Consider the following 56,117-nt stretch of genomic DNA (forward strand, 5'->3'; position numbering starts at 1 on the left):
ACCAGCAGCCAAGCCAGCCGCTAAACCTGCAGCCGCGAAACCAGCAGCCAAGCCAGCCGCTAAACCTGCAGCCGCGAAACCAGCAGCCAAGCCAGCCGCCAAACCTGCTGCCGTCAAACCAGCAGCCAAGCCAGCCGCCAAACCTGCTGCCGCGAAACCAGCAGCCAAGCCAGCCGCTAAACCTGCTGCTGCCAAACCAGCAGTCGCCAAGCCAGCCACTCCAGCGGCACCGGCAGCATCCACCGCTCCAACCGCATCGGCCAGCACCACGCCTGCACCGGTAGCGCCAAGCACCACCCCAGCCAGCGCTTCCTAAGCGTCGGTGGCCGCGACGCGCAGCGCCTGCAGCGCGTCGTGGTCAAGGTTGGCGGCTTCGGTCGCCAGGCCTTCAAGCCATTCGTACTGACCCACCACCTCATTGATCGGCCATGCCTGCGCCAAGGTTTCCAGGCGCGCCAGCAGTGTTCGTTCAGCCTCCAGCTCCAGGGCTTTGACCCGCTCGCGCAACGATGCCAGCTGCGTATCCTGCTGCGCCAGGGCTCGCCATTGCACGCGCAGGTATCGCAACGGTTCGACAACCTGCACCCGCCACGGACGGGCAAGCTGTTGCAGCGCCTGCACCCGCTCAGGTGTATGTGCCACACCGCGCCGCTCCAGCCAGGCACCACACAGCAGCAGGCATACATCCGCGCCTTGTTCCTGCAAACGCAGGCAAGCGGCCTCTACACCCGGGCGAGCGTAGGTAGAAAGGGCAAAGCTCCACAGGTCAGCGCACATATTCACACCCAAGCCAGCGGCCAACGAAGCTGGTAGACTCCGCCGCCATTATGATCCGACTTCAAAGCCTAACATTACAGCGTGGCCCGCAACGTCTTCTCGAAGACGCCGAGCTGACCCTGCACGCCGGTCACAAAGCCGGCCTGATCGGTGCCAATGGCGCCGGCAAATCCACGTTGTTCGCCTTGCTGCTCGGTGAGCTGACCCCGGATTCCGGGGACTGCCTGCTGCCGGCCGACTGGCGCATCGCCCATATGCGCCAGGAGATCGACACCCTGGACCGCATCGCGATCGACTACGTGCTCGATGGCGACCTGCGCCTGCGCCAGGTGCAACACGACCTCGCCGAAGCCGAAAAAGCCCAGGACGGTGCCGCCCAGGCCCGTCTGCACGCCGAGCTGGACAGTGCCGACGGCTACACCGCCGACGCCCGTGCCCGCAAAATGCTCGCTGGCCTTGGCTTTACCAACGAACAGATGGACCGCCCGGTCGCCGACTTCTCCGGCGGCTGGCGCATGCGCCTGAATCTGGCCCAGGCACTGATGTGCCCCTCCGACCTGTTACTGCTCGACGAACCGACCAACCACCTGGACCTCGATGCGATCCTGTGGCTGGAAGATTTCCTCAAGAGCTACCAGGGCACCTTGCTGCTGATTTCCCACGATCGGGATTTCCTCGACGCCGTGGTCGACAACATCGCCCACGTCGAACAGAAGAAAATCACCCTCTACCGTGGCGGCTATACCGCGTTCGAACGTGCCCGTGCCGAGCGCCTGGCCCAGCAGCAACAGGCCTTTGAAAAGCAACAGGCGCAACGTGCGCACATGGAAAGCTACATCGCCCGCTTCAAGGCCCAGGCCACCAAGGCCCGTCAGGCCCAGAGCCGCATCAAGGCGCTGGAGCGCATGGAAGAACTGTCGGCGGCCCACGTCGATTCGCCGTTCGATTTCGTGTTCCGTGAGTCGGTGAAGATCTCAAGCCCCCTGCTCGATCTGTCGGACGCTCGCTTGGGCTACGGCGACAAGACCATCCTGGAGAAGGTCAAGCTGCAGCTCACGCCGGGCGCACGCATTGGTTTGCTCGGCCCCAACGGCGCGGGCAAGTCGACGCTGATCAAGAACCTGTCGGGTGAGCTTGAGCCACTGGCTGGCCGCCTGACCCGTGGCGAGAACACGGTGGTGGGCTACTTCGCCCAGCACCAACTGGATTCGCTCGACGCCAAGGCCAGCCCGCTGTTGCACCTGCAACGCCTGGCGCCCACCGAGCGCGAGCAAACCCTGCGCGACTTCCTCGGCGGTTTCGACTTCCGGGGGGCGCGTATCGACGAGCCAGTGCTGAATTTCTCCGGGGGCGAAAAAGCCCGACTGGCCCTGGCCCTGATCGCCTGGGACCGTCCAAACCTGCTGCTGCTCGACGAACCGACCAACCACCTGGACCTGGAGATGCGCCTGGCACTGACCATGGCCCTGCAGGAGTTCAGCGGTGCGGTACTGGTGGTGTCTCACGATCGCCACCTGCTCAAGAGCACCACCGATAACTTCCTGCTGGTGGCCGACGGCAAGGTCGAAGAATTCGACGGCGACCTGGACGACTACGCACGCTGGCTGACCGATTACCGCCTGCGCAATGCGCCGGCCAGCAACACCCCGGTCAACCCGGACAAGACCGACAAGAAAGCCCAGCGCCAGGCCGCCGCCGCGCTGCGCCAGCAGCTGGCGCCGCACAAGCGTGAGGCCGACAAGCTGGAAGCCGAGCTGGGCAAGGTGCACGAGCGCCTGGCCAAGATCGAAACCAGCCTGGGTGATAGCTCCGTGTACGAGGCGGCGCGCAAGGATGAGCTGCGTGACCTGCTGGCCGAACAGGCCAAGCTCAAGGTGCGCGAAGGGCAATTGGAGGAAACCTGGATGGAGGCCCTCGAACTGCTCGAAACCTTGCAAGCGGAGCTGGAGGCGCTGTCCTGATGGAAGCGTTGCAACTGCCGGTACCGGCGCAATGGGTCGAGCCCGTATGGATCGGCGTGCAAATCCTGCTGATCCTGCTGGCCGGCTACCTGGCCCAGCGCTTCGTCGCCAAGGGCCTGACGCGCCTGGGTGAGCGTTACCCGTTCCCGCCGCAACTGCTGATGCCCCTGCGCGGCGGCTTGCGCTGGCTGATCATGGGCAGTGCGCTGATCTTTGTGCTGGGGCGCCTGGGGGTGTCTGCCACGGTGTTGTGGACGGCGCTGTCAGGGTTTGTCGCGGTAGCGGCAGTGGCGTTCTTCGCCATGTGGTCGGTGCTGTCCAACCTGTTGTGCGCAATTCTGATCTTCACCGTCGGGCCGTTCCGCCTTGGGGATATTGTCGAGTTGGTGGACACCGTCGACAAACCCGGCGTGAAGGGCAGGGTCGTGGCGATCAACCTGCTTTACACCACATTGATCGAAGTAGAAGAAGCCGGGACCAGCAGCGCGATGGTGCAAGTGCCTAACAGCTTGTTCTTTCAGCGCTCGGTGCGCCGTTGGCCTGGCACCCATGTATTTCCGGGCGACCGCTAGCGTTTACATCTTGTAAAAATCTATAGCCAGCCTTCGGTCGGTAGAGTTAGCTTAAAGGCACAATCGCTGACTCCCTTCTGAGGTGCGCAATGGCTCTCGACACATGGCTGGCCTTTTTCCTGGCCAGTTGGATCATCTCCCTTTCTCCTGGCGCCGGTGCCATCGCCTCGATGTCCAGCGGCCTGCAATACGGTTTTGTCCGTGGCTACTGGAACGCCATTGGCCTGCAACTGGGCCTGGCGATGCAGATTGCCGTGGTCGCGGGTGGCCTGGGGGCCATTCTGGCGGCGTCGTCTACCGCGTTCTATGCGATCAAATGGTTTGGCGTGGCCTACCTGGTGTACCTGGCCATCAAGCAATGGCGCGCCCTGCCCATGGACATGACCGATGACGCCGCCGTGCGCCCGATCGGGAAGCCGATGGCGATGATGTTCCGCGGCTTTTTGGTCAACGCCAGCAACCCTAAGGCCCTGGTGTTCATGCTGGCGGTGTTGCCGCAATTCGTGAACCCGCAGGCGCCGCTGTTGATTCAGTACCTGATCCTCGGTGCAACCATGATCAGCGTCGATATGATCGTGATGGCGGGTTACACGGGGTTAGCGTCGAAAGTCTTGCGTCTGTTGCGTACGCCTAAACAACAGAAGCGCGTAAACCGCACATTCGCCGGCTTGTTTGTTGGCGCTGCCGGCTTCCTCGCCAGCCTGCATCGCGCTACTGCGTAATTGCCTAAACCGAATCGAAATGTGGAAGGGGCAAGCTCCCTCCCACATTGGATTTAGGGGTGATATGAAATAACACCTTGAGTCGAATTCATTAAAGCTCAACAATAGTGTTACTTCGTATTTCCACTTGAGATTCATTCATGACTGCCCCTTTCCGCTTTCTTGCGTGGCTGCTGTTGCCGGCGCTGATGTCGTGCAGCTTCAATCTCTTGGCCGCGACCGCCGAAGGCGCGCCACAGGCCCTGCATTTGCTGGATTACATCGGCGCCGACTACCCGCCTACGGTAGAGGCAGGCAAGGTGGTAGACGACTCGGAATACCGCGAGCAGGTGGAGTTTCTCGGAGTGCTGCAGGGTTTGGTGGCTGATCTGCCCGACAAACCCGAGCGCGCTGAGTTGATAAGCGGCGTTAATGAATTGCTGGCGGCGGTCACCGCCCATCAGGACGGCGCGAGCGTGGCCCGCCAGGCTCGTCAGTTGGGCGCCAAGCTGGCCGTGGCGTATGAAGTCAGCCAAGCACCGGCCATCACGCCGGACCCGACACGCGGCGCGCCGCTTTATGCCCAGCATTGTTCGGTGTGCCACGGCACTGTCGGCGCCGGTGATGGTCCGGCTGGCATGGGCATGACGCCGCCCCCCGCTAACCTGCGTGACGCCACGCGCCTGGATCGCTTGAGCCTGTATGCGATCTACAACACCCTCGGTCTGGGTGTCGAAGGCACTGATATGCCGTCGTTCGCTGACCAACTGGACGATCGCCAGCGCTGGGACCTGGCGACCTATATCGCCGGTTTCACCGCCGACCCGGCTGCCGCCAAAAGCGAGCAGGCGTTCAACCTCGCCGACCTGGCGCGCCAGACCCCCAATGAAGTGCTCGCCGCTGACGGCCCTGGCGCTGCGGCGACGTTCCGCGCCCAGCGTGCTCAGCCGCCACAGGTTCAACGTGGTCCCGCGCAGTTGCTCGACTACACGGCCGCCACGCTGGACAAGAGCCTTGCGGCCTTCCGCAACGGCGACCACGAGCAGGCCTATGATTTGTCCGTCGCTGCCTACCTGGAAGGCTTCGAGCTGGTGGAAAGCTCCCTGGATAACGTCGACGCCAATGTGCGCAAAGACACCGAGAAGGCCCTGATGGCGTATCGGCAATCGTTGCAGGATGGTTTGCCTATGGAGCAGGTGCAGCAGCGTCTGGACGTTGCCAAAGGCAAACTCACTGAATCCGCCGGCTTGCTGGGCGGCGATGGCCTGAGCTGGTCATTGAGCTATATCTCTGGCCTGCTGATCCTGTTGCGCGAAGGCCTGGAAGCGATTCTGGTGCTAGCGGCGATCCTCGCCTTCCTGCGTAACACCGGCCAGCAGTCGGCGGTTCGCAGCGTCAACGTCGGTTGGGGCCTGGCGCTGTTGGCAGGCTTGGCTACGTGGGCCTTGGCGGCGTATGTGATTGACGTCAGCGGGGCCCAGCGAGAACTGCTCGAAGGCTGCACGGCGCTGTTCGCCAGCGTGATGGTGCTATGGCTCGGCGTGTGGATGCACGACCGGCGTCACGCGGCGGCCTGGCAGGATTACATCAAGAGCAGCCTGGTGGGCGGCGGCGGCCGTTTCGGTTTTGCCGTGCTGGCGTTCTTCTCGGTTTATCGCGAGCTGTTCGAAGTGATCCTGTTCTACGAAACCCTGTGGCTGCAGGCCGGCCCTGCCGGGCACAACGCGGTGCTGGCCGGTGGTGCCACTGCGCTGGTGCTGCTGGTGGGCCTGGCCTGGGTGATCCTGCGTGGCTCGGCGAAGTTGCCGTTGGCGCTGTTCTTCGGCATCAACGCTGCGTTGCTGTGCGCACTGTCGGTGGTGTTCGCCGGGCACGGTGTCAAGGCCTTGCAGGAGGCGGGCATCTTCGGCACGCGGCCGGTGCCGTTTTTTGACTTCGACTGGCTGGGCATTCATGCAGATGCGTATTCGTTGGGCGCGCAGGCTGTGGCGATCCTGGCGATTGTGGTGCTGTATGGCCGCAGCCGGCTGACCGAGAAGCGCCGGGCGGCGGTGTAGCATGCGGGTATGGATCGACGCCGACGCCTGCCCTCGGGCGGCCAAGGACCAGGTAGTGAAGTTTGCCCTCAAGCGCCAGTTCGAGGTGGTGCTGGTGGCCGGGCAGAGCCAGATCAAGCCGAGCTTTTCCTGTGTGAAGCTGATCGTGGTGCCCAGTGGCCCCGACGCGGCCGATGATTACCTGGTTGAGCACGCCGTACCCGGCGAACTGGTGATTTGCAGTGACGTGCCCTTGGCCGATCGGCTGGTGAAGAAGGGCGTCACGGCCCTCGATCCGCGAGGCAAGGAGTTCAGCCCTGCGAACATGAGTGAGCGCCTGGCGGTGCGCAACCTGTTCACCGACCTGCGTGAGCAAGGTCAGATGGGCGGCGGACCACCGCCCCATGGCGAGAAGGATAAGCAGGCGTTTGCCAATGCCCTGGACCGAATCCTTACACGTCTTATGCGCCCAGCCTGACCTGTCAGTCGTTCTCGTGGGTCAACTCCAGCACCCGATCCACCAACTTGTTGATCCCTGACGCCACTTCACTGATGTTCTTGCCGAGCATATACGCCGGCGTACTGACCAGCTTGCGCGCCTTGTCCTCGACGATATCTTCCACCGTGCATTCGTGGTGCGTGGCGCCCATCTTGTCCAGGGCAGCCGCTGTGTCGGCATCGTTACCGATGGTGCAGGTCACGCCAGGGCCGTAGATCTTCGCGGCCAGGGCCGGAGAGATGCAGATCAACCCCACCGGCTTGCCTGCTTCGGCAAACGCTTCAGCCAGTTCCAGCACCTGCGGGTTGACGCTGCAGCCGGCGCCCTCCACGGCGAAGTTCGACAGGTTCTTCGCTGCGCCAAACCCGCCCGGCACGATCAGGGCGTCGAAGTCGGCGGCATTGGCTTGGCCAATATCCTTCACTGCGCCCCGGGCGATACGCGCAGACTCCACCAGCACATTGCGCGACTCGGGCATTTCTTCGCCGGTGAGATGGTTGATCACGTGCAATTGCGCAATATCGGGTGCAAAGCATTCCACTTGAGCGCCGCGCTGGTCCAGGCGCAGCAACGTGATCACGCTCTCGTGAATCTCTGCGCCGTCGTATACGCCACAGCCGGAAAGGATCACTGCAATCTTTTTGCTCATGGGCATTTCTCCTGATTCATGGCGTTAAATGTCTACTAATTTGTAACCTGTTGCCAATGGGATCTCACGTCGCTGCACCTAATCTTGATGTAACAAAAATAGACCGGACTAGCCCATGGACTTTGTGCCTTACGCAGTACCGTTTTTTATCGCCCTGATCGTTGTGGAGCTGCTGGCCGACCGTTGGCGCGGTGCACGCAACTACCGAGTAGCGGACGCCATCAACAGCCTCAGCACCGGTGTGCTGTCCACCACGACCGGTTTGCTGACCAAGGGCGTGGGCCTGTTGACCTACGCGTTCGCCCTCAAGCACCTGGCGCTCATCGAGTTGTCGGCCCAGAATGCCTGGACCTGGGTGTTCGCCTTTGTGTTCTATGACTTCTGTTATTACTGGCTGCATCGCATGGGCCATGAGCGCAATATCCTGTGGGCCGCGCATTCGGTGCATCACCAGAGCGAGGACTACAACCTCACCACCGCCTTGCGCCAGACCAGCACCGGTTTTCTGCTGAGCTGGATCTTCTACCTGCCTCTGGCTGTGGTCGGCGTGCCGCTGGTGGTGTTTATCAGCGTGGCTTCGCTCAACCTGTTGTATCAATTCTGGGTCCACACCCGCCACGTTCCCAAGCTGGGCTGGTTTGAGTGGTTCTTCGTGACGCCGTCCAATCATCGGGCCCACCACGCACAGAATGCTCTCTACATGGATCGTAATTACGGCGGGGTGTTCATTATTTGGGACCGGCTGTTCGGTACTTTTCAAGAGGAAGACGACAACGAGCCGGTGATCTTTGGGGTAACCACACCCCTGGCCAGTTGGAACCCGCTGTGGGCCAACCTGCAGTTTTATGCGCAGTTATGGAGTGACGCCCGGCGCACCGAGAGCTGGTGGGACAAGTTGCGCATCTGGTTCATGCGCACCGGCTGGCGCCCGGCGGACGTCAAAGCCAAATACCCGATAGCCAAGCCGGACCTGAGCCAGTTTCGCAAGTTCGAAGTGCCTTTGGATGCGCGGCAGCAGGTCTACATCGCCTTGCAATTTGCTGCTTATGTGGGCTTTGGCAGTTATCTGATGAATTTCGGTGAGGGCCTGCCTACGGCGGCGTTGGTGCTCGGCTGGGGCGCGATGGCCCTGGGCCTGTTTACGTTGGGGGTGGCACTGGAGAATCGCCCATGGGCGTTGAAGGCCGAGCTGGCGCGCCTGGCGCTGAACCTGCCGTTGGTATGGCTGGCGCCGCTGGTCGGTTTGTGGCCTGCCAGCCCTCTCGCCTGGCTGGGCCTGGCGAGCTACAGCCTGCTCAGCGTGATTGGTCTCTACTGTTGCAGAGGCCGTTTTACTCGGTTGGCGTCTTAGGCGTTTCGACCGAGGCTTGCTCGACAGCCTGTCGCGCCTTGGCCTCGGCACACGCTTGGCGGGCGATGCGAGCATTCTTGAAGCGACGTCGCAGCCACAGGCCAAAACCCAGCACCAGCAAGGCGCCCAGTACCCATAGCTCGTACTTCTTGACGCTGCCGAGCATACCTTCCAGCACCGCACCGAAATGATAGGCCGCAGCCCCCAGTGCAGCGGCCCAGATCGCCGCACCAATACCGTTGAGGATCAGGTAGCGCATCGGCGGGTAACCGGACAGGCCGATCGCCACGGGCATCACCGTGCGCAACCCGTAGACAAAGCGAAAGCTCAGTACCCAGATATCCGGGTGCTTGCGGATATGCTCCAGTGCCTTGTCGCCCATCAACTGCCAGCGCGGCTTGCGTGCCAGCAGCTTGCGGCCGTGCTTGCGCCCCATGTAGTACCAAAGCTGGTCGCCGGCATAGCTGCCAAAAAAGGCAACGACCACCACCAGGTTGATATCCATGTAGCCACGAAACGCCAGGAAGCCTGCGAGTACGAGGATGGTCTCGCCTTCGAAAAATGTGCCGAGAAAGAGGGCAAAGTAGCCGAAGTCATGCAGAAATTGTTGAAGCATGGTCTGGGGTGCTGGCGAAATGAACGCGCAGCCTACGCCTTCACGAAGATTCATGAAAGTATCGAGATGTGTCACGAAGTGAACAATTCCTACATAAATGACGAATGCGACTACAGGTCGCATCGATAAGCACAACTGTCATTCCTTCGTCATAATGGCCGCTTATAACTGCAACGCTCGCCCGTAAACGCGGGCTCAGGAGTCTGTCGTGAGCTTTACCCCTGCCAATCGCCTGTTCCCCGCCACTCGTCTGCGTCGCAATCGTCGTGATGATTTTTCTCGCCGCCTGGTACGTGAAAATGTACTGACGACGAACGATCTCATCCTGCCGGTCTTTGTGCTCGACGGTGAAAATCGTCGGGAAGCAGTCGCCTCGATGCCGGGGGTGGAGCGTTTGACCATTGATCAGTTGCTGATCGAGGCGGCCGGTTGGGTCGAGCTGGGGATCCCGGCACTGGCGCTGTTTCCGGTGACCCCACCGCAGCTCAAGTCTCTGGACGCCGCCGAAGCCTGGAACCCGCAAGGGATCGCGCAGCGCGCCACCCGTGCCCTGCGCGAGCGCTTCCCGGAGCTTGGGGTGATCACTGACGTGGCGTTGGACCCGTTCACCACGCACGGCCAGGATGGCATTCTTGACGAAGAGGGTTATGTTCAGAACGACATCACCGTCGATGCACTGGTCAAGCAGGCTTTGTCGCACGCAGCGGCGGGCGCCCAGGTGGTTGCGCCGTCGGACATGATGGACGGGCGTATCCAGGCGATTCGCGAAGCCCTTGAGCTGGCCGGTCACGTCAATGTACGAATCATGGCCTACTCGGCCAAATACGCCAGCGCCTATTACGGCCCCTTTCGCGATGCGGTGGGGTCGGCGCTGAACCTGGGCAAGGCCAACAAGGCTTCGTACCAGATGGACCCGGCCAATAGCCAGGAAGCGCTGCACGAAGTGGCGGCCGACCTGGCCGAAGGCGCCGATATGGTGATGGTCAAGCCCGGGATGCCGTACCTGGACATCCTTTATCGGGTCAAAGAGGAATTCAAAGTGCCGACCTTTGTCTATCAGGTCAGCGGTGAATACGCCATGCACATGGCGGCGATCCAGAATGGTTGGTTGAGTGAAGGGGTGATCCTCGAATCCCTGACTGCCTTTAAACGTGCCGGCGCTGATGGCATTCTGACCTACTTCGCCGCCCGCGCTGCCCAATTGCTTAGAGAGCAACAATAGCCCTCACAGGAACACTCGATGAATACCGAAGGACTCTCCGAAGTTGCCGTAAAAGACGCTCACCCGGTGGTTGAACAAGTTTCCCAGACCCCGCCGGAGCTGGAGCCTGCCCCGCCAGCGGTGGTTGCCGAAGCACCTGCGCCGGCACCGGTGGCCGTGGTCACCAACCTGGATGACAGCAGCCTGTACATCCACCGCGAGTTGTCACAACTGCAATTCAACATCCGCGTGCTGGAGCAGGCGCTGGATGAGTCCTACCCGTTGCTGGAGCGGCTGAAATTCCTGCTGATCTTCTCCAGCAACCTGGATGAGTTCTTCGAGATTCGCGTTGCCGGCCTCAAGAAGCAGATCACCTTCGCCCGTGAACAAGCCGGGGCCGACGGCCTGCAACCGCACCAGGCGTTGGCGCGCATCAGTGAGCTGGTACATGGTCATGTGGACCGCCAGTACGCAATCCTCAACGACATCCTGCTGCCGGAACTGGAAAAGCATCAGGTCCGCTTCATTCGTCGTCGTCACTGGACCGCCAAGATCAAGACCTGGGTGCGCCGTTACTTCCGGGACGAGATTTCGCCGATCATTACCCCCATCGGCCTGGACCCTACGCACCCGTTCCCACTGCTGGTGAACAAGAGCCTCAACTTCATCGTCGAGCTTGAAGGTATCGATGCCTTCGGTCGCGATTCGGGTCTGGCGATTATCCCGGCCCCGCGTCTGTTGCCACGCATCATCAAGGTACCGGAAGAGGTAGGGGGCGCTGGCGACAACTATGTATTCCTGTCGTCGATGATCCATGCTCACGCCGATGACCTGTTCCAGGGCATGAAGGTCAAGGGCTGCTACCAGTTCCGCCTGACCCGTAACGCCGACCTGGCACTGGATTCCGAAGACGTCGAAGACTTGGCTCGCGCCCTGCGTGGCGAGTTGTTCTCGCGGCGTTATGGCGATGCGGTGCGTCTGGAAGTGGCGGACACCTGCCCCAAACACCTGTCGGACTACCTGCTCAAGCAGTTCAACCTCGCCGAATCCGAGTTGTACCAGGTCAACGGCCCGGTGAACCTGACGCGCCTGTTCAGCATTACCGGCCTGGACAGCCATCCTGAGCTGCAATACAAGCCGTTCACGCCACAGATCCCGAAACTGCTGCAAAACAGCGAGAACATCTTCAGCGTTGTGAGCAAGCAGGACATTCTATTGCTGCACCCCTTCGAGTCGTTCACCCCAGTGGTCGACCTGCTGCGCCAGGCCGCCAAGGACCCGCATGTTCTGGCCGTGCGCCAGACCCTCTACCGCAGTGGCGCCAACTCGGAAATCGTCGATGCGCTGGTAGATGCGGCGCGTAACGGCAAGGAAGTCACCGCGGTGATCGAGCTGCGTGCGCGTTTCGACGAAGAGTCCAACCTGCAACTGGCCAGCCGTCTGCAAGCGGCCGGTGCGGTGGTGATCTACGGCGTGGTCGGCTTCAAGACCCACGCCAAGATGATGCTGATCCTGCGCCGTGAAGCCGGTGAGATCGTGCGCTACGCCCACTTGGGCACCGGCAACTACCACGCCGGCAACGCCAAGCTCTACACCGACTACAGCCTGCTGACATCCGACGACGCACTGTGCGAAGACGTCGGCAAGTTGTTCAGCCAGCTCATCGGCATGGGCAAGACCTTGCGCATGAAAAAGCTGCTGCACGCGCCGTTCACCCTCAAGAAGGGCATGCTCGACATGATTGCCCGCGAGACCCAGTTTGCCCTCGATGGCAAGCCGGCGCACATCATCGCCAAGTTCAACTCGCTGACCGATCCGAAGATCATCCGCGCGCTGTACAAGGCCAGCCAGTCGGGCGTGCGCATTGATTTGGTGGTGCGTGGCATGTGCTGCCTGCGCCCGGGTATTGTCGGCGTGTCGCATAACATCCACGTGCGCTCGATCATCGGCCGCTTCCTGGAGCACACCCGTGTGTTCTACTTCCTCAACGGTGGTGAAGAGCAGATGTTCCTCTCCAGCGCCGACTGGATGGAACGCAACCTCGATAAGCGTGTGGAGACCTGCTTCCCGGTGGAAGGCAAGAAGCTGATCATGCGGGTCAAGAAGGAGCTGGAAAGCTACCTTACCGACAACACCCACAGCTGGAGCCTGCAGTCGGACGGGCGTTATGTACGCAACACCCCGACCGGCAACCAGAACCCGCGCAGCGCGCAGGCGACGTTGCTGGAGAAGTTGGGTAGCCCGATTCTTGCGGTGAACTAAAACCCAGCACCAGCAAGGTCTAAAAAATGTGGGAGGGGGCTTGCTCCCTCCCACATTTGTTTTGCAGTGTGCTTTAGCGCAGGTTCAGGCTGAACCCCACCCGCGTCAGCCATTCCGCTTCCTGGGCGAAGTCCGCCTGGGTCAGCTGGTTTTCATCCAGCCAGCCCTTGGGGAAGATCACTTCCAGGCTGTCATCAGCAGCGCGCAGTTTTACCTGGGGCATTTCCTGGGTGCCACGAATGTGGTGGAACAGGATTGCAAAGCGCAACAGCGCGCACAGGCGAATCAGCTTGATGCCGTCTTTGCCGAATTCGGCAAATTTGTCCTTGGGAATATTGCGGCGATGGCCGCGCACCAGCAGCGCGAGCATCTGTTGGTCTTCGCGGGAGAACCCAGCCAGGTCCGAGTGCTCGATCAGGTAGGCGCCGTGCTTGTGGTAATGGTAGTGGGCGATGTCCAGGCCCACTTCATGCACCTTGGCGGCCCAGCCCAGCAGCTCGCGCCAGACGCCGTCTTCCAGGTCCCAATCGGCGGCCACCTGGTCGAAAGCGTGCAAGGCTTTGCGCTCCACACGGGCGGCTTGTTCCAGATCGACGTGGTAGCGCTCCATCAGCGAGCTGAGGGTGCGCTCGCGCACGTCTTCGTGGTGATGACGGCCCAGCAGGTCATAGAGCACGCCTTCGCGCAGGGCGCCGTCACAGTGGTCCATGCGTTGCAGTTCGAGGGCGTCGAAGATGGCTTCGAGAATCGCCAGGCCCGCAGGGAAAATGGCGCGGCGATCAGGTTTGATGCCGTCGAAGTCGATTTTCTCCGCATCCCCCAGCTTGAACAGCTTGCGCTTGAGCCACGCCAGACCTTCGGCATTCACCTCGCCAGTGCCATGGCCGCCAGCCTTCAAGGCCAGGCCGATGGCGCGGATGGTGCCGGACGAGCCGATGGCTTCATCCCAGGTCAGGCGGTGCAGGGCATGTTCAATGCTCATGATCTCCAGCCGCGCCGCCGTGTAAGCCTGGGCATAGCGCGCCGGCGTGATCTTGCCGTCCTTGAAGTAACGTTGAGTGAAACTCACGCATCCCATCTGCAGACTTTCACGCAGCAGTGGCTCGAAACGCTGGCCGATGATGAACTCGGTACTGCCGCCACCAATGTCCGCCACCAGGCGTTTGCCGGGCGTGTCGGCCAGTGTGTGGGACACACCAAGGTAGATCAGGCGCGCCTCTTCACGGCCAGAGATAACTTCCACCGGGTGCCCGAGGATTTCCTCGGCACGATGGATAAACTCATTGCGGTTTCGGGCTTCGCGCAACGCGTTGGTGCCGACGATGCGTACGGCGCCAGGCGGCATGCCATTGATCAATTGCGCAAATCGCTTGAGGCAGTCGAGCCCGCGCTGCATGGATTCTTCATTGAGCTTGCGCTCGTCGTCGATCCCGGCGGCCAGTTGCACTTTTTCGCCGAGCCGCTCAAGGATGCGGATCTCACCGTTCTGGGCCTTGGCCACGACCATGTGAAAGCTGTTGGAGCCCAGGTCGATGGCGGCGATCAAGGACAGATTCTTGGCTTGGGATTGCGGCATGGTTTGGGGATCTCGGTCGATAACCTTGCCATCGTGCCACGATCGACCGCTGGAGCCAACGCGTTGTGCTTCGGTAATTTTCCCGATGTGGTCTGTAGGAAAATTTTGGAAAGTTCAGGGCTGGTTCGCAAGTTTCCAGCAAACAAACTTTCCGACGATGTAAGACGTTTTAACCGGATGCAGTTGTAAGTATTTAGATAATTTCTCCTACAGTGAGTGGGACTAGATGTTGTTCTATATCTTGCTCAAGACTACAAGGTCGATAGGTTAAAGTAATTTTTATGCTGGCTGGAGCCTACAATAAATACCGTGCTGTCTGATTTTTTATCCGGGCATCTACGCGCCAGACTGTCACTCGGCAATTCTGCCGGGGTGTTATTTATTTATAGTTTTTGTATCAGGGACAATAAGCTGTTGGGCGACGGAGTCGCCAAAACCAAAATAAAGAGCGCCTGCTAACTTCAAGTGACAGGACGAACATGAAAAAAATTATTGGATTGACTTTCGGCATCGCATGTCTGGCTGCGACCCTGCAGGTTCAGGCAAACACGAGCGCCCAGTTAGTCGTCAGGGGGACGATCACGCCAGCAGCGTGCAACCTCAGCCTGGCGGGCAGTGGCATCATCGACTACGGCACTATTCGCTCCGGCGAATTGTCTCGCACGGCATTCAACCCCCGTGAAGAGAGGACCACGTCTCTGGTTATCAATTGCGGCACTACGCCTGCCAGGTTCGGGCTCACCTTTACCGATCTGCAAGCGGGGAGCAAGGTGGCAGGCATCTTGGGGGCGGGCTTTTCCGAAGCGCAGAATTTCGGTCTGGGGATGGCAGCGTCCCGGCGCACTGGTGGCTATTCGGTCACCCTCAGGGACCTCCGCTCTACCGGAACAACGTTGTTTCCGATCATGCGCACCGGGCTCGGTGCCTGGCAGAACAGCGACGGCAGGGTTGCCCAATCGCCCAGCCAGTACTCCTGGCGTAATAGCGTGACCGTCACCCCTGCCGCTATTAGCCAGCTGACCGCCACGGTGGCGGTGAAAGCAGTGATCAACAAGGCCCAGGACTTGGACCTGAGCCGCGACATCTCCATAGATGGGCGCGCCACGCTTGTATTGAGTTACATCTAAACAACCGAAAGCAGCCGATCAAGAAAGCCAACCCTTTCTTGTTGGCTGTTTTTCTTTGGGCGTTGGATGGCCAAACGTCAACTTCATAAGTTGTGGGGAATATTGAGTGCGTGTTTTTTTAATAAGTCTTACGTGGCTATGGAGTGTGTTTTTCAGTGTGGTTGCTACGGCGGACGGGATGTTGCCGGAAACAACTGTGGTCGTGCTTTACGAAGAAGTTGGCGAAGCCTCGATCAATATCAAGAACACCGATGCAGGGCCGGCGTTGCTTCATTCTGTTATTGAAAACGTGCCTGAAGATCTGGAGCCGCTACTGATTGTCACGCCTCCCATTACCCGTGTGGAAGCGGGGGATACGCAACTGGTGCGTTTCATCAGCACGTTGAAGCAGCCGCTCAAGACCCAACGGCTCAAGCGCGTATCTTTTGAGGGCATTCCCCAGGCGCGTGCCGCGGACGGTGCGACCATCGGTATCACGCTTCGGCAGAATCTGCCGTTGATCCTGCATCCCAAAGACTTGCCACGCCACCAAACGCCGTGGGAGCTGCTGAGGTGGGAACGGGTCGCAGAGCGACTCACCGTCCACAACGACAGCGCTTACGTCGTGCGCCTGGCGCCGGATGTGCAGCTGCTTCCACAAGGTGTTCAAGCCACGCTGCCGCGCACCTATGTCTTGCCGGGTGAGGCATTGGTGGTGAAGGTTGACGGTGCTTTGAGCGATGTGGCGCAGGTTGAGATTCAACCCGCCACGGTCTATGGATTTTCGGTAGATAGCTACCGTGCACCGGTCAACACAGATGCGCGTTGATCGGTTCATGATCGTTTCTTCGTCGCGCGGTATTGCTGGCCCGTTCCGGCCCTGCAAATCCAGATTGTTCATTGGGCTCACGGCGCTATGGGGTTTGCCTGGCATGACGGCTGCGCTGGAGCTTGGTGAGGGATTTGACCTGGCTGCGCTGACGACCCACGGCATAGACCCCCAGGTCTCCGATTACTTTCGCAGTGCGGCGCGCTTTCGTGAAGGTATTCAAGTGGTGGGATTGCGCGTCAATGGCAACCCCCTTGGGCTGGTCGATGCTCGGTTCGATTCGCAGGGAGGGCTGTGTTTCACTCCCGGGTTGCTGGAGAAGGCGGGGTTGGTAAAGCCTCGGGAGATCATTCGAGAAGGCGCCACGCCCGATCAGGCGTGTCATGACTTCCTCGGTGCGTTCCCGGCGACCATGGTGCGCTTGCGCCCCGGTACTGACGAAGTGGCGCTGGTGGTGCCGACCCAGGCTTTGCGTGAACCCGAATGGGAGAGCGGGCGTTCTTCCCGGGGCGGCGCGGCCGCGTTGTTCAACTATGACGTACTGGGTTATGACAGCCACTCGCGTAGCGGCCCGACCCGGTTCGTGTCGGCCTATACCGAAGCGGGCTTCAACCTGGACGACTGGATTGTTCGCAGTCGCCAGTTCTATGTGTCCGACAACGGCCATACCCGTACCGAGCACCTGCATGCCTATGCCCAGCGGGATATCGCCGCGTTGCAGTCGACCTTCCAGGTGGGCCAGCTCTCCAGTAATAACCCGCTGTTTGGCGGGATCCAGCTGTCCGGCTTGCAGTTCTCCCCTGATGGGCAGTCCAGGGCCCCGGCGGGCGGCAATAATGCGGTGGTCGAAGGCCTGGCCCAAAGCCAGTCGCGAGTTGAAGTGCGCCAGTCCGGTGTGTTGATCCACAGTACATTGGTGCCCGAAGGGCCGTTTCGGTTGACTGGGGTACCGCTGCTCAATGGCACCAGTGACCTTGATGTCAGTGTGATTGACGTGCGTGGCGCCAGGCGCAGTTTTGTCGTGCCGGCGGCTTCGTTCGCGGGTGCTGCCCCATCGGCGCCGGGCTATTACTTTTCGATTGGCCAGCTGCGCAAAACTGCAGGTGAAGAGGGGCCATCACCGGTGGTCGCCATGGGCAGTGGCACCTGGGGGCTGGGGCGCGATGCGTCTGCGGGTTTTGGCTTGTTGAGTACCGATGACTATTGGGCCGCAGGTGGCACTCTGAGCAGTGTATTTTTCCAGCGGGTCTCTGTGAGCGCACGACATAACCTGTCCCGAGACAGCCACAACGCGGCGTCCGGGTCACGCAGCAGCGTCTCCGTGAGTAGCCCACTGGTTGCCGATCTAGATGTCAACTTAAGTGCAACCACCCAGACGCGCGGTTATCGCGAGGTCACTGAGGCAGGTCGGTCGCTCAGGGGCGATGAGCTGAACTCGCACTTCAAGAACCAATACACCGCGGGCATGAGCTGGGCCGACCCCACACTGGGCATATTTTCGCTGAACTACACTCGCAGTGCTCAATTTGGCGGGCAGACGAGCGAGCACGTATTCGCCTCCTGGAATAAGTCGTTCGGTCGCGTCGATGTCGCATTTATCGCGGACTCGCAAGTGGGCGGTACGCGGGCCCGCCGAGACGCCCCACTGGATGGCAGCCGGCGTGACAGTGCCTTGGATCACGACTTGTCCTTGCGGTTGCAGGTCAGCGTGCCGCTGGGCGGGGATCGGCGTGTGAGCAGCTTCACGAGCCGCCGTGGGGACCACTTCACTGCGGGTACCGCGCTCAGCGAAAGGGTCAACGAGTATGTGAATTACGAAGTCGGCATCGAGCGTGACATGCGGGCCCGGGAGCAGTCAGTGCGCGGGCGGGTGGACCTGTTGCCGCGCTATACCCAAGTGGGCCTGGGCGTCAGCCGCGATTCCCTGGGCACCAGCTATACCGGGCAGTTGCGGGGCGGTGCAGTGGCGCATGAAGGCGGGGTGACCTTGTCGCCTTACAGCGTGCAAGACACGTTCGGCATCGTCTCGGTCGGCGATATCGGCTCCGCAAAAATCCAGACGCCGCAAGGCCCTGTCTGGACCGACTTCAACGGCCAAGCGGTGATCGCGGGCTTGCCGGCCTACACCAACAGCCGAGTCGAAGTGCAGACTCAATCCTTGCCCAAACGAGTGGACCTGAAAAACGGCACCCAAGTGCTTACGGCGGGCCGAGGTTCGTTCAATACCGTGGATTTTGACGTAGTGAAAGTACGCCGAATGCTGGTGACTGCGAGCGATCAGCACGGCCGACCGTTACCTCAGGGCGCCTCGGTATTGGGCAAGGGCAACCGCTTTCTCACCAGCGTAGTAGGCGAGGGCATGATTTTCCTCAACGACGTTACGGAGTCGCAAAGCTTGCGGGTTTCATTGCCGGACTCTTCCACTTGCCTACTGCACATTGACCCTGAGGCCAAGCCTGACAATGACAAATTTTATGAAGCCGCATCGGCGGTATGCCGAGGTGATTAAAAAGGCCCTGAGCCCGCCCTTGGCGCTGTTTTGCACACTGCTGGCGCCGCTTGATGCGATGGCTGAAAACTGCCACCTGTCGCTGGGCCAGCCGCGTATCGACTATGGCCAGATACGCAGGGATGGCCTGGTTGAAACCACTTCCGTGGTACTGGCAACCCGCTCGTTGAGTGTCAATGTACTCTGCGCCGAGCCTGCGGCCATGGCGTTGCGTTTTGTTGGCGCGGCAGCCGATGGGCAGGGATTTCGGTTCGGTCGCGAGGGGCATTTGCGGCTGAGTATCAAGCATGCCCAGGTAGATGGGCGTACCGTCGGGTGGTCGGCCGCCCACGTGCCAGGTGAGGCGGACGGAGGCCAGTTGTTGCCCGGCCAGGTTTTGGTGGCTCGAGCAGCAGGGATGCCGGTGGTAGGGCGGCGACTCACCGCCCAGGTCGATATCGATACCCAATTGCCCTTCGATGCCTTGTCGGTGCGCAGGGAGACGCACCTGGAGGCACGGGGCATTTTTGAACTGGTCAGCCCGGCTGTTCAACCGAGCCAATGAAGTTGGCGAGCTCTACGGTACCAGGGTTGGCAAACAACACCTTCGGGTCGCCGGTTTCATGCACTTTGCCTTGGTGCATGAACACCACTTTGTCGCCAACTTCCCGGGCAAAGCGCATTTCATGGGTGACCATGATCAGCGTCATGCCGTCCTGGGCCAGTTGACGCACCACGCTGAGCACCTCATTGACCAACTCCGGGTCCAGGGCCGAGGTAATCTCATCGCACAACAGCACCTTGGGTGACATGGCCAGCGCGCGGGCAATGGCGACCCGTTGCTGCTGACCACCGGACAGCCGATCGGGGAAGGCGTCGAACTTCTCGCCCAGCCCAACGCGTTCGAGCATTTGCCTGGCCAACTGTACCGCTTTGGCCTTGGGCACTTTTTGCACCACTTGCGGTGCCAGCATCACGTTTTCGCCGACGCTCAGGTGCGGGAACAGGTTGAACTGCTGGAACACCATGCCGACTTTCTGCCTTAGGCTGCGCAGGTCGGCGCGGGCGGCATCAAGGTATTCGCCATCGACTTCGATCACACCGTCATTGATCGACTCCAGGCCATTGAGGGTACGCAGCAAGGTGGACTTGCCCGAGCCGCTACGGCCGATGATCGCCACAACTTGGCCTTCTTCCACCGTCAGGTCGATGCCCTTGAGGACGTGATGATCGCCGTAATACTTATGCAGGGCAGAAATTCTAAGCAGAGGCATGCAGTCTCCTTTCCAGGTAGCGCGCACTGAGGGACAAGGGGTAGCAGAGCAGGAAATAACCGAGGGCCACCAAGCCGTAGACCATAAACGGCTCGAAGGTGGCGTTGGCGAGCATGCCGCCGGTCTTGGTCAGTTCGGTGAAGCCGATGATCGAGGTCACGGCGGTGCCTTTGACCACCTGCACCGAGAAACCCACCGTTGGCGCAACGGCAATGCGCAGCGCTTGGGGCAGGATCACAAAACGCAGTTGCTCAAAAGGGTTCAGGGCCAGACTGGCCGAGGCTTCCCATTGGCCATGGGCGATGGAGTCCACGCAACCGCGCCAGATTTCGGCCAGGTAAGCGCTGGTGAACAGGGTCAATGCGATTGTAGCTGCCAGCCAGGGCGATATGTCCACGCCAAGCAGGGCAACGCCGAAAAACACCAGGAACAACTGCATCAGCAAGGGCGTGCCCTGGAACAGTTCGATATAGGTGCGGGCAATATTGCGTGGGAAAGCTTTGCGGCTGATGCGCATCGTCATCACCAGCAGGCCGATCAGGCCACCGCCCACAAATGCTACCAGTGACAGCAGCAGGGTCCACTGCAGGCCAGTGAGCAGGTTGCGCACGATGTCCCAGAGGGTGAACTCACTCATCGACTGTTCCTCATCACAAACCGCCGGCCGATCCAGTTGAGCAGTTGGCGAATCATCAGCGCCATGCACAGGTACACCAGGGTGGTCAGGGCATAGGTTTCAAAGGCGCGAAAATTACGCGACTGGATAAGGTTGGCGGCAAAGCTCAATTCTTCGGTGGCGATCTGCGAACACACCGCCGAACCGAGCATCACAATGATGATCTGGCTGCTCAGGGCCGGCCACACCTTGCCCAGCGCCGGTAGCAGTACCACGTGACGGAACGCTTCGAAGCGCGTCATCGCCAGCGCGGCGGCGGCTTCCAACTGACCGCGCGGGATGGCCTGGATCCCGGCGCGGATGATCTCGGTGGAGTACGCCCCCAGGTTGATCACCATTGCCAGCACAGCGGCTTGCCACTCGGTGATTTTCAACCCCAGGGACGGCAGGCCGAAGAAAATAAAGAACAACTGCACCAGAAACGGCGTGTTGCGGATCAATTCGACATACACACCAAAAATCCATGCAAACGGCTGGATCTTCCAGGCCCGCACCACGGCACCGACGGTGCCCAGTGCAACCCCAAGGATGGCGCCGATGGCCGTCAGTTCAAGGGTAAACAACGCGCCGCGCAGCAGCAGGTCGGTATTGGCCAGCACCGGCACAAAGTCGAATTGATAGGCCATCGTTCAACTCCGCCTCAGAGGTCAGCAGGCAGCGGTTCTTTGAGCCACTGCAGTGCGTTTTTTTCCAGGCTGCCGTCCGCCTTGGCCGCAACCAGGATCTGGTTGACCTTCTCCAGCAGCGCCGGCTCGTTCTTGTTCACGCCTACGTACACCGGCGAATCCTTGAGCTTCACCTTCAGCGCGGGGACGCGTTTGGGGTTGCGTTCGCTGATTGCGACCATGACCACGTTGCCGCTGGCGATCAGGTCGACCTGGCCGGCCAGGTAAGCGGCGATGGTTGAGTTGTTGTCCTCAAAGCGCTTGATCGTGGCTTCCTTGGGCGCCACGGCGGTCAGCTCGATATCCTCGATGGCGCCGCGGGTCACGCTGATAGTCTTGCCCTTGAGGTCGTCGGTGGTGCTGATTGCCGCCTCGGGTGGACCGAACACCGCGAGGTAGAACGGCGCGTAAGCCTTGGAGAAATCAATGACCTTTTCGCGTTCGGGGTTTTTGCCCAGGCTGGAGATCACAAGGTCCACCTTGCCGGTGGTAAGGAACGGAATGCGGTTGGTGCTGTTGACCGGGGTCAGTTCCAGCTTGACCTTGAGCTGGTCGGCCAGCAGCTTGGCGGTGTCGATGTCCAGGCCACGTGGCTGCATGTTGGGGCCGACCGAACCAAACGGCGGGAAGTCCTGGGGCACGGCGACCTTGAGGGTGCCACGGGCGACGATATCGTCCAGACCATTAGCCTGGGCGGGTGCCTGGCTCAGCATCAGGCTGGCAAACAGGGCAGTGAGCAGGGCGCTGTAGCGCTTGGTCATGGCAACTCTCCGAAAAAGGCGAAGGAATTTTCTGAGTTTGCTCAGTGCACAGCCCATGCCAGCTCTCTCGGAATGGTCTGTAAGGCACGGATTCGTTGAAGTGTCATGGTCTTACTGGTCTGAACAGTTGCGAGATTTTTCGCACCCTTTTCGAGCGCCGTAAAAAACGCACGGGCCCCTTTGGGGCGTGGCTTGCCGACAGACTTCAATAGCTTTACAACTAGCTCTTCAGCTGACGGGAACCTTGAGTTTTTTATGAATTCCATTGCCCAAGCCGTACCGGAAGCGGCCTTGCAAGCCATCCGCAAACTGATCAAGGAGCAAGGCTTTGGGCCGGGCGAGGCATTGCCTTCGCAACGCGATTTGGCGATGCGGTTGGGCGTGAGCCGGGCGTCGTTGCGCGAGGCCTTATCGTCCTTGAGCGCATTGGGTGTGGTCAGTGTACAGCCGGGCAAGGGCGTGTTCGTGCTGGCGCCGGACCCGCCATCCGAGCTCGCCTGGCCGTTTGCGGCGCAGGCCACACCGCTGGACATCTTCCAGCTGCGTTACGCGCTTGAAGGGTTCGCTGCGGGTTTGGCGGCAGTCACATTGACCACGAACGAGCTCGACAGCCTGGAAGACAATGTCGAGGCGATGCGCAAGGTCCTCAAAGCGGGTGACTTCGAAGCCGCCGCCCGGCTGGACTTTGAATTTCACCAGCGCATCCTGTTGGCCAGCGGCAACCAGGCCATGGTGAGTATTCTCAGTGCCAGCGCCGAGGTGTTTCTGGAGAGCCAGAAACTACCGTTCATCCGGCCGGAGCGAGCCATGGAGACCTGGCAGGAGCATCGCAAAATCCTGCGCGCCTTGGCCCGGCGCAGCAGTGCGGCAGCGCAGAAAACCATGCAGGAACACGTTCGCAATGCGGCGTTGCGAACAGGCATCGTGTTTGTGACTGCCGTGACGCCATGAGTTGGCTATATCCCCACTCATGCAACGCCATAGCAAGACTCAATCAGAGGCGGCTTCCTGAACGAGGGAAGGGCAGCTATGATGGGCAACGTTTTTTTTGCTTACAATCCGGAGACATCCATGAGCAACGATCTTATCAAGCACGTCACCGACGCGACCTTTGAGGCCGAAGTACTCAAGGCTGCTGGCCCGGTGCTGGTTGACTACTGGGCTGAATGGTGCGGCCCTTGCAAAATGATCGCTCCGGTTCTGGACGACATTGCAACCACCTACGAAGGCAAACTGACCATTGCCAAACTGAACATCGACGAAAACCAGGAAACCCCGGCCAAGCACGGCGTGCGTGGTATTCCGACCCTGATGCTGTTCAAGAACGGCAACGTCGAGGCCACCAAGGTTGGCGCGCTGTCCAAGTCGCAACTGGCTGCATTCCTCGACGCGAACATCTAAGCGTCGTCAAAAAAGCCCCGAAAATCTCGGGGCTTTTTCGTAAAGCAGGGCTAGACGCTCCGAAACTCAGGTGGTACATTCGGCCCCGCACTGGTTTCTCCACTGCCCCCTGCAAGCCGTCGCCGACGCATTCCTTTTCGATTAGTACGCGATCCTGTCGCCTTCTCTGCGGCGCGGCCTCATTAAGCCAAAAGCTTAATTTCCCCCCTCCATAAATGATTACGTCATTCCTATATGAATCTGACTGAACTCAAGCAAAAGCCGATTACCGACCTGCTCCAACTGGCCGAAGAAATGGGCATAGAAAATATGGCCCGTTCGCGCAAGCAGGACGTGATTTTCTCCCTGCTCAAGAAGCACGCGAAAAGCGGCGAGGAAATCTCCGGTGATGGCGTGCTGGAGATTCTCCAGGACGGCTTCGGCTTCCTCCGCTCCGCAGACGCTTCCTATCTCGCCGGCCCAGACGATATCTATGTCTCGCCGAGCCAGATCCGTCGCTTCAACTTGCGCACCGGTGACACCATCGTTGGCAAGATCCGTCCTCCGAAGGAGGGCGAGCGGTATTTCGCCCTGCTCAAGGTCGACACGATCAACTTCGATCGCCCCGAGAACGCGAAAAACAAGATTCTCTTCGAGAACCTGACCCCGCTGTTCCCGACCGTGCGCATGAAGATGGAAGCCGGTAACGGTTCCACCGAAGACTTGACCGGTCGTGTGATCGACCTGTGCGCCCCGATCGGCAAAGGCCAGCGTGGCCTGATCGTCGCACCGCCGAAAGCCGGTAAAACGATCATGCTGCAGAACATTGCAGCGAACATCGCCCGTAACAATCCTGAAGTTCACCTGATCGTACTGTTGATCGATGAGCGTCCGGAAGAAGTGACCGAGATGCAGCGCACCGTGCGCGGCGAAGTGGTTGCCTCGACGTTCGATGAGCCGCCAACCCGCCACGTGCAGGTAGCCGAAATGGTGATCGAAAAGGCCAAGCGCCTGGTCGAACACAAGAAGGACGTGGTGATCCTGCTCGACTCCATCACCCGTCTGGCCCGTGCCTACAACACTGTGATCCCGAGCTCCGGCAAGGTATTGACCGGTGGTGTCGATGCCCACGCCCTGGAGAAACCGAAACGTTTCTTCGGCGCCGCGCGCAACATCGAAGAAGGCGGCTCGCTGACCATTATCGCCACCGCGCTGGTTGAAACCGGCTCGAAGATGGACGAAGTGATCTACGAAGAGTTCAAGGGTACCGGCAACATGGAGCTGCCCCTGGACCGTCGCATTGCTGAAAAGCGTGTGTTCCCGGCGATCAACATCAACCGCTCCGGCACTCGCCGCGAAGAGTTGCTGACCGCTGACGACGAGCTGCAGCGTATGTGGATCCTGCGCAAGCTGCTGCATCCGATGGACGAAGTGGCTGCCATCGAGTTTCTGATCGACAAGCTGAAAACCACCAAGACCAACGACGAGTTCTTCCTGTCGATGAAACGCAAGTAATACAGCGTTTCAGGTCCAAAAAAATGGCGCCCTTAATGGGGCGCCATTTTTTTTGCGTCGAGATTCTGCGATTTTTGTGGCATAAGTATCCGTTAAGTAACAAAAATTGACGCGTGACTTCGCTCATCCCTTTCGTCGCAGACTGACCACATTCTTATGACCACCCTTGCTTACCGCAGAGACATCGATGGCCTGCGTGCCATCGCTGTCCTTGCAGTCGTGTTGTTCCACTTTGGTGTCCCTGGCATTACTGGCGGTTTTGTTGGCGTTGACGTCTTCTTCGTCATCTCGGGCTTTCTAATCACGTCAATTATCTGGCGAGAGCGTCAAGCTGGACGCTTCAGTTTCATCGACTTCTGGGCTCGCCGTGCCCGACGTATCTTGCCCGCGCTGTTTGTGATGATCGCCGCGACACTGGCAGTGGGTTGGTTTCTGTTGGCGCCCAAGGACTATGAAGAGTTGGGGCGGTCTGCGCATTATCAGGTGACCTTTACCTCGAACCTGTTGTTCTCGCGCCAGCACGGCTATTTCGATGCCTCATCGGACATCAAGCCCTTGCTGCATACCTGGTCATTGGCGGTAGAAGAGCAGTTCTATATTTTCTTCCCATTGCTGCTGACCTTGCTTTCCAGCCGTTTGAGGCACTGGCGCCTGGCATTGTTCGTGGTGCTGCTGGCGTCGTTTGGCATGAGCGTCTGGGCGGTTCAGCATGAGCCACAGAAAGCTTTCTTCCTGTTGCATCTGCGGGCCTGGGAGCTACTGGCCGGTGCGATGCTGGCGGTGCAGCCCAAGCGTGAATGGCGCGCCTCGCCGGCCTTGGCGCAAGGAATCAGCCTGGCTTCCCTGGCATTGATCCTCATCGCTGTATTGGGTTACGACGCGAAAACGCCGTTCCCAGGCGCGACTGCGTTGTTGCCTGTGCTGGGTGTGGTCGGGTTGATCTGGGCCAACGGCCAGCAACAGACTTGGGTCGCTCGCCTGTTGGGCACGCGGATCATGGTGGGTATCGGGCTGATCTCTTATTCCTGGTACCTCTGGCACTGGCCGGTATTCGTGTACGCCAACTACGCCGCGGTGGATGGCTTGAGCGCGCTGGAACTGGCGGGGCTGATGCTGCTTTCGCTGGTGCTGGGCTATCTGTCCTGGCGCTTCGTGGAAACGCCGTTCCGGGAAAAACGTTTGCTGGCTTCGCGTAAGGCGATTCTGGCGTCAGCCATGGTCGGCATTCTGGGGCTGGGCTTCACTGGCCTTGCGATACGCGAAGCTGACGGCGTGCCTTCGCGCTTGTCCGAGCAGGCGTTGCGCTTTGCCCAAGCCAAGAAGTGGAGCCCGGACCTGCTGGCGTGCATGGCCGACAAAGATACGCCCGATGAACGCTTGTTCTGCCATTTCGGCCCCAAAGACCAATCGGTTTCAGCGTTGGTATGGGGTGACAGTCACGCTACCGCGCTGATACCGGCACTCAAAGAGGGCGCTGATCGTCACGATATCAGCCTGGTCGAAGCCAGTTTTGCCGGCTGTATTCCCCTCGATGGCCTGGAGAATATTGCCCGCTGCGCGCATTTCAACCGTCGCGTCGAGAAGGCCATGGCTGAGCAGACATTCAGCGATGTGGTGTTGGCCGCCCGCTGGAGCCTGTATGTGTATGGGCAAATGTCGGGTGACAAGGAGCATGCGCTCAAAGACCCCGGCACTGGCCAGTATGTGCGTGCCGTCGCCGAGCAACGCTTCGCCCAAGGCTTGCGTGAACGCATCCAGGGTTTGCGTGCTGCCGGCCATAAGGTCTGGCTGGTCAAGGAAGTGCCGCTGCAGGAAATCATCGTGCCTTACCGTCTCAGCCGGTTGGCGATGATGAACCGGCCCGTGAGTGGTGAAGGGCTGGCCGTGGCCGAGCATGTGAAGCGCCAGGCGTTCATCACGCAATTGTTTGACGAACTGGCGGCTGCCGACAGTGGTGTCGCGGTGCTGGACCCTGCGCCCCTGCTGTGCGGCGCCGATGGTTTGTGCCGGGTCGAACTCAATGGTCGCGCGCTGTATACCGACGATAACCATCTGTCAGACGTGGGGGCGCGACACATTGAAGCCTTCCTTGAGCCATTGTTCAGTTCGTTGCAATCACGCGGCTTGACGGCCAATTAAGCTGCCAGCCGCCCTCAGAGCAGGTAGGATGTACGCCTATTTTACGGGTGGCATGTTTAATGAAATTCAAGGATCTTCGGGATTTCGTGCAGCAACTTGAGCAGCGCGGAGAGTTGAAACGTATCCAGATGCCGATTTCTCCGGTACTGGAAATGACTGAGATTTGCGACCGCACCTTGCGCAACAAGGGCCCGGCGCTGCTGTTCGAAAACCCGACCGGCTTTGATATCCCGGTGCTGGGCAACCTGTTCGGCACGCCCGAGCGCGTAGCCTTCGGCATGGGTGCCGAGTCGGTCAGCGAGCTGCGCGAGATCGGCAAGTTGCTGGCGTTTCTCAAGGAGCCCGAGCCGCCCAAGGGCTTGAAGGACGCCTGGTCGAAGTTGCCGATCTTCCGCAAGATCATTGCCATGGCCCCCAAGGTGGTCAAGGACGCGGTGTGCCAGGAAGTGGTCATCGAAGGCGATGATGTCGACCTGGCCATGCTGCCGGTGCAGACCTGCTGGCCTGGCGACGTCGGCCCGCTGATCACGTGGGGCCTGACTGTCACCAAAGGCCCGAACAAGGATCGTCAGAACCTCGGTATTTACCGTCAGCAAGTCATTGGCCGCAACAAGGTGATCATGCGCTGGCTGAGCCACCGTGGCGGCGCACTCGATTTTAGAGAGTGGTGTGAAAAACACCCAGGCAAGCCGTTCCCGGTGTCCGTGGCCCTGGGGGCCGACCCGGCGACCATTCTCGGCGCCGTGACACCTGTGCCCGATAGCTTGTCCGAATACGCCTTCGCCGGCCTGTTGCGCGGTAATCGCACCGAATTGGTCAAGTGCCGCGGTAACGACTTGCAGGTGCCGGCTACCGCCGAAATTATCCTTGAGGGCGTGATTCACCCGGGTGAGATGGCCGATGAAGGCCCTTACGGGGACCACACCGGCTATTACAACGAAGTCGACAGCTTCCCGGTGTTCACCGTCGAGCGCATTACCCATCGGGTCAAACCGATCTACCACAGTACCTACACGGGGCGTCCACCCGATGAGCCGGCGATTCTCGGAGTGGCGCTCAACGAAGTGTTCGTACCGATCCTGCAGAAGCAATTTCCGGAAATCACCGACTTCTACCTGCCGCCCGAGGGCTGTTCGTACCGCATGGCCATCGTGACCATGAAGAAGTCGTATCCGGGCCATGCCAAGCGCGTCATGTTGGGTGTGTGGTCGTTTTTGCGACAGTTCATGTACACCAAGTTCGTTATCGTGACCGACGACGACATCAATGCGCGGGACTGGAACGACGTGATCTGGGCCATCACCACGCGCATGGACCCCAAGCGCGATACGGTGATGATCGATAACACGCCGATCGACTACCTCGACTTTGCCTCGCCGGTATCGGGCTTGGGTTCGAAAATGGGCCTGGATGCCACCCACAAATGGCCGGGTGAAACCACTCGCGAGTGGGGCCGGGTGATCGTCAAGGATGAAGCCGTCACCGCGCGTGTCGATGCGATCTGGAAAGAATTGGGAATAGATTGATGCGTGTAACCCTGCAACCTTCCGGCGCTGTACTGGAGCTGGTCCCTGGCGAACGAATCCTCGAAGGTGCACGCCGCCTGGGGTACGAATGCCCCCAGGCCTGCCGCAATGGCGTGTGCCATGTGTGTGCGGCGTTGCTGGTGGAGGGCCGGGTAAGCCAAGCTGGTGAAGTGCGCGACCATGGCGAGTTCTATACCTGCATCGCCGAGCCGCTGGAAGACTGCATTGTGTTGTGGGATGGCGTACTCGCGCCAGGAGAGTTGCCGTTGCGCAAATTGTCATGCCAATTGATCGAGTGCGTGGAAGTCGGCGGCGATGTCTGGCGTGTGCGCCTGCGCGCCCCGGCCGGTAAGGCGGTGCGTTACCACGCCGGGCAATACTTGATGCTCGAACGGGAGAACGGCGAGAAGTCGGCGTTTTCCCTGGCTTCTGCGCCCCATGCCGGGCGTGAGTTGGAGCTGCATGTGCTGGTGCGCGAGGACAGTGCGCGCAACCTTATCGAACAATTGCAGCGCGACCAGATGGCCCGTGTGGAACTGCCGTTCGGTGACACCCACCTGGCCGAGTTGCCGGACGGACCACTGGTGCTGATGGCCGCCGGTACCGGTATGGCGCAGATGCACAGTCTGATCGAGCACTGTCGCGCTTCGGGCTTCAAGCACCCGGTGCACCTGTACTGGGGCGTACGGCGCCCGGAAGATTTCTACCAGATCGAGCACTGGGATCAGTGGCTGCAACTGCCCAATCTGTTCCTGCACAAAGTGGTCAGCGACCTCTGTGGCTGGGAAGGGCGCTGCGGTTTGCTGCACGAGGTGGTGTGCGAGGACATTGCCGATCTCAACAGCGTGCACGTCTACGCCAGTGGTTCGCCAGCAATGATCTACGGCACCCTGGATGCATTGGTCGATGCCGGTATGGATGCGCACCGTATGCGCGCTGACGTGTTTGCCTACGCCCCACGGCCCTGAAGTGTTGCGCTGAATAATGTGAGAGCTGGCTTGCCTGCGATAGCGGTGGGTCAGTATCTCATTTGCCGACTGGCGCACCGCTATCGCAGGCAAGCCAGCTCCCACAGCGGGCAGTGTCGTGTCAGAAGCGTAAGCCAGTCGTCACCATCGCTGCATTGAACCCCAGCAACACCAGCTCCGCCGCGACCGGCCCGTAATGGGTTCCCACGGACGGAATGATCACTGGCGCTACGCCAAAACGATTCAACGGGATCTTGTCGCGATACTCGCCGCGATAGCCCTGGATCAGTCCACCAGTCAACTTCGCATACACCGGGTAGTCGGCCATGTCGTAGCGCTTGCCCGCATAGGCATAGTACGAGCGTTGGCGGAACGAGTTGCGAAAGGTCACCCCGCCATACACCAGGCCCGACGCCTCATTGCGCTCCAGGCCGATCAGGTCCTGTTTGTTGTTGTGTTGCGGGTCGGGTGCAAAGTGCCGGGTGTAGACGCTTGTCTGGGCGTACCAGAAGCCTTTGTCGTCAGTCGCCGTTGGCGTTTCGCTAGCCAGTGCAGTGGTGGCCTGGGCAAGCAGTAACAGGCCAGGCAATCGGAATTTTTTCATGGCGACCTCGGTAGTCGATTTGATGAACGGCTAAGTGGGTCGTTACAGGCGCGCCAGTTTGACGGCTTGGCACGCGCCCAGGCTGAACCGGGGCTGAAAGTACCGGGATTAGCCGCGTAGATCCTGACGAATGGGCGAGCGTGCTTATGCTTTTGCTTATTCTTTTAAGGTATTTATTCTGGATGATGAATATCTTTAAGCTATATCGCAACGGACTACCGACTTCACCGACCATAACCAGATACTGACCGCCACCGCCCGCCAGCCGGATCGATCGTACGAACTTCGCGCATTGCAGTTCTATTTTTGATTCAAAGGGGAGCGGTATGGGGAGCTACAGGAAACACGCGCTATACACGGCGATTTTGTCGGCCAATTTGCTGACCGTTGTGGGATTCAATCCAGTTCTGGCAGACGAAACTTCTGCGGTTGATGCACCTAAACTCGACACTGTGATCGTCACCGGCACCCGGGCCCAAGAGCGCACCGCCAGTGCATCGCTGTCGCCAATCGACGTAATCTCCGGTGAAAACCTGCGCAGTACCGGCTCCGATGAGCTGGGTGCCGTATTGGCGCGGCTGATACCGTCGATCAACTTCCCCCGGCCAAGCCTGGTGGACGGCGCCGAACTGGTGCGTCCGGCGCAGTTGCGCGGTTTGTCGCCGGACCAGGTGTTGGTACTGGTCAACGGCAAGCGTCGACATACCAGTGCCTTCGTCAACCTGGGCGGTGCGGTTGGGCGCGGTTCGGCCCCGGCAGACTTGAATGCTATCCCGCTGTCGGCGGTGGACCATATCGAGGTGCTGCGCGACGGCGCTTCTGCCCGTTACGGCTCCGATGCGATCGCCGGGGTGATCAACGTGATCCTCAAGCACGCCGACCATGGCGGCTCGGTGTCCAGCAAGTTTGGTGAGTACAAAAAGGGTGATGGCATCCAGCGTAATGTCAGTGGTAATACGGGCCTGGCATTGGGCGACAATGGCTTTATCAACCTGTCTGCCGAAGGCGCCGACAACGATTACACCAACCGCGCCGGCGACGATTACCGCCCAGGCAGTATTGGCTCCACCACCTACGGCCAGCGTGTGTTCCGCCAAGGTGAGCCGGCCACCAATGAAGGCAAGTTCCAGTTCAACTCGGAATATTCCTTCAGCGATGCAGCCGAGTTCTACACCTTCGGTGGCTATAGCAAGCGCCGCGGTGAAACAGCGGCGTTCTACCGGGCCAGCAACGCTTCCAATAACATTGCCGCACTCAACCCCAACGGCTACCTGCCACTGATCAAAGGCAACCTGGAAGACACCTCGCTGGTGGTGGGCCTGCGCGGCCTGCTGGCCTACGACTGGCATTACGACTTGTCGGCCAACTACGGCAAGAATCAGTACGAACTGGGCACCGAAACCATCAACACCTCCCTGGGCCTGGCAACGCCGCGCAAGTTCAACAACGGCACCCTGAGCAACGATCAAAAGCAAGTCAGCCTGGACCTGTCCCGTGAGTTCGATGTGGGCTTTCTGCCGTATCCGGTCTCCGTGGCGTTCGGCGGTGAATACCTGCATCAGGGCTATGAAATCGAGGCGGGCGAGCCAGCGTCCTATTACCAGACCGGCAGTTCCGGCCTGGGAGGCTTCCGTGATGCCGACGCCGGCACCAGCACACGCCATAACTGGGCACAGTACCTGGACCTGGAAACCAACTTCACCGAAAAACTCAGCGCCTCGGCCGCCGTGCGCCATGAGGATTACAGTGACTTTGGCTCCAACGTCAGCGGCTCGCTGTCGGCCCGCTACGACTTCACCCCCCAGGTGGCCTTGCGCGGCAGCATCTCCAACGGTTTCCGTGCGCCGTCCCTGGCCCAGCAGAATTTTGCCTACACCTCATCGCAGTTGATCGGCAGCACCATCCAGGAAGCCGGCACCTTCCCGGCCAACAGTCAGGTGGCACGCCTGCTCGGTGCCGAAGACCTCAAGGCGGAAAAGTCGCGCAACTACAGCCTCGGCCTGGTGCTGGAGCCGGCCGATGACCTGACCGTCACGCTCGATGTGTACCGCATCGACATCCGCGACCGCATCAGCCTGTCGTCTAACCTCAATCTCAACCCGGCCACGGTGGCTTACCTGCAAGCCAATGGCGTCGGCAATATCAACTACACCACGGCCCGTTACTTCACCAACGCCACGGACACCAGCACCGATGGCGTCGATCTGGTAGCCAACTATCGCTACCAGCTCGATAACGGCATTCGCTGGAACAGCACCCTGGGCTATAACTACAACCACACCAAGGTCACCGATGTGAAAGCCAACCCGGCGGTACTCGATAGCCTGGGGGCCAACCTGGTGCGAGTGGACCGTCGCGAACGTATCGGCTTGCTGGGCGACACCACACCCCAGCACAAACTGAGCCTGGGCAACGACTTCACCTTCGGTAATTGGGCGCTGCACACTAACCTGGTGCGCTATGGTGAGTTCACCAGTTATCAGGCGGACAAGGTCAACGACCAGACCTTCAAAGCCGCCTGGGTGCTGGACCTGTCAGCCGACTACAAGCTCAAGAACTGGACCTTCACCCTTGGTGGCGACAACGTTACCGACAAATACCCAGAGAAGGTTAATGCTTACGCCAGCAGCGGCGGCAATCTCGCCTACAGCACTTTTTCGCCGTACGGTTACAGCGGCGCGTTCTATTACGGTAAAGTCGCTTACAACTGGTAACACACAGGAGGCGCACCGCTTTTCGCCATGACCGCCATTGAAACCGATCTTTTGCAGTTGGCTTACCCTCCGCGGCTCGATCTTGGGCCGCAACTCACTCACGAACAATTAATGAGCTCGATGCAGGCCACTATGGCCCGGCACAAGGGTGGGCCAGTGTGGCTGTTTGCCTATGGTTCGCTGATCTGGCGCCCTGAATGTTCGTCGACCGAACGGGTGCGCGCACGGGTTCATGGTTATCACCGCGGCTTGTACCTGTGGTCCCACGAGCATCGGGGCACGCCGGAGTTGCCGGGGTTGGTGTTCGGGCTGGATCGCGGCGGGTCCTGCAGCGGGTTTGCCTACCGCTTGCCGGAGGACCAGTTGGAGGCCTCGCTATACGCCCTGTGGCAGCGCGAGATGCCTTACCCCTCGTACCGGCCACACTGGCTCAGCTGCCGATTGGAAGATGGCAGCACCGTGCAGGCGTTGGGGTTTGTGTTGGAGCGGCACCTGCCTAGCTATGCCGGCAACTTGCCCGATATTGTGCTTAATCATGTGCTGCAAAGCGCTTGCGGGCGTTACGGCACGACTCGCGATTATGTCGAGCAGACCGTGAACGCCCTGCGTAGCCACGCCATGCCAGATAAAAACCTGGAGGCGCAGCTCAAGCGTTGTGCCAAAGATTGCTCTGCCGATTAACGCGCCGAGCTGACGCTGTTGGTGTGCCACAGCGTGGGGATCAGGAACGCGATCGCCAGTACACAGGCACCAATCAGCAGCACGAAACCACCGTCCCAGCCGAAATGGTCAACCGTGTAGCCCATGGCCGCACTGGCTGCTACCGAACCGCCGAGGTAACCGAACAAGCCGGTGAAACCCGCGGCAGTGCCGGCGGCTTTCTTCGGTGCCAGCTCCAGCGCCTGCAGGCCGATCAGCATGACCGGGCCGTAGATCAGGAAGCCGATTGAGAACAGCGCAATCATGTCGATCATCGGGTTGCCCGGCGGGTTGAGCCAGTAAACCAGGGTCGCCACGGTGACCAGCGCCATGAACACGATACCGGTCAGGCCGCGATTGCCACGGAAGATTTTGTCCGACATCCAGCCGCACAGCAGCGTGCCCGGGATGCCTGCCCACTCGTAGAAGAAATACGCCCAGGACGACTTATCGACCGTGAAGTGCTTGGCTTCTTTCAAGTAGGTCGGCGCCCAGTCCAGTACGCCGTAGCGCAACAGGTAGACGAACACGTTGGCGAAGGCGATGTACCACAGCATTTTGTTGCGCAGCACGTACTTGACGAAGATTTCCTTGGCGCTGAATTCGTCTTCGTGGCTGGCGTCGTAGCCTTCCGGGTAATCGTTCTTGTACTTCTCGATAGGCGGCAAGCCCACCGATTGCGGGGTGTCGCGCATGGTGATGAAGGCAAACGCCGCGACCGCCAGGGCCACGGTGGCCGGCACGTAGAAGGCAGCATGCCAGTCGTTGAACCACGCCATGCCCAGCAGGAACAGCGGGCCGATCAAGCCACCGCCGACGTTATGCGCCACGTTCCACACGGACACCACGCCGCCGCGTTCTTTCTGCGACCACCAGTGCACCATTGTCCGCCCACTCGGCGGCCACCCCATGCCCTGGGCCCAGCCGTTGATGAACAGCAAAATGAACATCATGGTCACGCTGGACGTTGCCCAAGGTGCGAAACCGAAAATGAACATCACCCCCGCTGAAACCAGCAGGCCGAACGGCAGGAAGTAACGTGGGTTGGAGCGGTCGGACACCAGCCCCATGAGGAACTTGGATAAACCGTAGGCAATCGCAATCGCCGACATCGCCAGGCCCAGTTCACCACGGGTGTAACCCTCGTCGATCAAGTAGGGCATGGCCAGGGAGAAGTTTTTGCGCAGCAGGTAGTAGCCGGCGTAACCGAAGAAAATACCAGCGAAGATCTGCCAGCGCAGCCGTCGGTAGGTACTGTCTATTTTTTCTTCAGGCAGAGGCGCCTGGTGTGCGGCAGGTCGAAAGAAAGCAAACATTCAAGAGCTCCAAATTTCTTGTTTTGACTGCGGATGCGAATGTTACAGTTTCGTTACCGAAAATAGCATCGCCTCTTATCTGCAAACACAGGAAACGAGAGCAATTGCATGTTCTTTTACGAACATGTCGTAAATAGATAAGTTGTGGTCGTAATCCGTTCTCTTGAACACCGAGGATCAAAATGTGGGAGGGGGCTTGCTCCCGATAGCGGTGGTTCAGTCACTCATGTGCTCACTGACCGACTCCTATCGGGGGCAAGCCCCCTCCCACAAGGACCGCATTTCAGATCAATCAGCGTGTCTGGACGACGACCTTACCCACTGCCTTGCGCTGCCCCAGGTCATTAATCGCCTGGGCAGCCTGCTCCAGCGGATACACCTGCGACACCAACGGCTTCAACTTGCCCTCGGCATACCACGTGAACAACTGCTGAAAATTCGCCGCGTTATCCTGCGGCTGGCGCTGGGCAAACGAGCCCCAGAACACCCCAACTACCGCCGCGCCCTTGAGCAATGCCAGGTTCACCGGCAATTCGGGAATGCGCCCGCTGGCAAACCCCACTACCAGCAGGCGGCCGTTCCAGGCGATGGCGCGGACGGCCTGGTCAAACAGGTCGCCGCCCACCGGGTCGTAGATCACATCCGCGCCATTGCCGTCGGTGAGGCGTTTGATCTCGTCCTTGAGGCTGGTTTCGCTGTAGTTGATCAACTCATCAGCCCCGGCCGCCTTGGCCACCGCGAGTTTGTCGGCGCTGCTGGCGGCGGCGATCACGCGTGCGCCCATGGCCTTGCCGATTTCCACCGCGGCCAGGCCCACACCGCCGGAGGCGCCTAGCACCAGCAGGGTCTCACCGGGTTGCAGGTTGGCGCGCTGTTTAAGCGCGTGCATCGAGGTGCCGTAGGTCATGCTGAAGGCAGCGGCGATGTTGAAGTCCATGCTCGGCGGAATCGGCAGCACGTTATAGCCAGGCACCGCGACCTGCTCGGCAAAGCTGCCCCAACCGGTCAACGCCATTACGCGGTCACCGACCTTCAAGTGGCTGACTTTCTCACCCACCTCGCTGACCACGCCTGCCGCTTCGCCACCGGGTGAGAATGGAAAGGGCGGCTTGAACTGGTACTTGCCCTCGATGATCAGGGTATCCGGGAAGTTCACCCCGGCCGCGTGCACGTCCAGCAGGATTTCGTTCTTCTTGATCGCAGGGCTGGCGATCTCTTCCAGCACCAGGGTTTCGGCGGGGCCGAAGGCTTTGCACAGCACAGCTTTCATCGGACTATTCCTTTTGGCATCGTGGCCGATAAGTGTAGGAGGGTGCGCCCGTGGGTCAACGAGCATACCCGCGCCTGATAAGCCCCCATAAGCTTGTGCTCAGCCTTGCTAGCGTTATGCTACCGGGCAAACGAATTCGAGGAATGAACTGTGAAAGCGTGGATCCTGTTGATGCTGGCCCTGACATTGCCGATGGCCGTCCAGGCCGAAGAAGCCAAGGAAGGCGAGGCGCCGAAAGTCAGCTATATCAGCCTGACCCCGCCGTTTGTGGGTAACTACGGCCTGGATGGCACGGCCAAACTCAAGGTTTACAAGGCCGATATCGCCCTGCGCGTGACCGGCACCGAAGCAGCTGCGGCGGTCAAAGCCAACGATCCGTTGATCCGCAACCAACTGGTGGCGCTGTTTACCCAGCAGACCAGCGAGGCCATGAGTACGGTCGAAGGCAAGGAAAAGCTGCGTCAGGAAGCCCTGAAACAAACCCAGCAAGTGATGAATGACGAGACCGGCAAGCCGATGGTGGAAGATTTGCTCTTCAACAATCTGATCATCCAGTAAAGCCGGCGCTTAGCGCCATTCGCGAGGTCCTGCCAGGCGTCTCAGGAAGCCAGGCTCTTGCGAAACCGCGCCAACGCCACCGCAAAAAACACCAAGCCAATCGCCGTCAGGGCCAGCAAGTCTGGCCACACCACGCTCAACCCCGCATCCCTGAATAGAATCGCTGCACTCAAGCTTACAAAATGCGTCGATGGCGAGCCCTGCATCACCCACTGCAACCATTCGGGCATGCTATCCAGCGGTGTACTGCCGCCAGAGAGCAACAGCATGGGAATGATCACCGGGATCGCCAGCAGGCCGAACTGCGGCGTCGAGCGGGCGAGAGTGGCGAGGAAGATCCCCAACGCAGTACTCGCAAATAAATACAGGGCCGTCACCAACAGGAACAGGCCCAATGACCCGGCCAGCGGCACGCCGAGCAAGCCTTTGACCACCAGTTCCAGGGACAGCCACGTACACAACACCACCACCAGCATGTTGCTCCAGATTTTTGCCAGCATGATCTCCAGCGCGGTCAGGGGCAGCACCAGCAGGTGGTCGAGGGTGCCGTGCTCGCGTTCGCGCAGCAGGGCGGTGCCGGTCAGCACGATGGCGAGGATGGTGATGTTGTTGACGATCTGGATCACCGCCAGGAACCAGCCACCTTCCAGGTTGGTATTGAACAACGCCCGGGTGGTCAGCAGGGCCGGAGCTTTGCCGGCAGCATCGGCCTGGCTGCTGTAGGTCAGCAGTTCGCGTTGGAAAATCCGCCCGATGTAACCCGCGCCCATGAATGCCTGGCTCATCGCCGTGGCATCAACGTTCACCTGCACCCCTGGCTGGCGCCCCGCCAACAGGTCGGCCTGGAAATTCGCCGGTACATTGACGACGAAGGTGTATTGGCCGCTGTCCATGACCCTGTCCAGCTGGTCGTAGGCCAGTGGGGCCGGCGCCTGGAATTCCGGTGGTTGCAGGGCCTCGGCCATTTGCCGCGAGAGCGCGCTGTGATCTTCATCGACAAAGGCCACGCTGGCGTTGTGCACGCCAATCACCGAACCGGCAGCGGGCATGTAGATCGCCACGGTGAAGGCGTAGGCCAGAAACAGCAGCAACACGCTGTCGTGGCGCAGGCTGGTGAGTTCCTTGAGCCCCAGGCGCAGGATATGGGCGAGCTTGTGCATCAGGCCTCCTGCTTCTTGAGCATCATCAGGCTCAGCCCGGTAAAACCGACGAAAAATCCGAACAAGGCCAGGCATTGTGGCCACAACTGGCGCAGGTCCAGGGCCTTGGTGAAGGTGCCCACCGCAATATCCAGAAAGTGCCCGGCCGGAAACAGCATGCCCATCAGCGCTGCCGCACCTTCCAGGGACGAACGCGGCACGATCAGCCCGGAAAACTGGATGGTCGGCAGGCTGGTGATGATCATGGTGCCGAGGATCGCCGCGATCTGGGTGCGGGTGAACGCCGAGATCAGCAGACCCATGCTCGTGGTCGCCAGCACGTACAACAGGCCACCGAAAGCCAGGGTCAGGCCGCTGCCTTTGAACGGTACACCGAACAACCAGCGGTTCATCGCCACCAACAGTGCCAGGTTGACCAGGCTGACGACCAGATAGGGCGCCTGTTTACCCAACAGGAACTCCAGGCGCGTCAGTGGTGTGGCATAGAAGTTGGTGATCGACCCCAGCTCCTTCTCGCGCACAATGCCGAGGGCGGTGAGCATGGCCGGAATGAACGCCAGGATCAGCGCCATCACGCCAGGGCCAATGGCATTCACGCTGACCACGTCCTGGTTGTAGCGAAAGCGTGTTTCAAGCTTGACGGCGGCCCGGTTGTTCAAGGGTAAGCTACTGAGTTCAGCCAGTTGCGCAAGGTTGCCCTGGTGCACGGCCTCCACGTAGTTGCGGCTGGTTTCAGCGCGAAACGGCATGCCGCCGTCGAGCCAGGCCGCGACGGTGGGCTGGCGGCCGGCGTAGAGGTCACGGCCAAAGCCGGGTGGGATCTCCAGGGCCAGCTTGATTTCCGAACGTTGCAGGCGCCGGTGCAATTCGTTGGCGTCGCGAATGGGTGCTTGCTCGGCGAAATAGCGCGAACTGCGAAATGCCTCTAGATAGGCGCGGCTTTGCGGGGTCTGGTCCTGGTCGTAGACGGCGAAGGCGAGGTTTTCCACGTCCAGGGAAATCCCGTAGCCGAAGATCACCATCATGAACATCGCCCCGAGCAGGGCGAAGGCCATGCGTACCTTGTCGCGCAGCAGCTCCTTGCCTTCGCGGCTGGCCACGGCTAACCACCGCGCCAGGCTGAAGCCGTGTTTGCTCGCGGGCGGCGCGTGGGCATCGTTGACCGTTGCACGGGGCGCGCTGGATTCGGGTTCGCCCTGGGCCTGCTCCAGGCAGGTGACGAAAGCCGCCTCCAGGGTATCGCCGTGGAACTGCTGTTGCAGCGCCTCGGGCGTGTCGCAGGCCAACACCTTGCCGGCATGCATCAAGGAGATGCGGTCGCAGCGCTGGGCTTCGTTCATAAAGTGGGTGGACAGGAAGATGGTCACGCCTTGTTGGCGCGACAACTCGATCAGCAACCGCCAGAAATCATCCCGTGCCGCCGGGTCGACACCCGAGGTGGGCTCATCGAGGATCAGCACTTCCGGGCGATGCAGCACCGCAACCGCCAAGGACAAACGCTGGCGCAGGCCAAGGGGTAACTCGCCGGAGGGCTGTTCGGCCACTTCACCCAGGTCGAAACGTTGGATCAGTTCATCAATGCGCGGACCGCTGTCGGCCTTGGGCAAGTCGAACAGTTGCGCATGCAGCACCAGGTTCTGGCGCACGCTCAGTTCGCCATACAGCGAGAAGCTCTGCGACATGAAACCTACGCGCTTGCGGGTCGCCAGGTCCTTGGCGTCCACCGGCTTGCCCAGCAGGATTGCACTGCCCTCGGTGGCCGGCATCAGCCCGGTCAGCACTTTCATGGTGGTGGTCTTGCCGCAACCGTTGGAACCGAGGAAGCCGAAGATCTCGCCGCGGCCAATGGCAAAGCTGACGTTGTTCACCGCGGTGAAATCGCCAAAGCGCAGGGTCAGGTCGTGGGCTTGGATAGCGATATCGGCGTTGCCGCCTGTGCGCGGTGGAATTACCAGCGGCTGGCTGTCGTGAGCACTGTCGCCCTGGAAGTGGGTGAAGGCCTCATCCAGCTTGCCGCTGGGCGTTATCGCCGCCAGTTCGCGGCTCAGTCCATCGGCGATCAACCTGCCACGGTCGAGCATCAGGCAATGCTCGAATTGCTCGGCCTCTTCCATGTAGGCGGTGGCCACCAGCAGTGTCAGTTGCGGGCGCTCACTGCGTACGCTATCTACCAGCTCCCAGAAACGCCGGCGGGACAGCGGGTCGACGCCGGTGGTGGGTTCGTCGAGGATCAACAGGTCCGGATCATGGATCAGTGCGCAGCACAAGCCGAGCTTCTGTTTCATGCCGCCAGAGAGCTTGCCTGCCGGGCGCTCGGCAAAGCGTGCGAGGTCGGTGGCGAGCAGCAGGTTGTGCATGCGCTGGTCGCAATCGGTTTTCGACAGGCCGAACAAGGTGGCGAAGAAACGGATGTTCTCGCTGATGGACAGCTCGGGGTACAGATTGCCGCCCAGGCCCTGGGGCATAAAGGCAATGCGCGCGTACAGGCTATTGCGGTGGCGACGGTCTTGGATAGAACCGCCGAGCACCTGCAACTGGCCCACCTGCAGCTTCTTAACCCCGGCGATCAGACCCAGCAGGCTCGACTTGCCGGCGCCGTCCGGACCTATCAACCCGCAGCGGGTACCGGCTGGCAAGCTGAAGGCAATGTCGAGCAGTGCCTGTTGCTTGCCGTAGCGGTGGTTGATCCCCGTGGCGTGCAGCGCCAGGCCGCTCATTGCAGGTTGGCCGGCCAGTCGACATCGGCCGTGCGTACATAGCCCGCGCCGGGCATGCCCGGTTTGGCTTGTGGCACGGCGCTGGGCTGAGTCAGGCGCAATTTGACGCGGAACACCAGTTTTTGCCGCTCATCGCGGGTTTCGACTTCCTTGGGAGTGAACTGGGATTTGGCCGCGACAAAACTGATTTTGGCCGGCAGCGCTTGCTGGGGCAGGGCGTCGAGCAGGATGCGCGCTTCACTGCCGACGGTCAGGCGGCCGGTGACGGATGCGGGCAGGTAGAGATTCATGTACTGGTCATTGGGGTCAATCAGCAGCAACACGCGACCACCCGCGCCGAGCACTTCGCCCGGCTCGGCCAAGCGCAATTGGATGATGCCGTCGATGGGCGCACGCAGGCTGCTGTCGTCGATTTCGCTGGTGAGTTGGGCCACCTGGGCCTGGGCTGCGCCGATGGCGGCCTTCACCGCGTTGACCTGGGCTTGGGCGGCGATCACTGCCGCGTTACCGGTGTTCTGGCGCGCCTGCTGCTGGTCGATCAATTGGCTGCTGGCGAAGCCGCGCCGGTACAGCTCTTGGGTGCGCTTGAGTTCCTGGCTGGCCAGCAGTTGCTCGCTTTGGCGCAACTGCACGTTGGCTTCAGCAGAGGCGAAGTTTTCCCTGGCGCGTAACACCTCTGCTTCGGCCTGGGCGCGCTGGGCTTGCAGGGTGCGGGTGTCCATGCGTGCCAGCAACTGGCCCTTGAGCACTTTGTCGCCTTCATCCACGTGCACTTCGGCCAGGCGCCCGGGGATCTTGGCGGCGATTTGCACTTCGGTGGACTCCAGGCGCCCATTGCCCATGCTCAAGCCCTCGGGCAGGCGGTCCTGGGTCGAACGCCAGTAGCCAAAGGCCCCCGCCCCCAGCAAGAGGACGATCAGGGCGATGGCGAACAGACGGGACGTATGGTGGTTCGTAGACATGGCTGCATCCTGCGGCGTTAGCGTCCAGTGTGATGGGTTTGGCCCGTGAGGGTCTTGATATCGGTCAGTTAAAGCAGCTGAAGGATGGCCGCCCATTGTTCAGGCGTGACCGCCATGACCGAAAGCCGGCTACCTTTCTGCACCAGCGGCATTTCGGCAAGAGCGGTTTGCTGCTTTAGATAGCCCAGGCCCAGCACCTTGGGGAAGGTGTTGACGTGGCCCACGGTGATGGCACTCCACGGATTTTTCTCCGCACTGGCCTTGGCGTCGAAATAATGGCTGTCCGGTTCCAGCGCTGTAGGATCCGGGTAGGCGGCCTCGACGATTTTGCCGATGCCGGCAATCCCTGGCTCCGGACAGCTGGAGTGATAGAAGAAAAACTCATCGCCCACCGCCATGGCGCGCAGAAAGTTGCGCGCCTGATAGTTGCGAACCCCATCCCAGCGCGCTTCGCCGAGCTTTTCCAGGTCCTCGATGGACAATTCGTCAGGCTCGGATTTCATCAGCCAGTAGGCCATTTTTGGGCTCCTGAAAAAGGCATTGGGCAAGTTGTCGGGCAATTGCATGACAAACCGACAGTCGGTTGGCGTCAAGGTTTGCGTGTTGGTTCACGTTACCTCAGAATGCGCGCTTTTAGGCTTGGCGCAGCTGCAACGGACTACTTTGGAACGTTGTTGTCATCGTGTACGAGGTGCCTGAAGGGGGGCAATCGATGCAACGTAAACCGGATTTACTATGGATTTTGGTTATTTTGTTTGGTCTGGGCGTTGTGACCACCGGGTATGCCCAGAGCTTGTGGTCGAACAAGGCCGACGCACCGGTTGAACTCTCGCCAGTGCAGCAACAATTCAAGCGTTAATAAGGCTTCAAGGCGTCGCTGGTTCCAGCGACGTTTGTGCAACATACCAGTGCTTATCGGTGACAGTGCCCCCCAGCGGCACGTCCCAACTTGCCTGCGCCAAGCGGTCTACCTGCTGACATTCATGGGCCAACCCCAGCAAGGTCGGCTTGCGCCAGCTTTTGCGCCTGGCCAGGTAGGCCAGGCTGCGGTCGTAGAATCCGCCACCCATGCCCAGGCGTCCGCCTTCGCTATCGAACCCCACTAACGGCAACAGCACCAGGTCGAGCGCCCAGACTTTGCGCTGCTGGTGGACATTGACCCGCGGCTCAAGAATGCCAAAGCGGTTGGGCGACAACTTATCCCCAGGCCGCACGCGCTGGAACACCATCTTGGTGCGCGGCCAGGCACTCAGTACCGGCAGATAGGTGGCCTTGCCACGGCGCTGCGCCGCGCGCAGCAGCAGGCGCGGATCGATTTCGCCGTCCGTCGGCAGGTATAAGGAAATATGTTTGGCCCGGCGAAACAGCGGGTGCTGCGCCAGTTGCCGGTACAGGCCAAGGGCGGCCTGGCGCTGCTCGCTCGGCGTGAGGGCACGGCGGGCCTTGCGCAACATGCGTCGAAGTTGCGGACGGGACAGCGGCGCAGGTTCGGTCATGGCTTATCGGCTCATAAAACAATGCCAGTCCTGGGACTGGCATTGAGTTTGGGAATTCAGGCTCCCCGACAGAGCCGCTGTCGACTTAGCCCTTGAACCCGAAAGTTCAAGGTGGAAGAAGCAGTAGGCTTTAAGGCTTTCCGTCTAGCGGACATGCACACCAGCCCAACGTGCAACTTCCAGGGTAGTGCGAATCGGCTCAGGGACATCGCCGACTGGCAAACACGCCAGGGAGTGGGGCGAGTATACCTTAAACAGACTCGGCAATCAGCCCTTGGGTGCGTCGGAATCGGTGGAAAGCACCAGATCCACGCGCTCGAGCAGGTCACGCACTTGCTCGCGGGTCGAGCCGCTGGCCTGCACGTCAGGGCGTTCCTGCTTGTGCAGCAGATCGTGGGTGATATTCAGCGCGGCCATCACGGCGATGCGGTCGGCGCCGATCACTTTGCCGCTGCTGCGGATTTCACGCATCTTGCCGTCCAGGTAACGCGCAGCGCTCACCAGATTGCTGCGTTCTTCCTGGGGGCAGATGATCGAATATTCTTTGTCGAGGATCTGCACGGTAACGCTATTGCTTGAACTCATGAGTCTTGCTCCAGGGCCTTCAGGCGCGAAATCATCGATTCGACCTTACGCCGGGCGATTTCGTTTTTTTCAATGAGGTGAGCGCGTTCCTCGCGCCAGGTCTTTTCCTGAGCTAATAGGAGTCCGTTTTGACTCTTTAGTTGCTCGACCCGATCAATTAGCAGTTCGAGTCTGGCCATCAGCGCTTGCAGGTCGGTGTCTTCCATTGGGTTCCACTGGATTTGTCTGATGAATGGCAACTGCAGGATAAACGATCTGACGCCCTCGATAGTCTTGGTGCGTCTGCCGGTGCTAGGATACAGCGCTCCATTCTAGACATTGCGCCGTCTGGCGCCTAGCTCACCATGCCCATTCAGAATTCCCCGTACGACGCTTTTTCCAAACTGCTGAGCATCATCGGCCACCCATGCTCGCCTGCCGAACTGCACGGCGTGCTGTTGGGCCGCAGCTGCACCGGCGTGGGCTTTGATGCCGACAACTGGTTGGCCGACGTGGCCGAGCTGCTCGAAACCGAACCCAACGAAAACGTGCGCAACGCGTTGATTGGCCTGCAAGAGATGGTCAAGGGCGAGCTGACCGGTGACGACGTCACCGTGGTTCTGCTGCTGCCGACCGACGACGCCCCACTCACCGAGCGTGCTGCTGCCCTGGGCCAGTGGTGCCAGGGTTTCCTCCACGGTTTCGGCGTGAACGCCGGTGGCCTGGAGCTGAGCACCGACGCCAAGGAAGTGCTGCAGGACCTGGCAGCCATCTCCCAGGTGCAAGATGCCCTGGAAGAGTCCGAAGACGGCGAAGGCGACTACATGGAAGTGATGGAATACCTGCGCGTCGCGCCGTTGCTGCTGTTCACCGAGACCAAAAAGTCTGCTGAACCTGCTGCACCCAAGCCTTCGCTGCATTAAGAAAGGAACCCCATCTGCCCATGATTCATATCCCCAAAGCGGAATACACCCGTCGCCGCAAGGCGCTCATGGCGCAGATGGAACCCAACAGCATCGCGATCCTGCCGGCAGCCGCCGTGGCCATCCGCAACCGCGATGTCGAGCACGTGTACCGCCAGGACAGCGACTTCCAGTACCTGAGCGGTTTCCCCGAGCCCGAAGCGGTGATCGTGCTGATGCCCGGTCGCCAGCATGGCGAATACGTGTTGTTCTGCCGTGAGCGCAACGCTGAGCGCGAGCTGTGGGACGGCCTGCGCGCCGGCACTGAAGGCGCGATCCGCGACTTTGGCGCCGACGACGCATTCCCTATCACTGATATCGACGACATCCTGCCCGGCCTGATCGAAGGCCGCGACCGGGTATATTCGGCCATGGGCAGCAATGCCGAATTCGACCGGCATGTGATGGAGTGGATCAACGTGATCCGCTCCAAGGCGCACCTGGGCGCCCAGCCACCGAACGAATTCGTTGCCCTGGATCATCTGCTCCACGATATGCGCCTGTATAAATCGGCGGCAGAGGTGAGGGTGATGCGCGAAGCAGCGCGCATTTCCTGCGCGGCCCATGTGCGGGCGATGCAGGCCAGCCGTGCGGGTTTGCATGAGTTCAGCCTGGAGGCCGAGCTGGATTACGAGTTCCGCAAGGGCGGCGCGAAAATGCCCGCCTATGGCTCTATCGTCGCCGCCGGACGCAACAGCTGCATCCTGCATTACCAGCAGAATGACGCGTTGCTCAAGGATGGCGACCTGGTGCTGATCGACGCCGGTTGTGAGATCGACTGCTACGCCAGCGACATCACCCGCACCTGGCCGGTCAACGGCAAGTTTTCGCCCGAACAAAAGGCGATCTACGAGATTGTGCTGGCCTCCCAGGAAGCCGCCTTCGCGCAGATCGCACCGAACAAGCATTGGAACCAGGCCCATGAGGCTACCGTGCAGGTCATCACCGCCGGCTTGGTGAAGTTGGGGTTGCTGCAAGGTGACGTTGACGAACTGATCGCCAGCGAAGCCTACCGCGCTTTCTACATGCACCGCGCCGGCCACTGGCTGGGCATGGATGTGCATGATGTGGGCGAGTACAAGGTCGGCGGTGAATGGCGAGTGCTGGAAGTCGGTATGGCCTTGACCGTGGAACCGGGCATCTATATTTCCCCGGACAACCAGAACGTGGCAAAGAAATGGCGTGGCATTGGCGTACGCATCGAGGATGACGTGATAGTGACCAAGCAAGGCTGTGAAATCCTGACCGGCGCGGTGCCCAAGACCGTTGCCGAGATCGAAGCACTGATGGCGGCTGCCCGATGAGCCGGGTCAACCTGGCGATTATTGGTGGTGGCCTGGTGGGTGCCAGCCTGGCCCTGGCGTTGCAGACCGGGGCCAAGGCACGTGGCTGGAAGATCGTGCTGATCGAACCCTTTGCCCCGGGCGACAGCTACCAGCCCAGTTACGATGCGCGTTCTTCGGCGCTGTCCTTTGGTGCCCGCCAGATTTATCAGCGTCTGGGCCTGTGGCAGGACATTGCCCGCCGCGCCGAACCGATCAAGCAGATCCACGTATCGGACCGCGGGCGTTTCTCTACCGCGCGCTTGTCCGCCATGGAAGAGGGCGTACCGGCTCTGGGCTATGTGGTGGAAAACGCCTGGCTGGGCCAATGCCTGTGGCAAGGCCTGGATAAAGACGTCGTCAGCTGGCGCTGCCCCGCGGAAGTCACGCGCATGGAGCCGCTGCCTGATGGCTATCGCCTGACCCTCAACGATGAAACCGTGCTGGAATGCGACCTCGCGGTGTTGGCCGACGGCGGCCGCTCCGGCCTGCGCGAGCAACTGGGCATTGGCGTGAAGACCCGGCCCTACAACCAGAGCGCACTGATCGCCAATATCACCCCGAGCGAAGCCCACAATGGCGAAGCGTTCGAGCGCTTTACCGATGAGGGGCCGATGGCCTTGTTGCCGCTGCCGGACAACCGCTGTGCGCTGGTCTGGACCCGCATCGGCATGGACGCCCAGCGCCTGGCCGACCTTGACGAGCGCAGCTTCCTGAGCGAGTTGCAGGGCGTATTCGGTTATCGCCTGGGCACCCTCAAGCAAGTGGGCGCCCGTCATCTGTACCCGCTGACCCTGGTGGAAGCTGAAGAGCAAGTGCGCTCGCATCTTGCGGTCCTCGGCAATGCCGCCCACAGCCTGCACCCGATTGCCGGGCAGGGGTTCAACCTGTCCCTGCGCGATGCCAATGCCTTGGCCGAAGCCTTGTTGGCCGGCCCGGCAGTGCCAGGTGACCTGGCGACGTTGCAAGGCTATCGGGATCGCCAGCGCCTGGACCAACAACTGACCGTAGGCTTTTCCGATCAGGTCACACGCTTGTTTGGCAGCGGCCAGCCGCTAATGGCGCTGGGCCGTAACCTGGGCTTGCTCGGCCTGGATCTGTTGCCGCCGGCCAAGCGCTGGTTCGCCCGCCAGGCCATGGGGCTGGGGGTGCGCTCCGATGTTTGAGCCGGCCCATCACTTTATTGGCGGCCTGTGCCGCACACGAGACAAGGCTTAAAGCATGGACATGCGCGCAGATGTGCTGATTGTCGGGGCCGGAATGATCGGAAGCGCCCTGGCGCTGGCGTTGCAGGGCAGCGGCTTGCAGGTGCTGCTGCTCGACGGCAGCCCGCTAAGCGTCAAACCGTTTGAACCGCAGGCGGCGTTTGAGCCGCGGGTGAGCGCGTTGTCCGCTGCCAGCCAACGCATCCTCGAACGCCTGGGCGTGTGGGACGGCATCGTCGAGCGTCGCGCCAGCCCTTACGGCGAGATGCAGGTGTGGGACGGCAGCGGCACCGGACAGATCCACTTCTCGGCGGCCAGCGTGCATGCCGAGGTGCTCGGGCATATCGTCGAAAACCGCGTAGTGCAGGATGCCTTGCTGGAGCGCTTGCACGACTGCGACCTCGGCCTGCTGGCCAATGCGCGCCTTGAGCAGATGCGCCGCTCCGGCGATGACTGGCTGCTGACCCTGGCTGACGGGCGCAAATTGCGTGCGCCGCTGGTGGTGGCCGCCGATGGCGCCAACTCCGCAGTACGCCGCCTGACCGGCACCCCGACCCGCGAGTGGGATTACCTGCATAACGCGATCGTCACCAGCGTGCGCAGCAGCCAGCCGCACCAGCGCACGGCCTGGCAACGCTTTACCGATACCGGCCCGCTGGCGTTCCTGCCGCTGGTACGGGATGGGCAGGAAGATTGGTGTTCGATTGTCTGGTCGACCACGCCGGCTGAGTCCGAGCGCCTGATGGCCCTGGATGATGAACGCTTCTGCCGGGAGCTGGAGCGCGCCTTCGAAGGGCGCCTGGGCACTGTGGTCAGTGCCGACCCGCGCGTTTGCGTGCCGTTGCGCCAGCGCCATGCCAAACGCTACGTGGCCGAGGGCCTGGCGCTGATCGGCGATGCTGCCCACGTGATTCACCCGTTGGCGGGGCAGGGCGTGAACCTGGGCTTTCTTGATGCGGCGGTATTGGCCGAGGTGTTGTTGGCGGCCACCGAGCGCGGCGAGCGCCTGGCAGATGTTAAGGTCCTGAGTCGTTACGAGCGGCGTCGCATGCCTCACAACCTGGCGTTGATGGCGGCAATGGAAGGCTTTGAGCGCTTGTTCCAGGCGGATCAACTGCCGCTGCGCTGGCTGCGTAATGCCGGCCTGAAAATCGTCGACCAGATGCCCGAAGCCAAGGCAGTGTTTGTGCGCCAAGCGCTAGGTTTGACTGGCGATCTACCAGAACTCGCTAAACCCTGAATTGAAACACAGTCCCCTGTGGGAGGGGGCTTGCCCCCGATGAGGCCCTCAACCCTCGCGCATATTCGGGCTGTGCAACATCTGGTAACGCCTCCACCGAGCGTTACCAAATGTGAGTCCTTATCATTTGCCCTCAATTTGCAAATGAGAGACCGCACCCATGTTGGCACCCAAGCGCCTCCTGACTGCCCTGGCACTCACCCTGATCGGCAGCACCACCGTGCAGGCAGCCGACGAAGTCGTGGTCTACTCCTCGCGCATCGATGAGCTGATCAAGCCGGTATTTGATGCCTACACCAAGAAGACCGGGGTGCAGGTCAAGTTCATCACCGACAAGGAAGCGCCGCTGATGCAGCGCATCAAGGCCGAGGGCGAGAACGCCACCGCCGATCTGCTGCTCACCGTCGACGCCGGCAACCTCTGGCAGGCCGAGCAAATGGGCATCCTGCAACCGTTCACTTCCGCTGTGATCGACAAGAATATCCCGTTGCAATATCGCTCATCGGCCCACGCCTGGACCGGCTTGAGCCTGCGTGCGCGCACTATCGCCTATTCCACCGAGCGGGTGAAACCGGGCGAACTGACCACCTACGAAGCCCTGGCAGACAAGCAATGGGAAGGCCGCCTGTGCCTGCGTACCGCGAAAAAAGTCTACAACCAGTCACTGACCGCCACGTTGATCGAAACCCATGGCGCGGCCAAGACCGAAGAGATCGTCAAGGGCTGGGTCAACAACCTGTCCACCGACGTGTTCTCCGATGACATCGCCGTGCTGGAAGCCATCAATGCCGGACAGTGCGACGTGGGTATCGTCAATACCTACTACTACGGCCGCCTGCACAAGCAGAAGCCGGATCTGGCGGTGAAACTGTTCTGGCCGAACCAGGGCGACCGTGGCGTGCATGTGAACCTGTCGGGCATCGGCCTGACCAGGCACGCGCCGCACCCGCAAGCGGCCAAGGCACTGGTGGAGTGGATGACCACGCCTGAGGCGCAGAAAATCTTTGCCGACGTGAACCAGGAGTTCCCGGCCAACCCGGCGGTACCGCCATCGGCGGAAGTGGCGAGCTGGGGCAAGTTCGTGGCCGATACCTTACCGGTAGAAGTGGCGGGCAAGCGCCAGGCTGAAGCCATTCGCCTGATGGATCGCGCTGGCTGGAACTGAATGTGTAAATTGCCACAGATCTAAATGTGGGAGGGGGCTTGCCCCCGATAGCGGGGTATCAGTCTAATCATCATTGACTGGCACTCCGCTATCGGGAGCAAGCCCCCTCCCACATTGTTTTGTGTTTGTCTTCGAATAGTCTGTTCTATAGAGAGCTTTTCCTTGGCCCACCCCGCCCAACGCCGCTGGTACCTGCCGGTCTTCACCGTCGCCGCCCTGGTGCTGCTGCCGCTGAGCGTGCTGCTGCTGTCCTGGCAAAGCATCGACCACCAGATCTGGTCCCACCTCTGGGACACCCAGATGCCGCGCTTGCTGGGCAACACCCTGACCCTGGTACTCGGCGTCGGTATTGGTGTGACGCTGCTGGGCGTCAGCCTGGCCTGGTTGACCAGCCTCTGCGAATTCCCCGGGCGACGTTGGCTCGATTGGGCGCTGATGCTGCCCTTTGCGATCCCGGCTTATGTGCTGGCCTTCGTGTTCGTCGGTCTGCTGGACTTTGCAGGGCCCGTGCAAACCCTGCTGCGCGAATGGTTCGGCAATGGGCTGCGCTTGCCGCGAGTGCGCTCCACCAGCGGCGTGATCATCGTGTTGGTGCTGGTGTTCTATCCCTACGTTTACCTGCTGGCACGTTCTGCGTTTCTGGCCCAGGGCAAGGGTTTGATGGAAGCGGCGCGGGTATTGGGGCAATCGCCATGGCAAGCATTCTGGCGCGTGGCGTTGCCGATGGCGCGACCAGCGATTGGTGCCGGTGTGGCCCTGGCGTTGATGGAGACCCTGGCAGATTTCGGCGCCGTCTCGGTGTTCAATTTCGATACCTTCACCACGGCTATCTACAAAACCTGGTATGGCTTTTTCAGCCTTTCCGGCGCCGCGCAACTGGCCAGCCTGTTGCTGCTGGTTGTGATGTTGGTGCTGTATGGCGAGCGGCGCGCGCGTGGAGCCAGCCGACCGAGCAATGAGCGGCCACGCGGCAAGGCGTTGTACCACCTGCACGGGTTCAAGGCCGTGGCGGCCAGCGCCTGGTGCGGCCTGGTATTTGCCTGTGCGTTTGTGATCCCGATGCTGCAACTGGTGGCCTGGTTCTGGCAGCGCGGGCGCTTTGACCTGGATGAGCGCTATACGGGCCTGATCGTCCACACCCTCTACCTGGGTGGTATTGCCGCGCTGATTACGGTCAGCGTGGCGATGATCCTGGCCTTTGCCAACCGCCTGGCGCCGACCCGGGCGATTCGCTCCGGTATCAGCCTGGCCAATGTCGGTTATGCCTTGCCGGGCTCGGTGCTGGCGGTGTCGATCATGCTGGCGTTCAGCTACCTGGACCGCGAACTGGTGGTGCCACTGTCCGGCTGGCTGGGCGGCGCGGGCAGGCCCTTGCTGTTGGGCAGCCTGTCGGCATTGGTGCTGGCTTACCTGGTACGGTTCCTGGCAGTGGCCTACGGGCCTTTGGAAAACAGCCTGGCGCGCATTCGTCCGTCCTTGCCCGAAGCTGCACGCAGCCTTGGGGTGAGCGGTCCACGACTGTTTTGCAAAGTGTATCTGCCGTTGTTGTTGCCCGGCACCCTGAGCGCGGCGCTGCTGGTGTTCGTGGATGTACTCAAGGAAATGCCCGCGACATTGCTGATGCGCCCGTTTGGCTGGGACACGCTGGCGGTACGGATCTTCGAGATGACCAGTGAAGGCGAATGGGCGCGGGCTTCTTTGCCGGCGTTGACCCTGGTGCTGGTCGGGTTGTTGCCGGTCATCGGGCTGATCCGTCGCTCTGCTCGGCAAATCGGTTAGGTGCCAGTCCTACGGCATGAGGCTACAATGCGCGGCATTCGGTGCGCTCCGTCTTTCGGATCGACCTGCTGTATGTGGCTGCGGGCCTTGTAAATCAAGGTGTTCGGCACAAGTGGCAGCTCTGCGCACCTTCGCCAAGCCCGGAAGGAGAAACCCATGGGACAGCGTACGCCTTTGTATGACCTGCATCTCGCCCTCGGCGCGAAAATGGTCGATTTTGGCGGTTGGGATATGCCTTTGCATTACGGCTCGCAGGTTGAAGAACACCATCAGGTGCGGCGCGACTGTGGGGTGTTCGATGTATCTCATATGACCGTAATCGATGTCACCGGCCCTCAGGCCAAGGAATGGCTTCAGCACCTGCTGGCCAATGACGTCGATCGATTGCACGGCTGCGGCCGTGCGCTGTACAGCGCCATGCTCAACGAGCAAGGCGGAGTGGTGGACGATATGATCGTCTACCGAACCGAAACCGGGTACCGGCTGGTGGTCAATGCCGCCACCCGCGATCAGGATATGGCCTGGATGCAGGCGCAACTGGGTGATTACCAGGTGCAGCTGCATGAGCGGTCCGAATTGGCCATGCTTGCCATCCAAGGGCCTCATGCCCGGCATAAGATCGCCGAACTGGTGACTCAGTCCCGTGGCATCCTGATCCACCAGCTCAAGCCGTTCGAAGGCCATGCCGACGGCGACTGGTTTATCGCCCGTACCGGCTACACCGGCGAAGACGGCCTGGAAATTGTCCTGCCCGCCGACCAGGCACCGGGTTTTTTCAACGATCTGGTGGGGGCGGGCATTTCACCTATCGGCCTCGGTGCTCGCGATACCTTGCGCCTGGAGGCCGGCATGAACCTGTACGGCCAGGATATCCATCAGCAGGTATCGCCCCTCGCGGCCAATATGGCCTGGAGCATTGCCTGGGAACCTGCCGGGCGCAATTTTATCGGTCGTGCTGCGCTGGAAGCGGAAAAGGCGGCCGGTGTGCAGTTCAAATTGGTCGGGCTGGTGCTGGAAGAGCGTGGAGTTTTACGCGCTCACCAAGTGGTTCGTATCGCCAATGTTGGCGAAGGAGAGATCACCAGTGGTAGTTTCTCGCCTACGCTAAGCAAATCCATTGCCCTGGCGCGCGTACCGGCGGCGACTGCCGACCGGGCCGAAGTGGAAATCCGCGGCAAGTGGTACCCGGTTCGAGTGGTCAAGCCGACCTTCGTACGCCATGGCAAAACCTTGATCTAACTATTTTCCGGCAGGCCAATGGCCGCTGACATTTCTTCTTGAGGACACAGACTATGAGCAATATCCCTGCCGACCTGCGTTTTGCCGAAAGTCACGAATGGGCCCGTCTGGAAGCTGATGGCACCGTGACTGTCGGCATCTCCGACCATGCACAGGAAGCTTTGGGTGATGTGGTGTTTGTTGAACTGACTGAAGTGGGCAAGGTGTTTGCCGCTCAAGATCAGGCGGGTGTGGTGGAGTCGGTCAAAGCAGCTTCGGATATCTACTCGCCGATTGCCGGCGAAGTGATTGCTGTCAACGAAGAGCTGAGTGGCAGCCCTGAGCTGCTGAACTCTGACCCTTATGGCGCCTGGATCTTCAAGCTCAAGCCAAGCGACAAGGCTGAACTGGACAAACTGCTGGATGCCGCCGGCTACAAAGCCGCCATCGGCGACTAAACGCAATAGCTGCAACAGCACACATCAATGTGGGAGCTGGCTTGCCTGCGATTGGATCACCCGTGTATCACCGATACACCGAGGTGCCTGCATCGCAGGCAAGCCAGCTCCCACAGTTGATTGGGGTGTGCCTGCTGGTTGTGTTCAGTCTTTCTTCAGTACCGCTTTAACCGCCGCTACAGCCCGCTCCACATCCGCCTCTGTCATTGCCGTGAACATCGGCAACGACACGATCAAACGCCCAACACGCTCCGCCACCGGGAACATGCCTTCCTTGAAACCCTGTGCCCGATACAGGCTCAGCAAGTGGATCGGCGGGTAGTGATAGCCAATGCCAACGCCGTGGGCCTGCATCTGCTCCATGAACGTTGCGCGAGCAGGCAAGCCGTCCTGGCGCTCCGGCAACACCAGTTGGAACAGGTGCCAGTTGCTGTTCTCGAAATCCGCCGGCGGCAGTTGCGCGCCATATTTCTCTTCGAAGTCACTGCCAAAGCACTGGAAGTAGTGGCGTGCCAGGTGCTGGCGGTGGGCCGTGATCTTCTCGATATGCGCAAACTGCCCCAGGCCAATGGCGGCGGCGATGTCGGTCATATTGAACTTGCCGCCCAGGACATCCACATCCAGGCCATCGAAACCGGTGCGGGTCACGCCCTGCAGGCGATACTTCTCTGCCAGGCGAGCCTCCTCGGCGTTGTTCAACACCAGGCAGCCACCCTCGGATGAGGTGATGTTCTTGTTCGCCTGAAAGCTGAACGACACGAAGTCACCGGTTGCACCGATGCGTTCCCCGTCCCAGCTGGAGCCCAAGGCTTGCGCGGCGTCTTCGACGATACGCAGGTTGTACTTGTTGGCCAGCGCGTAAAGCATCGGCATGTCCAGGGGCAAGCCCGCCAGGTAGACCGGGATGATCGCTTTGGTACGTGGTGTGATTGCCGCCTCAACCTGGGCCAGGTCAATGTTGCGGGTAATCGGGTCGATATCGGCGAACACTGGAGTAGCGCCGACTTCGAGGATGACGTTGGCGGTGGCCACCCAGGAAATTGGTGTCGTGATGACTTCATCCCCAGGCCCGATACCGGCGATGCGCAAGGCGATCTCCATGGTGCAGGTGCCCGAGTTGAAGGTGCGCACCGGCCTCCCGCCAAAGTATTCCGACAACTGCGCCTCGAACGCCTGCACTTTTGGCCCGCTGGTGATCCAGCCGGAACGCAGGACATCGCCGACTGCCGAAATGGTGGCTTCATCAATGGTCGGTTTGGAAAACGGCAGGAAAGGCTGTTGGCTCATGACGAAGAAGGCATCCGTTCAAGATAGGCGATGAATGTTAAACGTGTCAGTAACGCATGGTTGCACGGCAAGACTGAATATAGCCTGTCGCTTCTGAACGATTCGTCATAGGGCAGGCAAAAAAATGCCGCTTGAAAAAGCGGCATTTTTTATCGGTGCGGCTGTTACTCGGTTACAGCATTCTTCGCCAGGATGGCGTTAGCCAGTTCCATGTCCGTGGCCTGAAGGCCAGGGTTATCGGCGCGGACCTTCTGCATGGCCGCTTCCAGGTACGGGCCGCGGATGCCGCCGTCGCTGGCGACGAAGCTGCCCGCGTCGTCCTGGGCGGCGACTACCAGCTTGTGGTCCTTGAATGTCAGGTAAGTCGAGCCAGTGGTGGCGCCCGACGAGATGACATTACGCCAAAAGCTATCGGCCATGGCTGAGCCGACAGGTAGGGAAAGCACAGCGAGGGTTGCGACAGCATATTTAAGACGCATGATGGGTGACTCCGGTGGGTTATCTGTACGTTTTGATTGTAGTTAAGCCGATCCAGTTCCATCACTGACTAAACAGTTTCAACCTCTAAAATCACCCCATCCTGGCCAACCACGCGTACTTGAGCGCCTGCTGGGGCATCGGCACCGGTGACCATCCACACGCCATCGCCGACTTTAATCTTGCCCCGGCCATCCACAATCGCCTGATGCACCATGAAGGTGCGCCCGATCAATTCGGAGCCGCGCTCGTTCAACCCCGGTTGATCGCTGACCTTGGCGCTGCTGCGTTGGCGCTTCCACCAATACACGGCCGTCAGGATCGACAGCATGGCGAACAGCAGCAGTTGCCACTCCAGCCCGAGTGGCGGGACCAGGAACTTGATCACCCCCACTGCGGCCGCGGCGATACCCATCCACAGCAGGTAACCGCCGGCGCCGAACACCTCAAGAATCAACAGCACGGTGCCCAGCGCCAACCAGTCCCAGAACGACAAATGCAGCAAAAAGTCCCACATGGTGTTGGCCTCAGCCTTTCTGGTTGCCGAAAGTCGCCTTGACGATTTCGCCGATGCCGCCCACGGCGCCAATCACCTGGCTGGCTTCCAGCGGCATCAGGATGACCTTGCTGTTGTTGGCCGACGCCAGCTTGCCCAAGGCATCGATGTATTTTTGCGCGACGAAGTAGTTGACCGCCTGCACATTGCCCGACGCGATGGCTTCGGACACCACTTGTGTCGCTCGAGCTTCGGCTTCGGCCTGACGCTCACGTGCTTCGGACTCCAGGAACGCGGCCTGGCGGCTACCTTCGGCTTCGAGGATCTGCGCCTGCTTCTTGCCTTCGGCCGTCAGGATCGCCGACGCACGCAGGCCCTCGGCTTCGAGGATCTGTGCACGCTTGATTCGCTCGGCTTTCATCTGGCCGGACATGGCGGCCATCAGGTCGGCGGGTGGGCTGATGTCTTTGATCTCGATACGGGTGATCTTGATGCCCCACGGCGCAGTGGCTTCGTCCACGGTGCGCAGCAGCTTCTCGTTGATGCCATCACGCTGGCTGAGCATGGCATCAAGCTCCATGGAGCCCAGGACGGTACGGATATTGGTTTGCAGCAGATTGCGGATTGCGTGTTCGAGGTTGTTGACCTCGTAGGCCGCCTGGGCGGTGTTGACCACCTGGAAGAAGCACACGGCATCGATCTGCACGGTGGCGTTGTCGGCAGTGATGACTTCCTGGGGCGGAATGTCCAGCACGCTTTCCATCACGTTGATCTTGCGACCGATGCGGTCCATGACCGGGATGATGATGTTCAGGCCGGGCTTGAGGGTGTTGGTGTAGCGGCCGAAACGTTCGACGGTCCATTGGTAGCCCTGGGGCACCACTTTGAAACCCATGAACAGGATGGCGATGGCCAAGCCC

52 protein-coding genes and 1 other RNA gene (1 of these 53 running past the window's edge) are annotated in these 56,117 nt (G+C 60.5%); 30 read left to right on the top strand and 23 right to left on the bottom strand.

The features are described from left to right. Positions 1-312 precede the first annotated feature (312 nt). Positions 313-777, bottom strand: coding sequence for a TIGR02444 family protein (locus E3O56_RS04620; RefSeq protein ID WP_032878795.1), 465 nt, complete (start codon positions 775-777; stop codon positions 313-315). 50 nt (positions 778-827) lie between these two features. Between E3O56_RS04620 and E3O56_RS04625 the strand changes: the two genes are divergently transcribed. From E3O56_RS04625 to E3O56_RS04645, 5 genes are all read left to right on the top strand, one after another. After that, positions 828-2,738, top strand: coding sequence for an ATP-binding cassette domain-containing protein (locus E3O56_RS04625; protein ID WP_078822612.1), 1,911 nt, complete (start codon positions 828-830; stop codon positions 2,736-2,738). After that, on the top strand, positions 2,738-3,310 hold the full coding sequence (locus E3O56_RS04630) for a mechanosensitive ion channel family protein (protein WP_005792426.1): 573 nt from the start codon (positions 2,738-2,740) through the stop codon (positions 3,308-3,310). The genes E3O56_RS04625 and E3O56_RS04630 overlap by 1 nt, the downstream gene beginning before the upstream one ends. 89 nt (positions 3,311-3,399) lie before the next feature. Continuing rightward, positions 3,400-4,032 (top strand): LysE family transporter, encoded by a 633-nt coding sequence (locus E3O56_RS04635; protein WP_005792425.1) that lies wholly within the window; start codon positions 3,400-3,402, stop codon positions 4,030-4,032. 140 nt (positions 4,033-4,172) lie between these two features. Then, on the top strand, positions 4,173-6,068 hold the full coding sequence (locus tag E3O56_RS04640; RefSeq protein WP_103734175.1) for an FTR1 family protein: 1,896 nt from the start codon (positions 4,173-4,175) through the stop codon (positions 6,066-6,068). A 1-nt stretch (position 6,069) separates the two neighbouring features. Further along, positions 6,070-6,525, top strand: coding sequence for a YaiI/YqxD family protein (locus tag E3O56_RS04645; protein WP_078822610.1), 456 nt, complete (start codon positions 6,070-6,072; stop codon positions 6,523-6,525). 4 nt (positions 6,526-6,529) lie between these two features. Here E3O56_RS04645 and elbB read toward each other — a convergent pair whose 3' ends face one another. After that, complete coding sequence (gene elbB / locus E3O56_RS04650; RefSeq protein WP_005792422.1) at positions 6,530-7,195, bottom strand: isoprenoid biosynthesis glyoxalase ElbB; 666 nt, start codon at positions 7,193-7,195, stop codon at positions 6,530-6,532. Between the two features lie 115 nt (positions 7,196-7,310). On the opposite strand from elbB, the gene E3O56_RS04655 reads away from it, so the two are divergent. After that, positions 7,311-8,546 carry a sterol desaturase family protein gene (locus E3O56_RS04655; protein WP_103734176.1) on the top strand — a complete coding sequence of 412 codons (1,236 nt, stop codon included), beginning with the start codon at positions 7,311-7,313 and terminating at the stop codon, positions 8,544-8,546. On the opposite strand, the gene E3O56_RS04660 is transcribed toward E3O56_RS04655, so the two are convergent. Further along, positions 8,527-9,162, bottom strand: coding sequence for a DedA family protein (locus tag E3O56_RS04660; protein WP_032881179.1), 636 nt, complete (start codon positions 9,160-9,162; stop codon positions 8,527-8,529). The two genes, E3O56_RS04655 and E3O56_RS04660, sit on opposite strands and share 20 nt — an antisense overlap. Before the next feature lie 208 nt (positions 9,163-9,370). On the opposite strand from E3O56_RS04660, the gene hemB reads away from it, so the two are divergent. Together hemB and ppk1 are read left to right on the top strand one after the other, a co-directional pair. Then, positions 9,371-10,384 (top strand): porphobilinogen synthase, encoded by a 1,014-nt coding sequence (gene hemB / locus E3O56_RS04665; protein ID WP_005792419.1) that lies wholly within the window; start codon positions 9,371-9,373, stop codon positions 10,382-10,384. A gap of 18 nt (positions 10,385-10,402) precedes the next feature. Next, positions 10,403-12,625: a polyphosphate kinase 1 gene (ppk1, locus tag E3O56_RS04670; protein WP_005792418.1), complete on the top strand. Its 2,223-nt coding sequence runs from the start codon at positions 10,403-10,405 to the stop codon at positions 12,623-12,625. 73 nt (positions 12,626-12,698) lie between these two features. Here the strand turns inward: ppk1 and ppx are convergent, their stop codons facing one another. Beyond that, positions 12,699-14,201: an exopolyphosphatase gene (gene ppx / locus E3O56_RS04675; protein ID WP_005792416.1), complete on the bottom strand. Its 1,503-nt coding sequence runs from the start codon at positions 14,199-14,201 to the stop codon at positions 12,699-12,701. 479 nt (positions 14,202-14,680) lie between these two features. Here ppx and E3O56_RS04680 point away from each other — a divergent pair, with 479 nt between their 5' ends. The 4 genes from E3O56_RS04680 (at position 14,681) to E3O56_RS04695 (ending at position 19,189) form a co-directional block, all read left to right on the top strand. After that, positions 14,681-15,328: a DUF1120 domain-containing protein gene (locus E3O56_RS04680; protein ID WP_078822608.1), complete on the top strand. Its 648-nt coding sequence runs from the start codon at positions 14,681-14,683 to the stop codon at positions 15,326-15,328. 121 nt (positions 15,329-15,449) lie between these two features. Further along, entirely contained in the window at positions 15,450-16,136 is a 687-nt protein-coding gene (locus E3O56_RS04685) for a fimbria/pilus chaperone family protein (protein ID WP_348984270.1), read from the top strand. Between the two features lie 103 nt (positions 16,137-16,239). Continuing rightward, positions 16,240-18,645, top strand: coding sequence for a fimbria/pilus outer membrane usher protein (locus E3O56_RS04690; RefSeq protein WP_248127922.1), 2,406 nt, complete (start codon positions 16,240-16,242; stop codon positions 18,643-18,645). Then, entirely contained in the window at positions 18,611-19,189 is a 579-nt protein-coding gene (locus E3O56_RS04695) for a hypothetical protein (protein ID WP_148853814.1), read from the top strand. The genes E3O56_RS04690 and E3O56_RS04695 overlap by 35 nt, the downstream gene beginning before the upstream one ends. On the opposite strand, the gene E3O56_RS04700 is transcribed toward E3O56_RS04695, so the two are convergent. Genes E3O56_RS04700 through E3O56_RS04715 form a run of 4 tightly spaced genes read right to left on the bottom strand, consistent with a single transcriptional unit; the run spans position 19,161 to position 22,000 of the window. Then, positions 19,161-19,898, bottom strand: a complete 738-nt coding sequence (locus E3O56_RS04700; RefSeq protein ID WP_032878805.1) for an amino acid ABC transporter ATP-binding protein — start codon at positions 19,896-19,898, stop codon at positions 19,161-19,163. The genes E3O56_RS04695 and E3O56_RS04700 overlap by 29 nt on opposite strands. Further along, the gene (locus E3O56_RS04705; protein WP_248127923.1) at positions 19,885-20,535 is read right to left on the bottom strand and encodes an amino acid ABC transporter permease; all 651 of its coding nucleotides are present in this window, start codon (positions 20,533-20,535) and stop codon (positions 19,885-19,887) included. The genes E3O56_RS04700 and E3O56_RS04705 overlap by 14 nt, the downstream gene beginning before the upstream one ends. Beyond that, on the bottom strand, positions 20,532-21,200 hold the full coding sequence (locus tag E3O56_RS04710; protein ID WP_248127924.1) for an amino acid ABC transporter permease: 669 nt from the start codon (positions 21,198-21,200) through the stop codon (positions 20,532-20,534). The genes E3O56_RS04705 and E3O56_RS04710 overlap by 4 nt, the downstream gene beginning before the upstream one ends. Positions 21,201-21,214: 14 nt before the next feature. Then, positions 21,215-22,000: a transporter substrate-binding domain-containing protein gene (locus E3O56_RS04715; protein ID WP_032878810.1), complete on the bottom strand. Its 786-nt coding sequence runs from the start codon at positions 21,998-22,000 to the stop codon at positions 21,215-21,217. A gap of 255 nt (positions 22,001-22,255) precedes the next feature. Here E3O56_RS04715 and E3O56_RS04720 point away from each other — a divergent pair, with 255 nt between their 5' ends. The 6 genes from E3O56_RS04720 to E3O56_RS04745 all read left to right on the top strand — a co-directional run bounded on the left by E3O56_RS04720 (position 22,256) and on the right by E3O56_RS04745 (position 29,528). Further along, positions 22,256-22,951 carry an FCD domain-containing protein gene (locus E3O56_RS04720; protein WP_032878811.1) on the top strand — a complete coding sequence of 232 codons (696 nt, stop codon included), beginning with the start codon at positions 22,256-22,258 and terminating at the stop codon, positions 22,949-22,951. A 120-nt stretch (positions 22,952-23,071) separates the two neighbouring features. Then, positions 23,072-23,401, top strand: coding sequence for a thioredoxin TrxA (gene trxA / locus E3O56_RS04725; RefSeq protein WP_032881181.1), 330 nt, complete (start codon positions 23,072-23,074; stop codon positions 23,399-23,401). Between the two features lie 234 nt (positions 23,402-23,635). Then, complete coding sequence (rho, locus tag E3O56_RS04730) at positions 23,636-24,895, top strand: transcription termination factor Rho (protein ID WP_003176825.1); 1,260 nt, start codon at positions 23,636-23,638, stop codon at positions 24,893-24,895. Between the two features lie 156 nt (positions 24,896-25,051). After that, positions 25,052-27,034 (top strand): acyltransferase family protein, encoded by a 1,983-nt coding sequence (locus tag E3O56_RS04735; protein WP_228309108.1) that lies wholly within the window; start codon positions 25,052-25,054, stop codon positions 27,032-27,034. 59 nt (positions 27,035-27,093) lie between these two features. Next, positions 27,094-28,560 carry a 4-hydroxy-3-polyprenylbenzoate decarboxylase gene (gene ubiD, locus E3O56_RS04740; protein ID WP_003195329.1) on the top strand — a complete coding sequence of 489 codons (1,467 nt, stop codon included), beginning with the start codon at positions 27,094-27,096 and terminating at the stop codon, positions 28,558-28,560. Continuing rightward, complete coding sequence (locus E3O56_RS04745) at positions 28,560-29,528, top strand: CDP-6-deoxy-delta-3,4-glucoseen reductase (RefSeq protein ID WP_248127925.1); 969 nt, start codon at positions 28,560-28,562, stop codon at positions 29,526-29,528. Before ubiD ends, E3O56_RS04745 begins: the two co-directional genes overlap by 1 nt. 121 nt (positions 29,529-29,649) lie before the next feature. On the opposite strand, the gene E3O56_RS04750 is transcribed toward E3O56_RS04745, so the two are convergent. Next, complete coding sequence (locus E3O56_RS04750; protein ID WP_005792403.1) at positions 29,650-30,132, bottom strand: hypothetical protein; 483 nt, start codon at positions 30,130-30,132, stop codon at positions 29,650-29,652. Between the two features lie 326 nt (positions 30,133-30,458). On the opposite strand from E3O56_RS04750, the gene E3O56_RS04755 reads away from it, so the two are divergent. Together E3O56_RS04755 and E3O56_RS04760 are read left to right on the top strand one after the other, a co-directional pair. Next, positions 30,459-32,846, top strand: coding sequence for a TonB-dependent receptor (locus E3O56_RS04755; protein ID WP_248127926.1), 2,388 nt, complete (start codon positions 30,459-30,461; stop codon positions 32,844-32,846). 27 nt (positions 32,847-32,873) lie between these two features. After that, positions 32,874-33,527: a gamma-glutamylcyclotransferase gene (locus E3O56_RS04760; protein ID WP_248127927.1), complete on the top strand. Its 654-nt coding sequence runs from the start codon at positions 32,874-32,876 to the stop codon at positions 33,525-33,527. Here the strand turns inward: E3O56_RS04760 and glpT are convergent. Both glpT and E3O56_RS04770 read right to left on the bottom strand, forming a co-directional pair. Beyond that, positions 33,524-34,861 (bottom strand): glycerol-3-phosphate transporter, encoded by a 1,338-nt coding sequence (gene glpT, locus E3O56_RS04765; protein ID WP_032878817.1) that lies wholly within the window; start codon positions 34,859-34,861, stop codon positions 33,524-33,526. The genes E3O56_RS04760 and glpT overlap by 4 nt on opposite strands. A gap of 292 nt (positions 34,862-35,153) precedes the next feature. After that, entirely contained in the window at positions 35,154-36,131 is a 978-nt protein-coding gene (locus E3O56_RS04770; RefSeq protein WP_032878818.1) for an NADPH:quinone oxidoreductase family protein, read from the bottom strand. 150 nt (positions 36,132-36,281) lie between these two features. On the opposite strand from E3O56_RS04770, the gene E3O56_RS04775 reads away from it, so the two are divergent. Then, positions 36,282-36,689 (top strand): flagellar basal body-associated protein FliL, encoded by a 408-nt coding sequence (locus tag E3O56_RS04775; protein WP_005792398.1) that lies wholly within the window; start codon positions 36,282-36,284, stop codon positions 36,687-36,689. Between the two features lie 41 nt (positions 36,690-36,730). Here the strand turns inward: E3O56_RS04775 and E3O56_RS04780 are convergent, their stop codons facing one another. The 4 genes from E3O56_RS04780 to E3O56_RS04795 all read right to left on the bottom strand — a co-directional run bounded on the left by E3O56_RS04780 (position 36,731) and on the right by E3O56_RS04795 (position 42,046). Beyond that, positions 36,731-37,849: an ABC transporter permease gene (locus E3O56_RS04780; RefSeq protein WP_228309105.1), complete on the bottom strand. Its 1,119-nt coding sequence runs from the start codon at positions 37,847-37,849 to the stop codon at positions 36,731-36,733. Then, on the bottom strand, positions 37,849-40,566 hold the full coding sequence (gene rbbA, locus E3O56_RS04785; RefSeq protein ID WP_248127928.1) for a ribosome-associated ATPase/putative transporter RbbA: 2,718 nt from the start codon (positions 40,564-40,566) through the stop codon (positions 37,849-37,851). Before rbbA ends, E3O56_RS04780 begins: the two co-directional genes overlap by 1 nt. Continuing rightward, complete coding sequence (locus E3O56_RS04790; RefSeq protein ID WP_032878823.1) at positions 40,563-41,528, bottom strand: biotin/lipoyl-binding protein; 966 nt, start codon at positions 41,526-41,528, stop codon at positions 40,563-40,565. The genes rbbA and E3O56_RS04790 overlap by 4 nt, the downstream gene beginning before the upstream one ends. Before the next feature lie 68 nt (positions 41,529-41,596). Next, the gene (locus E3O56_RS04795) at positions 41,597-42,046 is read right to left on the bottom strand and encodes an EVE domain-containing protein (protein WP_248089481.1); all 450 of its coding nucleotides are present in this window, start codon (positions 42,044-42,046) and stop codon (positions 41,597-41,599) included. Positions 42,047-42,240: 194 nt separating this feature from the next. Between E3O56_RS04795 and E3O56_RS04800 the strand changes: the two genes are divergently transcribed. After that, on the top strand, positions 42,241-42,387 hold the full coding sequence (locus E3O56_RS04800; protein WP_005792392.1) for a hypothetical protein: 147 nt from the start codon (positions 42,241-42,243) through the stop codon (positions 42,385-42,387). Positions 42,388-42,394: 7 nt separating this feature from the next. Here the strand turns inward: E3O56_RS04800 and E3O56_RS04805 are convergent, their stop codons facing one another. The 4 genes from E3O56_RS04805 to E3O56_RS04820 form a co-directional block, all read right to left on the bottom strand. Beyond that, positions 42,395-43,024, bottom strand: a complete 630-nt coding sequence (locus tag E3O56_RS04805; RefSeq protein ID WP_248127929.1) for a 5-formyltetrahydrofolate cyclo-ligase — start codon at positions 43,022-43,024, stop codon at positions 42,395-42,397. Between the two features lie 58 nt (positions 43,025-43,082). Further along, positions 43,083-43,261, bottom strand: a non-coding RNA gene (gene ssrS / locus E3O56_RS04810) — 6S RNA. A gap of 30 nt (positions 43,262-43,291) precedes the next feature. Further along, the gene (locus E3O56_RS04815; RefSeq protein WP_005792389.1) at positions 43,292-43,609 is read right to left on the bottom strand and encodes a cell division protein ZapA; all 318 of its coding nucleotides are present in this window, start codon (positions 43,607-43,609) and stop codon (positions 43,292-43,294) included. Further along, entirely contained in the window at positions 43,606-43,815 is a 210-nt protein-coding gene (locus E3O56_RS04820) for a TIGR02449 family protein (RefSeq protein WP_003177365.1), read from the bottom strand. Before E3O56_RS04820 ends, E3O56_RS04815 begins: the two co-directional genes overlap by 4 nt. Before the next feature lie 138 nt (positions 43,816-43,953). On the opposite strand from E3O56_RS04820, the gene E3O56_RS04825 reads away from it, so the two are divergent. The 8 genes from E3O56_RS04825 to gcvH all read left to right on the top strand — a co-directional run bounded on the left by E3O56_RS04825 (position 43,954) and on the right by gcvH (position 52,937). Further along, on the top strand, positions 43,954-44,511 hold the full coding sequence (locus E3O56_RS04825) for a YecA family protein (protein WP_248127930.1): 558 nt from the start codon (positions 43,954-43,956) through the stop codon (positions 44,509-44,511). Between the two features lie 20 nt (positions 44,512-44,531). After that, positions 44,532-45,854, top strand: a complete 1,323-nt coding sequence (gene pepP, locus E3O56_RS04830) for a Xaa-Pro aminopeptidase (RefSeq protein WP_005792387.1) — start codon at positions 44,532-44,534, stop codon at positions 45,852-45,854. Next, positions 45,851-47,038: a 2-octaprenyl-6-methoxyphenyl hydroxylase gene (gene ubiH, locus E3O56_RS04835; protein ID WP_248127931.1), complete on the top strand. Its 1,188-nt coding sequence runs from the start codon at positions 45,851-45,853 to the stop codon at positions 47,036-47,038. The genes pepP and ubiH overlap by 4 nt, the downstream gene beginning before the upstream one ends. Positions 47,039-47,099: 61 nt before the next feature. Beyond that, a complete protein-coding gene (locus E3O56_RS04840) occupies positions 47,100-48,317 on the top strand; it encodes a 2-octaprenyl-3-methyl-6-methoxy-1,4-benzoquinol hydroxylase (RefSeq protein ID WP_248127993.1) in 1,218 nt (405 codons plus the stop codon). 160 nt (positions 48,318-48,477) lie between these two features. After that, positions 48,478-49,482: an extracellular solute-binding protein gene (locus E3O56_RS04845; protein WP_032878835.1), complete on the top strand. Its 1,005-nt coding sequence runs from the start codon at positions 48,478-48,480 to the stop codon at positions 49,480-49,482. 162 nt (positions 49,483-49,644) lie between these two features. Then, a complete protein-coding gene (locus tag E3O56_RS04850) occupies positions 49,645-51,261 on the top strand; it encodes an iron ABC transporter permease (protein WP_248127932.1) in 1,617 nt (538 codons plus the stop codon). A 156-nt stretch (positions 51,262-51,417) separates the two neighbouring features. Next, positions 51,418-52,500: a glycine cleavage system aminomethyltransferase GcvT gene (gene gcvT / locus E3O56_RS04855; protein ID WP_005792381.1), complete on the top strand. Its 1,083-nt coding sequence runs from the start codon at positions 51,418-51,420 to the stop codon at positions 52,498-52,500. Positions 52,501-52,553: 53 nt separating this feature from the next. Then, positions 52,554-52,937, top strand: a complete 384-nt coding sequence (gcvH, locus tag E3O56_RS04860) for a glycine cleavage system protein GcvH (RefSeq protein WP_032878840.1) — start codon at positions 52,554-52,556, stop codon at positions 52,935-52,937. Positions 52,938-53,081: 144 nt separating this feature from the next. Here gcvH and E3O56_RS04865 read toward each other — a convergent pair whose 3' ends face one another. The 4 genes from E3O56_RS04865 to E3O56_RS04880 form a co-directional block, all read right to left on the bottom strand. After that, the gene (locus tag E3O56_RS04865) at positions 53,082-54,224 is read right to left on the bottom strand and encodes a DegT/DnrJ/EryC1/StrS aminotransferase family protein (RefSeq protein WP_032878841.1); all 1,143 of its coding nucleotides are present in this window, start codon (positions 54,222-54,224) and stop codon (positions 53,082-53,084) included. 164 nt (positions 54,225-54,388) lie between these two features. Beyond that, the gene (locus E3O56_RS04870; protein ID WP_003176799.1) at positions 54,389-54,703 is read right to left on the bottom strand and encodes a DUF2388 domain-containing protein; all 315 of its coding nucleotides are present in this window, start codon (positions 54,701-54,703) and stop codon (positions 54,389-54,391) included. A gap of 68 nt (positions 54,704-54,771) precedes the next feature. After that, a complete protein-coding gene (locus E3O56_RS04875) occupies positions 54,772-55,218 on the bottom strand; it encodes an NfeD family protein (RefSeq protein WP_005792377.1) in 447 nt (148 codons plus the stop codon). 10 nt (positions 55,219-55,228) lie between these two features. Further along, on the bottom strand, positions 55,229-56,117 hold the 3' portion of the coding sequence (locus E3O56_RS04880) for an SPFH domain-containing protein (RefSeq protein ID WP_003195285.1). The gene runs 32 nt beyond the window's last position; only the last 889 of its 921 coding nucleotides appear in the window; the start codon falls outside the window, past its right edge; the stop codon is at positions 55,229-55,231.

The sequence above is a fragment of the Pseudomonas sp. W2Aug9 genome, assembly GCF_023127755.1.
Lineage (GTDB): Bacteria > Pseudomonadota > Gammaproteobacteria > Pseudomonadales > Pseudomonadaceae > Aquipseudomonas > Aquipseudomonas synxantha_A.

Excerpts from the sequence above, each read along its gene's own strand:
- E3O56_RS04755 (WP_248127926.1), top strand. The coding sequence starts at position 30,459 with ATGGGGAGCTACAGGAAACACGCGCTATACACGGCGATTTTGTCGGCC.
- E3O56_RS04655 (WP_103734176.1), top strand. The coding sequence starts at position 7,311 with ATGGACTTTGTGCCTTACGCAGTACCGTTTTTTATCGCCCTGATCGTT.
- E3O56_RS04715 (WP_032878810.1), bottom strand. The coding sequence starts at position 22,000 with ATGACCAAGCGCTACAGCGCCCTGCTCACTGCCCTGTTTGCCAGCCTG.
- E3O56_RS04695 (WP_148853814.1), top strand. The coding sequence starts at position 18,611 with ATGAAGCCGCATCGGCGGTATGCCGAGGTGATTAAAAAGGCCCTGAGC.
- E3O56_RS04700 (WP_032878805.1), bottom strand. The coding sequence starts at position 19,898 with ATGCCTCTGCTTAGAATTTCTGCCCTGCATAAGTATTACGGCGATCAT.
- E3O56_RS04625 (WP_078822612.1), top strand. The coding sequence starts at position 828 with ATGATCCGACTTCAAAGCCTAACATTACAGCGTGGCCCGCAACGTCTT.
- E3O56_RS04840 (WP_248127993.1), top strand. The coding sequence starts at position 47,100 with ATGCGCGCAGATGTGCTGATTGTCGGGGCCGGAATGATCGGAAGCGCC.
- E3O56_RS04750 (WP_005792403.1), bottom strand. The coding sequence starts at position 30,132 with ATGAAAAAATTCCGATTGCCTGGCCTGTTACTGCTTGCCCAGGCCACC.
- E3O56_RS04710 (WP_248127924.1), bottom strand. The coding sequence starts at position 21,200 with ATGGCCTATCAATTCGACTTTGTGCCGGTGCTGGCCAATACCGACCTG.
- E3O56_RS04660 (WP_032881179.1), bottom strand. The coding sequence starts at position 9,162 with ATGCTTCAACAATTTCTGCATGACTTCGGCTACTTTGCCCTCTTTCTC.
- ppx (WP_005792416.1), bottom strand. The coding sequence starts at position 14,201 with ATGCCGCAATCCCAAGCCAAGAATCTGTCCTTGATCGCCGCCATCGAC.
- E3O56_RS04645 (WP_078822610.1), top strand. The coding sequence starts at position 6,070 with ATGCGGGTATGGATCGACGCCGACGCCTGCCCTCGGGCGGCCAAGGAC.
- rbbA (WP_248127928.1), bottom strand. The coding sequence starts at position 40,566 with ATGAGCGGCCTGGCGCTGCACGCCACGGGGATCAACCACCGCTACGGC.
- E3O56_RS04630 (WP_005792426.1), top strand. The coding sequence starts at position 2,738 with ATGGAAGCGTTGCAACTGCCGGTACCGGCGCAATGGGTCGAGCCCGTA.
- E3O56_RS04705 (WP_248127923.1), bottom strand. The coding sequence starts at position 20,535 with ATGAGTGAGTTCACCCTCTGGGACATCGTGCGCAACCTGCTCACTGGC.
- E3O56_RS04620 (WP_032878795.1), bottom strand. The coding sequence starts at position 777 with ATGTGCGCTGACCTGTGGAGCTTTGCCCTTTCTACCTACGCTCGCCCG.
- E3O56_RS04780 (WP_228309105.1), bottom strand. The coding sequence starts at position 37,849 with ATGCACAAGCTCGCCCATATCCTGCGCCTGGGGCTCAAGGAACTCACC.
- ubiD (WP_003195329.1), top strand. The coding sequence starts at position 27,094 with ATGAAATTCAAGGATCTTCGGGATTTCGTGCAGCAACTTGAGCAGCGC.
- E3O56_RS04680 (WP_078822608.1), top strand. The coding sequence starts at position 14,681 with ATGAAAAAAATTATTGGATTGACTTTCGGCATCGCATGTCTGGCTGCG.
- E3O56_RS04870 (WP_003176799.1), bottom strand. The coding sequence starts at position 54,703 with ATGCGTCTTAAATATGCTGTCGCAACCCTCGCTGTGCTTTCCCTACCT.
- E3O56_RS04640 (WP_103734175.1), top strand. The coding sequence starts at position 4,173 with ATGACTGCCCCTTTCCGCTTTCTTGCGTGGCTGCTGTTGCCGGCGCTG.
- E3O56_RS04865 (WP_032878841.1), bottom strand. The coding sequence starts at position 54,224 with ATGAGCCAACAGCCTTTCCTGCCGTTTTCCAAACCGACCATTGATGAA.
- E3O56_RS04770 (WP_032878818.1), bottom strand. The coding sequence starts at position 36,131 with ATGAAAGCTGTGCTGTGCAAAGCCTTCGGCCCCGCCGAAACCCTGGTG.
- E3O56_RS04845 (WP_032878835.1), top strand. The coding sequence starts at position 48,478 with ATGTTGGCACCCAAGCGCCTCCTGACTGCCCTGGCACTCACCCTGATC.
- E3O56_RS04805 (WP_248127929.1), bottom strand. The coding sequence starts at position 43,024 with ATGACCGAACCTGCGCCGCTGTCCCGTCCGCAACTTCGACGCATGTTG.
- E3O56_RS04820 (WP_003177365.1), bottom strand. The coding sequence starts at position 43,815 with ATGGAAGACACCGACCTGCAAGCGCTGATGGCCAGACTCGAACTGCTA.
- E3O56_RS04825 (WP_248127930.1), top strand. The coding sequence starts at position 43,954 with ATGCCCATTCAGAATTCCCCGTACGACGCTTTTTCCAAACTGCTGAGC.
- elbB (WP_005792422.1), bottom strand. The coding sequence starts at position 7,195 with ATGAGCAAAAAGATTGCAGTGATCCTTTCCGGCTGTGGCGTATACGAC.
- E3O56_RS04875 (WP_005792377.1), bottom strand. The coding sequence starts at position 55,218 with ATGTGGGACTTTTTGCTGCATTTGTCGTTCTGGGACTGGTTGGCGCTG.
- E3O56_RS04690 (WP_248127922.1), top strand. The coding sequence starts at position 16,240 with ATGACGGCTGCGCTGGAGCTTGGTGAGGGATTTGACCTGGCTGCGCTG.
- glpT (WP_032878817.1), bottom strand. The coding sequence starts at position 34,861 with ATGTTTGCTTTCTTTCGACCTGCCGCACACCAGGCGCCTCTGCCTGAA.
- gcvT (WP_005792381.1), top strand. The coding sequence starts at position 51,418 with ATGGGACAGCGTACGCCTTTGTATGACCTGCATCTCGCCCTCGGCGCG.
- ppk1 (WP_005792418.1), top strand. The coding sequence starts at position 10,403 with ATGAATACCGAAGGACTCTCCGAAGTTGCCGTAAAAGACGCTCACCCG.
- trxA (WP_032881181.1), top strand. The coding sequence starts at position 23,072 with ATGAGCAACGATCTTATCAAGCACGTCACCGACGCGACCTTTGAGGCC.
- pepP (WP_005792387.1), top strand. The coding sequence starts at position 44,532 with ATGATTCATATCCCCAAAGCGGAATACACCCGTCGCCGCAAGGCGCTC.
- E3O56_RS04815 (WP_005792389.1), bottom strand. The coding sequence starts at position 43,609 with ATGAGTTCAAGCAATAGCGTTACCGTGCAGATCCTCGACAAAGAATAT.
- E3O56_RS04760 (WP_248127927.1), top strand. The coding sequence starts at position 32,874 with ATGACCGCCATTGAAACCGATCTTTTGCAGTTGGCTTACCCTCCGCGG.
- gcvH (WP_032878840.1), top strand. The coding sequence starts at position 52,554 with ATGAGCAATATCCCTGCCGACCTGCGTTTTGCCGAAAGTCACGAATGG.
- E3O56_RS04790 (WP_032878823.1), bottom strand. The coding sequence starts at position 41,528 with ATGTCTACGAACCACCATACGTCCCGTCTGTTCGCCATCGCCCTGATC.
- E3O56_RS04800 (WP_005792392.1), top strand. The coding sequence starts at position 42,241 with ATGCAACGTAAACCGGATTTACTATGGATTTTGGTTATTTTGTTTGGT.
- rho (WP_003176825.1), top strand. The coding sequence starts at position 23,636 with ATGAATCTGACTGAACTCAAGCAAAAGCCGATTACCGACCTGCTCCAA.
- E3O56_RS04635 (WP_005792425.1), top strand. The coding sequence starts at position 3,400 with ATGGCTCTCGACACATGGCTGGCCTTTTTCCTGGCCAGTTGGATCATC.
- E3O56_RS04745 (WP_248127925.1), top strand. The coding sequence starts at position 28,560 with ATGCGTGTAACCCTGCAACCTTCCGGCGCTGTACTGGAGCTGGTCCCT.
- ubiH (WP_248127931.1), top strand. The coding sequence starts at position 45,851 with ATGAGCCGGGTCAACCTGGCGATTATTGGTGGTGGCCTGGTGGGTGCC.
- E3O56_RS04795 (WP_248089481.1), bottom strand. The coding sequence starts at position 42,046 with ATGGCCTACTGGCTGATGAAATCCGAGCCTGACGAATTGTCCATCGAG.
- E3O56_RS04720 (WP_032878811.1), top strand. The coding sequence starts at position 22,256 with ATGAATTCCATTGCCCAAGCCGTACCGGAAGCGGCCTTGCAAGCCATC.
- E3O56_RS04735 (WP_228309108.1), top strand. The coding sequence starts at position 25,052 with ATGACCACCCTTGCTTACCGCAGAGACATCGATGGCCTGCGTGCCATC.